54 protein-coding genes and 1 tRNA gene (1 of these 55 only partly in view) are annotated in these 55962 nt (G+C 69.1%); 28 read left to right on the top strand and 27 right to left on the bottom strand.

Annotation, left to right across the window (positions count from 1 at the left end; translation table 11 throughout):
* The first annotated feature begins 15 nt into the window (after positions 1-15).
* The 5 genes from SOM18_RS14645 to SOM18_RS14665 all read left to right on the top strand — a co-directional run bounded on the left by SOM18_RS14645 (position 16) and on the right by SOM18_RS14665 (position 5209).
* Positions 16-855, top strand: coding sequence for a DUF2163 domain-containing protein (locus SOM18_RS14645; protein ID WP_414712127.1), 840 nt, complete (start codon positions 16-18; stop codon positions 853-855).
* Complete coding sequence (locus SOM18_RS14650; protein ID WP_320481878.1) at positions 852-1277, top strand: peptidoglycan endopeptidase; 426 nt, start codon at positions 852-854, stop codon at positions 1275-1277. The genes SOM18_RS14645 and SOM18_RS14650 overlap by 4 nt, the downstream gene beginning before the upstream one ends.
* The gene (locus SOM18_RS14655; RefSeq protein WP_320481879.1) at positions 1265-3445 is read left to right on the top strand and encodes a phage tail protein; all 2181 of its coding nucleotides are present in this window, start codon (positions 1265-1267) and stop codon (positions 3443-3445) included. The genes SOM18_RS14650 and SOM18_RS14655 overlap by 13 nt, the downstream gene beginning before the upstream one ends.
* Positions 3446-3462: 17 nt before the next feature.
* On the top strand, positions 3463-3966 hold the full coding sequence (locus SOM18_RS14660) for a DUF2793 domain-containing protein (protein ID WP_320481880.1): 504 nt from the start codon (positions 3463-3465) through the stop codon (positions 3964-3966).
* Positions 3967-4084: 118 nt separating this feature from the next.
* A complete protein-coding gene (locus tag SOM18_RS14665) occupies positions 4085-5209 on the top strand; it encodes an OmpA family protein (protein WP_031396246.1) in 1125 nt (374 codons plus the stop codon).
* 418 nt (positions 5210-5627) lie between these two features.
* On the opposite strand, the gene SOM18_RS14670 is transcribed toward SOM18_RS14665, so the two are convergent.
* The gene (locus tag SOM18_RS14670) at positions 5628-6383 is read right to left on the bottom strand and encodes a folate-binding protein (protein ID WP_320481881.1); all 756 of its coding nucleotides are present in this window, start codon (positions 6381-6383) and stop codon (positions 5628-5630) included.
* Positions 6384-6465: 82 nt separating this feature from the next.
* Here SOM18_RS14670 and pyrC point away from each other — a divergent pair, with 82 nt between their 5' ends.
* The gene (gene pyrC / locus SOM18_RS14675; RefSeq protein ID WP_320481882.1) at positions 6466-7500 is read left to right on the top strand and encodes a dihydroorotase; all 1035 of its coding nucleotides are present in this window, start codon (positions 6466-6468) and stop codon (positions 7498-7500) included.
* Between the two features lie 115 nt (positions 7501-7615).
* Here pyrC and SOM18_RS14680 read toward each other — a convergent pair whose 3' ends face one another.
* Positions 7616-7966, bottom strand: a complete 351-nt coding sequence (locus tag SOM18_RS14680; RefSeq protein WP_320481883.1) for a hypothetical protein — start codon at positions 7964-7966, stop codon at positions 7616-7618.
* 163 nt (positions 7967-8129) lie between these two features.
* Complete coding sequence (locus SOM18_RS14685; protein ID WP_056407073.1) at positions 8130-8879, bottom strand: DUF1134 domain-containing protein; 750 nt, start codon at positions 8877-8879, stop codon at positions 8130-8132.
* Positions 8880-9041: 162 nt separating this feature from the next.
* Here SOM18_RS14685 and SOM18_RS14690 point away from each other — a divergent pair.
* Positions 9042-9134 (top strand) — tRNA-Ser (locus tag SOM18_RS14690).
* 205 nt (positions 9135-9339) lie between these two features.
* A complete protein-coding gene (locus SOM18_RS14695) occupies positions 9340-9609 on the top strand; it encodes a hypothetical protein (RefSeq protein WP_031393429.1) in 270 nt (89 codons plus the stop codon).
* 147 nt (positions 9610-9756) lie between these two features.
* Here SOM18_RS14695 and SOM18_RS14700 read toward each other — a convergent pair whose 3' ends face one another.
* From SOM18_RS14700 to SOM18_RS14710, 3 genes are read right to left on the bottom strand one after another with little or no spacing between them, the layout of a single operon-like run.
* Positions 9757-10512: a sterol desaturase family protein gene (locus SOM18_RS14700; protein WP_031439740.1), complete on the bottom strand. Its 756-nt coding sequence runs from the start codon at positions 10510-10512 to the stop codon at positions 9757-9759.
* The gene (locus SOM18_RS14705) at positions 10509-11294 is read right to left on the bottom strand and encodes a fatty acid desaturase (protein ID WP_235188297.1); all 786 of its coding nucleotides are present in this window, start codon (positions 11292-11294) and stop codon (positions 10509-10511) included. The genes SOM18_RS14700 and SOM18_RS14705 overlap by 4 nt, the downstream gene beginning before the upstream one ends.
* Entirely contained in the window at positions 11291-11782 is a 492-nt protein-coding gene (locus SOM18_RS14710) for a sterol desaturase family protein (protein ID WP_042466627.1), read from the bottom strand. Before SOM18_RS14710 ends, SOM18_RS14705 begins: the two co-directional genes overlap by 4 nt.
* A gap of 202 nt (positions 11783-11984) precedes the next feature.
* On the opposite strand from SOM18_RS14710, the gene SOM18_RS14715 reads away from it, so the two are divergent.
* Entirely contained in the window at positions 11985-12959 is a 975-nt protein-coding gene (locus SOM18_RS14715; protein WP_031439742.1) for a phosphatase PAP2 family protein, read from the top strand.
* Here the strand turns inward: SOM18_RS14715 and SOM18_RS14720 are convergent.
* Complete coding sequence (locus SOM18_RS14720) at positions 12907-14214, bottom strand: glycosyltransferase (protein WP_320481884.1); 1308 nt, start codon at positions 14212-14214, stop codon at positions 12907-12909. The two genes, SOM18_RS14715 and SOM18_RS14720, sit on opposite strands and share 53 nt — an antisense overlap.
* A 269-nt stretch (positions 14215-14483) precedes the next feature.
* Here SOM18_RS14720 and SOM18_RS14725 point away from each other — a divergent pair, with 269 nt between their 5' ends.
* The 5 genes from SOM18_RS14725 (at position 14484) to SOM18_RS14745 (ending at position 20445) form a co-directional block, all read left to right on the top strand.
* Entirely contained in the window at positions 14484-14999 is a 516-nt protein-coding gene (locus SOM18_RS14725) for an RNA polymerase sigma factor (RefSeq protein ID WP_052380853.1), read from the top strand.
* Between the two features lie 59 nt (positions 15000-15058).
* Positions 15059-15898: a FecR family protein gene (locus SOM18_RS14730; protein WP_320481885.1), complete on the top strand. Its 840-nt coding sequence runs from the start codon at positions 15059-15061 to the stop codon at positions 15896-15898.
* Positions 15899-15978: 80 nt separating this feature from the next.
* Positions 15979-19002: a TonB-dependent receptor gene (locus SOM18_RS14735; RefSeq protein WP_320481886.1), complete on the top strand. Its 3024-nt coding sequence runs from the start codon at positions 15979-15981 to the stop codon at positions 19000-19002.
* 76 nt (positions 19003-19078) lie between these two features.
* A complete protein-coding gene (locus SOM18_RS14740; protein WP_192140445.1) occupies positions 19079-19915 on the top strand; it encodes an NPP1 family protein in 837 nt (278 codons plus the stop codon).
* 53 nt (positions 19916-19968) lie between these two features.
* Entirely contained in the window at positions 19969-20445 is a 477-nt protein-coding gene (locus tag SOM18_RS14745) for a hypothetical protein (protein WP_320481887.1), read from the top strand.
* 15 nt (positions 20446-20460) lie between these two features.
* On the opposite strand, the gene SOM18_RS14750 is transcribed toward SOM18_RS14745, so the two are convergent.
* The 3 genes from SOM18_RS14750 to SOM18_RS14760 are packed head-to-tail and all read right to left on the bottom strand — an operon-like array spanning position 20461 to position 22107.
* A complete protein-coding gene (locus tag SOM18_RS14750; protein WP_320481888.1) occupies positions 20461-20871 on the bottom strand; it encodes a barstar family protein in 411 nt (136 codons plus the stop codon).
* 13 nt (positions 20872-20884) lie between these two features.
* On the bottom strand, positions 20885-21025 hold the full coding sequence (locus SOM18_RS14755; RefSeq protein ID WP_320481889.1) for a hypothetical protein: 141 nt from the start codon (positions 21023-21025) through the stop codon (positions 20885-20887).
* On the bottom strand, positions 21022-22107 hold the full coding sequence (locus tag SOM18_RS14760; RefSeq protein WP_320481890.1) for a Ca2+-dependent phosphoinositide-specific phospholipase C: 1086 nt from the start codon (positions 22105-22107) through the stop codon (positions 21022-21024). The genes SOM18_RS14755 and SOM18_RS14760 overlap by 4 nt, the downstream gene beginning before the upstream one ends.
* A 243-nt stretch (positions 22108-22350) precedes the next feature.
* Between SOM18_RS14760 and SOM18_RS14765 the strand changes: the two genes are divergently transcribed.
* From SOM18_RS14765 to SOM18_RS14775, 3 genes are read left to right on the top strand one after another with little or no spacing between them, the layout of a single operon-like run.
* Entirely contained in the window at positions 22351-22839 is a 489-nt protein-coding gene (locus SOM18_RS14765; RefSeq protein ID WP_320481891.1) for a YfiR/HmsC family protein, read from the top strand.
* A 2-nt stretch (positions 22840-22841) separates the two neighbouring features.
* Positions 22842-24881 (top strand): TonB-dependent receptor plug domain-containing protein, encoded by a 2040-nt coding sequence (locus SOM18_RS14770; protein ID WP_320481892.1) that lies wholly within the window; start codon positions 22842-22844, stop codon positions 24879-24881.
* Complete coding sequence (locus SOM18_RS14775) at positions 24871-26691, top strand: methyl-accepting chemotaxis protein (protein WP_320481893.1); 1821 nt, start codon at positions 24871-24873, stop codon at positions 26689-26691. Before SOM18_RS14770 ends, SOM18_RS14775 begins: the two co-directional genes overlap by 11 nt.
* Before the next feature lie 38 nt (positions 26692-26729).
* Here the strand turns inward: SOM18_RS14775 and SOM18_RS14780 are convergent, their stop codons facing one another.
* On the bottom strand, positions 26730-27413 hold the full coding sequence (locus tag SOM18_RS14780) for an HPP family protein (protein ID WP_031439494.1): 684 nt from the start codon (positions 27411-27413) through the stop codon (positions 26730-26732).
* Positions 27414-27526: 113 nt separating this feature from the next.
* On the opposite strand from SOM18_RS14780, the gene SOM18_RS14785 reads away from it, so the two are divergent.
* The gene (locus SOM18_RS14785) at positions 27527-28198 is read left to right on the top strand and encodes a DUF6445 family protein (RefSeq protein WP_042466538.1); all 672 of its coding nucleotides are present in this window, start codon (positions 27527-27529) and stop codon (positions 28196-28198) included.
* 2 nt (positions 28199-28200) lie between these two features.
* Here the strand turns inward: SOM18_RS14785 and SOM18_RS14790 are convergent, their stop codons facing one another.
* Complete coding sequence (locus tag SOM18_RS14790) at positions 28201-28995, bottom strand: ThuA domain-containing protein (RefSeq protein ID WP_031439496.1); 795 nt, start codon at positions 28993-28995, stop codon at positions 28201-28203.
* 105 nt (positions 28996-29100) lie between these two features.
* Between SOM18_RS14790 and SOM18_RS14795 the strand changes: the two genes are divergently transcribed.
* Positions 29101-30042, top strand: a complete 942-nt coding sequence (locus SOM18_RS14795; protein WP_052380836.1) for a 3-keto-disaccharide hydrolase — start codon at positions 29101-29103, stop codon at positions 30040-30042.
* On the opposite strand, the gene SOM18_RS14800 is transcribed toward SOM18_RS14795, so the two are convergent.
* A complete protein-coding gene (locus SOM18_RS14800) occupies positions 30008-31027 on the bottom strand; it encodes an alpha/beta hydrolase (protein WP_052380837.1) in 1020 nt (339 codons plus the stop codon). The genes SOM18_RS14795 and SOM18_RS14800 overlap by 35 nt on opposite strands.
* Before the next feature lie 211 nt (positions 31028-31238).
* Here SOM18_RS14800 and SOM18_RS14805 point away from each other — a divergent pair, with 211 nt between their 5' ends.
* The 3 genes from SOM18_RS14805 to SOM18_RS14815 are packed head-to-tail and all read left to right on the top strand — an operon-like array spanning position 31239 to position 35235.
* Complete coding sequence (locus SOM18_RS14805; RefSeq protein WP_320481894.1) at positions 31239-32528, top strand: cytochrome c; 1290 nt, start codon at positions 31239-31241, stop codon at positions 32526-32528.
* Positions 32525-33016, top strand: coding sequence for a (2Fe-2S)-binding protein (locus SOM18_RS14810; protein ID WP_056407115.1), 492 nt, complete (start codon positions 32525-32527; stop codon positions 33014-33016). Before SOM18_RS14805 ends, SOM18_RS14810 begins: the two co-directional genes overlap by 4 nt.
* Positions 33013-35235: a molybdopterin cofactor-binding domain-containing protein gene (locus tag SOM18_RS14815; protein ID WP_320481895.1), complete on the top strand. Its 2223-nt coding sequence runs from the start codon at positions 33013-33015 to the stop codon at positions 35233-35235. Before SOM18_RS14810 ends, SOM18_RS14815 begins: the two co-directional genes overlap by 4 nt.
* A gap of 38 nt (positions 35236-35273) precedes the next feature.
* Here SOM18_RS14815 and SOM18_RS14820 read toward each other — a convergent pair whose 3' ends face one another.
* The 8 genes from SOM18_RS14820 to SOM18_RS14855 all read right to left on the bottom strand — a co-directional run bounded on the left by SOM18_RS14820 (position 35274) and on the right by SOM18_RS14855 (position 43875).
* Positions 35274-35639, bottom strand: coding sequence for a DUF4440 domain-containing protein (locus SOM18_RS14820; RefSeq protein WP_031395307.1), 366 nt, complete (start codon positions 35637-35639; stop codon positions 35274-35276).
* 150 nt (positions 35640-35789) lie between these two features.
* Entirely contained in the window at positions 35790-38660 is a 2871-nt protein-coding gene (locus tag SOM18_RS14825; RefSeq protein WP_320481896.1) for a TonB-dependent receptor domain-containing protein, read from the bottom strand.
* A gap of 151 nt (positions 38661-38811) precedes the next feature.
* Entirely contained in the window at positions 38812-39132 is a 321-nt protein-coding gene (locus SOM18_RS14830) for an HNH endonuclease (protein WP_031439755.1), read from the bottom strand.
* Between the two features lie 32 nt (positions 39133-39164).
* Positions 39165-39662, bottom strand: a complete 498-nt coding sequence (locus tag SOM18_RS14835; RefSeq protein WP_031439756.1) for a metallophosphoesterase family protein — start codon at positions 39660-39662, stop codon at positions 39165-39167.
* A complete protein-coding gene (locus tag SOM18_RS14840; protein WP_031439757.1) occupies positions 39659-40171 on the bottom strand; it encodes a peptide-methionine (S)-S-oxide reductase in 513 nt (170 codons plus the stop codon). The genes SOM18_RS14835 and SOM18_RS14840 overlap by 4 nt, the downstream gene beginning before the upstream one ends.
* Positions 40168-40971 (bottom strand): SDR family NAD(P)-dependent oxidoreductase, encoded by an 804-nt coding sequence (locus tag SOM18_RS14845; protein WP_031439758.1) that lies wholly within the window; start codon positions 40969-40971, stop codon positions 40168-40170. The genes SOM18_RS14840 and SOM18_RS14845 overlap by 4 nt, the downstream gene beginning before the upstream one ends.
* A 10-nt stretch (positions 40972-40981) precedes the next feature.
* Positions 40982-42520 (bottom strand): GMC family oxidoreductase, encoded by a 1539-nt coding sequence (locus tag SOM18_RS14850; RefSeq protein WP_320481897.1) that lies wholly within the window; start codon positions 42518-42520, stop codon positions 40982-40984.
* Positions 42517-43875 carry an alpha/beta hydrolase gene (locus SOM18_RS14855; RefSeq protein WP_031440842.1) on the bottom strand — a complete coding sequence of 453 codons (1359 nt, stop codon included), beginning with the start codon at positions 43873-43875 and terminating at the stop codon, positions 42517-42519. Before SOM18_RS14855 ends, SOM18_RS14850 begins: the two co-directional genes overlap by 4 nt.
* Before the next feature lie 202 nt (positions 43876-44077).
* Here SOM18_RS14855 and SOM18_RS14860 point away from each other — a divergent pair, with 202 nt between their 5' ends.
* A complete protein-coding gene (locus SOM18_RS14860) occupies positions 44078-44812 on the top strand; it encodes a hypothetical protein (RefSeq protein ID WP_320481898.1) in 735 nt (244 codons plus the stop codon).
* Positions 44813-44849: 37 nt separating this feature from the next.
* A complete protein-coding gene (locus SOM18_RS14865) occupies positions 44850-45860 on the top strand; it encodes an alpha/beta fold hydrolase (protein WP_031441018.1) in 1011 nt (336 codons plus the stop codon).
* Positions 45861-45872: 12 nt separating this feature from the next.
* On the opposite strand, the gene SOM18_RS14870 is transcribed toward SOM18_RS14865, so the two are convergent.
* The gene (locus tag SOM18_RS14870; protein WP_031441019.1) at positions 45873-46829 is read right to left on the bottom strand and encodes an alpha/beta hydrolase; all 957 of its coding nucleotides are present in this window, start codon (positions 46827-46829) and stop codon (positions 45873-45875) included.
* An 841-nt stretch (positions 46830-47670) separates the two neighbouring features.
* Between SOM18_RS14870 and SOM18_RS14875 the strand changes: the two genes are divergently transcribed.
* Positions 47671-47838: a hypothetical protein gene (locus SOM18_RS14875; protein ID WP_156360373.1), complete on the top strand. Its 168-nt coding sequence runs from the start codon at positions 47671-47673 to the stop codon at positions 47836-47838.
* A gap of 17 nt (positions 47839-47855) precedes the next feature.
* Here SOM18_RS14875 and SOM18_RS14880 read toward each other — a convergent pair whose 3' ends face one another.
* From SOM18_RS14880 to SOM18_RS14900, 5 genes are all read right to left on the bottom strand, one after another.
* Positions 47856-49025 carry an AMP-binding enzyme gene (locus SOM18_RS14880; RefSeq protein WP_052380938.1) on the bottom strand — a complete coding sequence of 390 codons (1170 nt, stop codon included), beginning with the start codon at positions 49023-49025 and terminating at the stop codon, positions 47856-47858.
* Complete coding sequence (locus SOM18_RS14885; RefSeq protein ID WP_320481899.1) at positions 49022-50311, bottom strand: sensor domain-containing diguanylate cyclase; 1290 nt, start codon at positions 50309-50311, stop codon at positions 49022-49024. Before SOM18_RS14885 ends, SOM18_RS14880 begins: the two co-directional genes overlap by 4 nt.
* A 9-nt stretch (positions 50312-50320) precedes the next feature.
* Positions 50321-50689, bottom strand: a complete 369-nt coding sequence (locus SOM18_RS14890) for a phosphonate transporter (protein ID WP_031441021.1) — start codon at positions 50687-50689, stop codon at positions 50321-50323.
* 68 nt (positions 50690-50757) lie between these two features.
* Positions 50758-51360, bottom strand: coding sequence for a response regulator transcription factor (locus SOM18_RS14895; RefSeq protein WP_031441022.1), 603 nt, complete (start codon positions 51358-51360; stop codon positions 50758-50760).
* Positions 51350-52804 (bottom strand): sensor histidine kinase, encoded by a 1455-nt coding sequence (locus SOM18_RS14900; RefSeq protein ID WP_320481900.1) that lies wholly within the window; start codon positions 52802-52804, stop codon positions 51350-51352. Before SOM18_RS14900 ends, SOM18_RS14895 begins: the two co-directional genes overlap by 11 nt.
* 281 nt (positions 52805-53085) lie before the next feature.
* On the opposite strand from SOM18_RS14900, the gene SOM18_RS14905 reads away from it, so the two are divergent.
* The 3 genes from SOM18_RS14905 to SOM18_RS14915 form a co-directional block, all read left to right on the top strand.
* Positions 53086-53742: a LuxR C-terminal-related transcriptional regulator gene (locus tag SOM18_RS14905; protein ID WP_056407141.1), complete on the top strand. Its 657-nt coding sequence runs from the start codon at positions 53086-53088 to the stop codon at positions 53740-53742.
* A gap of 157 nt (positions 53743-53899) precedes the next feature.
* Positions 53900-55096 (top strand): hypothetical protein, encoded by a 1197-nt coding sequence (locus tag SOM18_RS14910; RefSeq protein ID WP_320481902.1) that lies wholly within the window; start codon positions 53900-53902, stop codon positions 55094-55096.
* A gap of 26 nt (positions 55097-55122) precedes the next feature.
* Positions 55123-55962, top strand: the 5' portion of a protein-coding gene (locus SOM18_RS14915; protein WP_320481903.1) for a multicopper oxidase domain-containing protein. It continues 222 nt past the right edge of the window; 840 of the gene's 1062 nt are visible here — the first part of the coding sequence; its start codon is at positions 55123-55125; the stop codon falls past the right edge of the window.

Raw genomic sequence — 55962 nt, forward strand, 5'->3', positions numbered from 1 at the left:
GAGGGGTTTTGGAGAATTTCGATGGCGGATGTTGGGGTGACGACGGTGGCGTTGTGCTGGCGGGTGGAGCGGCGGGATGGGGTGGCGGTGGGGTTGACGGGGCATGACCGGGATCTGCTGGTCGACGGGCTGGTCCACCGCGCGGCGCCGGGGATGACGCCGTCGGGAATCGCGCGGTCGGGGGTGCTCGAGCCGGGGGCGGAGGCGGATACGATGGATGTGGCGGGGGCGCTGAGTTCGGCGGCGATCGGCGAGCGCGACCTGCTGAGCGGGCGGTGGGACGGCGCGCGGGTGCGCGTGTTCGCGGTCGACTGGAGCGATCCGCGCGATCCGCTGACGCTGGGCGAGGGGGTGATCGGCGCGGTCGAGCTGGGCGAGGACGGGTTCACCGCCGAGCTGCGCGGCGCGAGCGCGGCGTTCGACCGGCCGGTGGTCGAGGAGACGTCGCCCGAATGTCGCGCGACGCTGGGCGACCGGCGGTGCCGCGTGGCGATGGCGGCGCGGCGGCGGTTCGCGCGGGTGACCGCGTGCGAGGGGGCGGTCGTGACGCTCGACCTGGCGGCGGCTGGGGACGGCGATACTTATGCGGGCGGGCTGCTGCGCTGGTTCGGAGGGGCGAACAGCGGGCTGGAGAGCGCGGTCGCGGCGTCGGACGCGGGGGCGGCGGGGAGGACCCGCGTGACGCTGGCGCGGGCGCCGATGCTGGCGGTGGTGCCGGGCGTGCTCGTCGAGCTGAGCGAGGGGTGCGACAGGAGTCTGGCGACCTGCGCGGGGCGGTTCGGCAATGCGGTGAATTTTCGCGGCGAGCCCTATCTGCCGGGGATCGACCTGCTGACGCGGTATCCGGGGGCATGAGCGGCGGGCAAGTCGAGACGGCTGCGCTGGCGGCGGTGGGGAGCCGGTTCCGGGTGCATGGCCGGGTGGCGGCGACGGGGCTCGACTGTGTCGGGCTGGTCGCGCTGGCGCTGAAGGCGGGCGGGTGCGGGGTCGCGGTGCCGACCGGCTATGCGCTGCGGGGCGGCGATCCGGTGCGGGTGGCGGCGTGGCTCGATCGCGTGCTGGTGAGGGTGGACGAGGCGGAAGCGGGCGACGTGCTGATGCTGCGGACGGGGCCGGGGCAGCTGCATTTCGCGGTCAGGACGACGCGGGGACTTGTCCATGCCGATGCCGCGCTGCGCCGCGTGGTCGAGCGGCCGGGGCCGGTCGAGGCGCCGGTGCTGGGATGCTGGCGGATCGGCGACGGGAACAGCGGGGAGGTGGGGCCGTGGCGACATTGATCTTGAATGCGGTCGGGCGGGTGATCGGCCGGCCGCTGGGTGGGAGCACGCTGGGCGGGACGATCGGCGCGCTGGTCGGGCGGACGATCGACGGTACGCTGTTGCGCCCGGCGCGGCGCGAGGGGCCGCGGCTGACCGAGCTGGCGGTGCAGACCTCGAGCTATGGCAGTCAGGTGCCCAAGCTGTTCGGGACGATGCGCGTCGCGGGGACGGTGATCTGGGCGACCGACCTGATCGAGAGCCGGGCGACGAGCGGCGGCGGCAAGGGGCAGCCGAGCGTGTCGACCTATAGCTACGCCGCGTCGTTCGCGGTGCTGCTGTCGGCGCGGCCGGTGCTGGGGATCGGGCGGATCTGGGCGGAGGGGAAGCTGCTGCGCGGCGCGGGCGGCGACTTCAAGACCGCGACCGGGTTCCGGCTGCACACCGGCGGCGAGGACCAGGCGGTCGATCCGCTGATCGCGGCGGCGGAGGGCGGCGGGATGACGCCCGCGCATCGCGGCTGCGCCTATGTCGTGTTCGAGGGGATGGCGCTGGCTGATTACGGCAACCGGATCCCGTCGCTGACCTTCGAGGTGATCGCCGATCCGGGGCCGGTGCCGGTGGCCGCGATCGCGCAAGACGTGTCGGACGGGGGCGTGTCGGGGGCGGTGGCGCTGGCGCTCGACGGGTTCGCGGCGGCGGGGGGAAGCGTCGGCGCGGTGCTGGCGGCGCTGGCCGAGGCGAGCGGCGCGTGGTTCGTGTCCGCGGGGGACGGCGATGCGCTGGTGATGCGCGATGCAGCGGGGCCGGTTGCGAGCGTTGCCGATGCGGGAGTCGTCGAGGGCCAGGGGGAAGCGGGCTCGCGGCGGACGCGGACGGTGGCGGCGATCGAGACGGTGCCGCGGACGATGACGCTCGGCTATTATGATGCCGCGCGCGATTACCAGGCGGGGCTGCAGCGGGTGGCGCGGCCGGGCGCGGGGGTGCGCGACGCGCGGATCGACGTGGCGGCGGTGATCGATGCCGGGACCGCCAAGACGATCGCGACCGGACTGCTCGCGCGCGCCGAGACCGCGCGGGTGCGGCGGACGGTGCGGCTGGGGCTGTCGGGGCTGGCGCTGGTCCCCGGCGGCTGTGTCGAGATCGCGGGAGAACCGGGCGTGTGGCGGATCGTCGAGACGCGGGTCGAGGCGATGGTGACGAGCCTGGTGCTGACCCCGCTCACGCCCGCGCCGCTGCCGGTGCGTGGCAGCAGCGGGCGGATCGTCGGTGCGGCGGATGCGCTGATCGGCACGACGCGGATCGCGGCGTTCGAGACGCCGGGGCTCGAGGATGCGCCGCTCGCCGCGCCGCGGCTGTCGGTGGCGGCGACGGGCACGGGGGCGGGGTGGCGGCATGCGGCCTTGCTCTATTCGCTCGACGACGGGGCGAGCTGGATCGCGGCGGGGGCGAGTGCGGCGCCGGCGACGATCGGGACGATCGCGGTCGTCGCTGGGCCGGCGCCGGCGACGCTGACCGACTGGGCGGGCGCGTTCGAGGTGGTGCTGGTGCGCGGCGACATGAGCCTGGCGGACGCGGATGCGGCGGCGCTCGATGCGGGGGCCAATCTGGCGATGGCGGGGGGCGAGCTGATCCAGTTCGGCCGTGCGGCGCCGCTCGGCGGCGGGCGGTGGCGGCTGACGCAGTTGCTGCGCGGGCGGCGCGGGACCGAGGCGGCGATCGGCACGCAGGCGCCGGGCGACGGCTTCGTGCTGATCAGCGCGGATTCGGTGCGGACGATCGACCTGCCGGTCGCGGCGATCGGCGGGACGGTGCGGGTGATGGCGTCGGGGGTGGGCGATGCGGTGCCGGTCGAGACCCGGATCGTGCTGGCGGGCGCGTCGGTGCTGCCGCCGTCGCCGGTCGGCTTGCGCGCGACGATCACGGCGGATGGCGGCGCGACGCTCGGCTGGACGCGGCGGAGCCGGGCGGGGTGGCGCTGGATCGATGGCGGCGACGTGCCGCTGGGCGAGGGCGGCGAAGCCTATGCGGTGAGGATCGTGACGGGCGCGGGGGTGACGCGCCTCGTCGAGACGACCGCGCCGGTGGCGACGCTGTCCGCGGCGGAGCGCGTAGCGGGCGCGGTGCGCGTCGAGGTGCGCCAGCGCGGCGACTTCGGCGTGTCGCTGCCCGCGGTGCTGATGGTGTGACGAGGGGGAGAGTGGCGATGACGGACGAGACGAGCGCGCGGACGGGGTTGCCGCTGCTGCAGCCGGGGCAGGCGCAGAAGGAGATGGTGCATAACGAGGCGCTCGCGCTGATCGACCTGCTGCTCCAGCCGAGCGTGGTCACGGTCGGGCTGAACGTGCCGCCGGCCGCGCCCGCGCCCGGCGCGTGCTGGATCGTCGGGACCGCGCCGACCGGCGACTGGGCGAGCCATGCGCAGGCGCTGGCGGGCTGGACGGCGGGGGGCTGGCGGTTCGCCGCGCCGCGGGCCGGCATGACGGTGTGGCGCGAGGATCTGGCAACGCTGATCCGGCATGACGGCACCAGCTGGACAGCCGCCGATATCACCGGCGGGCGAGTCGTGATCGGTGGTAACCAGGTGGTCGGCGCGCAAGGCGCGGCAATTGCCGATCCGGTCGGCGGAACCGTGGTCGATACGTCCGCCCGGGCTACACTTTCCGCCGTTCTGGTGCTATTGAGGAGCCACGGATTGATCGCCGCCTAAACACTCTAAAAACTGTGGCGTTCCAGCAACACCTCGAACTTTTGTGCGCTTGCGTGGAAACAAGCCGAAGGATAGGGAGTTTGCGATGTCCGTGTGACACTCATGAAAGGGGATTTATATGCGGAAGCTTGCCGTCGTTCTGGCACTCGCCTCCACCGCACTCGCCACTCCTGCCCTCGCCCGCGACAAGTCGTGGTACGTTGGCATCGAAGGCGGTGCGATGATCGTTGAAGACATCGATTACGACATCGGTGCTCTGAACAATGCCGGTTCGGTCGACCATGACTATGGTTATGACGTCGACGCAGTCATGGGCTACGATTTCGGTGGCTTCCGCCTCGAAACCGAAGTCGGTTACCGCAAGGCTACTGTGGACGGCTATTCGTCGACCACGACCACGCCAGCTTTCACGGGTGCAGGCGCACTCGTCAACGCACCGGCCAACAACTATGACTATGCTGGCGGTTCTTCGTCGGCACTCAGCTTCATGCTGAACGGCCTGCTGGACTTCGGTCCGGATGACGGCATCCAGGGCTTTGTCGGCGGTGGTGTCGGTGTTGCTCGCGTCAAGGCGAACTACGCCCTCAACAACAACGGTTCGTTCCTGAACGATTCGGACACCGTGTTCGCCTATCAGGGCCTCGCCGGTATCCGTGCACCGCTGACCGACCACATCGACGCGACGCTGAAGTATCGTTTCTTCAACGCCGAGAACGTCAAGCTGGTCGACAACACCAACCGCCTGTTCGACGGTCGTTACCGTTCGCACAGCATCCTTGGTGGTGTGACGTACAACTTCGGCGCACCTGCCGAGCCGATGGCACCTCCTCCCCCGCCGCCGGCACCCGAGCCGATGGCTCCCCCGCCGCCGCCGGCGCCGGTCGAGGTCGTTTGCTCGCCTGGTCCGTTCATCGTGTTCTTCGAGTGGGACAAGTCGGACATCACGCCTGAGGCTGCGTCGATCCTCGACAACGCCGTCACGCAGTACCAGTCGTGCGGCAACGCACAGGTCATGCTGGCAGGCCACGCCGATAAGTCGGGTTCGGCGTCGTACAACGTCGGTCTCTCGCAGCGTCGTGCAGACGGCGTCCGCGCCTATCTGTCGTCGCATGCGATCCCGGATGGCGTGATCTCGACCGAAGCGTTCGGTGAGAGCCGTCCGCGCGTCGACACCGCCGATGGCGTGCGCGAAGTGCAGAACCGTCGCGTGGAAGTCACCTACGGTCCGGGTTCGGGCCAGTAAGACTTCCGCCCTCCGGTCCTTGCGGATCGGATGCGGGAAAAGATCGGGGAGGTCGGCGCGAGCCGGCCTCCTTTTTCTTTTGTCTGCTGTTCTTTGGGGCGGGAAGAAGTTTGGTTCGCGCGGAGGCGCGGAGGCGCGGAGCCTTTTGGGGTGGGCCGCGGGGGTGCATCACGGAGGTCTGGGCAGGATTTGGCGTGCCGCACGGGATGCTTCGGCGCGGTCGCGCATGGGCGTGCGTTGGAAGTGTTCACGCGAAGGCGCAAAGGCGCGAAGATCTTGGGGCTGCCTTCTTGTGTGCCGCCGGGCGGCGGGGCGCGGCTTCGCTGATCGTGGTCGGGGCGGTCAGCCGGCTGACGTGCAATCTTTGCGCCTTCGCGCCTTCGCGTGAGATGCTAATCACTGCGCCTGGCGGCGGCGTTTACGACGTGGGGGGATCGTCGGCCTCGAGGGCGGGGGCGAGCCAGGTGGGGATGAGGGCGTCGCCGAGGGCGTCGGTGCGGCGGTGGTCGATCATCAGGGCGAGGTCGGGATAGGTGACGCGGGTGCGGCTGCTGGGTTCGGTGAAGGGCGCGACGACGAGGCGGCGGTTGACCTTCGAACGGTGGTGCATCCGCGCGGTGTTCTCCTGGCCGACATAGCAGCCCTTGGTGAAGCTGACGCCGTTCAGCTCGCGCGCATTGCATTCGAGCCAGAGCGTCTCGCCATTGCCCAGCTCGGCGACGCCTTCGGTCACGCCGAGCGACAGGCGGTGTGCGTGCCAGGCGGGTGCGGCATCGCCTGCCGCTGCGTCCGCGGGGGCGAGCCAGCGGTGGCCGAGCGCGGGAAGCCGCGGGTCGGGGCTGCCCTCAGTCCCCGTCGGCGACCAGTGGACGCGGAGCGGATCGGGGGCGATCGTGATCGCGCGGCGCAGACGGTAGAGCGTCAGCCGCTTCGCCAGCGCCTCGGCCTGCGTGGCTTCGACATCGACCAGCACGTCGGCGCCGTCCGCCCAGAGGATGAAGTCGAACAGCACCTTGCCCTGCGGCGACAGCAAAGCGGCCCAGGCGGGCGCGCCGGGCGCGAGCAACGCGGTGTCGGCGGTCACCAGCCCCTGCAGGAAGCCGCGGACGTCCTCGCCCGCGATGCGCAGCACCGCGCGGTCGGCGAGAAGGGTTGCGCTGTCGGTCTGGGTCATCTCCTTCACCTAGTGCGCGCCAGGCGATTTCCAAGGCGCGCAACCGTCTGGCGTCGCCTGCCGCGCGTCGGTAGGAGGGCGCATGACCGACAGCATCACGATCCGCCGCCCCGACGACTGGCATCTCCACCTGCGCGACGGCGCGATGCTGGGCGCGGTCGCGCCGCACAGCGCGCGGCAGTTCGCGCGCGCGATCATCATGCCCAACCTCACCCCGCCGGTGACGACGATCGCCGCCGCGCGCGCCTATCGCGAGCGGATCCTCGCCGCGGTCGGCGGTGCCGATTTCACGCCGCTGATGACCTGCTACCTGACCGACGGCACCGATCCCGCCGAGATCGCGCGCGGCCATGCCGAGGGCGTGTTCACCGCGTGCAAGCTCTACCCCGCGCATGCGACGACCAATTCGGCGCACGGCGTCACCGATATCCGCGCGCTGACCGGCGTGCTCGAGACGCTGCAGCGGATCGGCATGCCGCTGCTGATCCACGGCGAGGTGACCGACAAGGCGATCGACATCTTCGACCGCGAGGCGGTGTTCGTCGAGCGAACCCTCGCGCCGCTGACGCGCGACTATCCGGGGCTGAAGATCGTGCTCGAGCACATCACCACCGCCGAGGCCGCGGCGTTCGTGACCGAGGCGGACCATCCGATCGCCGCGACGATCACCCCGCAACATCTGCTGATCAACCGCAACGCGCTGTTCGACGGCGGGCTCCGGCCGCATGCCTATTGCCTGCCCGTGCTCAAGCGCGAGACCCACCGGCTTGCGGTGCGGAAGGCCGCGGTGTCGGGTAGCCCGCGCTTCTTCCTCGGCACCGACAGCGCGCCGCATGTCGTGGGCGCGAAGGAATCGGGCTGCGGCTGTGCGGGGATCTTCAACGCGCCGTTCGCGCTCGAGGCGTATCTCGGCGTGTTCGACGCGGAGGGCGCGATCGACCGGTTCGAGGGATTCGCGTCGGAACATGGCGCGCGCTTCTATGGGCTGCCGCTGAACGAGGGCACGGTGACGCTGGTGCGCGAGAGCGTGATCGTGCCCGAGCGGGTCGGGGAGGGGGATACCGCGGTCGTGCCGTTCCTGGCGGGGACCGATGCGGGGTGGCGGTTCGCGGGGTAAGGCGCGCACGCTTCTGCCTTTTCCGTCATCCTGACGAACGTCAGGACCCAGAACCAAGCAGCGACAGCGTTCGTGACCCTGGGTCCTGACGTTCGTCAGGATGACGGTTGGGGGGTCAGTTCGCCGGATCCTCCTGTGCGAGTCGGTCGAGCCAGAGCCGCGCCTCTTTCTGCTCACCGGGTGCGCTCGCGCTGACCGGCCCGCGTGCGGCGAAGAAGTCGCGGTGGAGCGCGAACGGATCGAGCATCAGCCGGTCGCGCATCGCGTCGATCTCGGTGCCCATTTCACGTAGCGTGGCGATCGTCGGGGCGATCGCGGTGCGGACGCGGCGGTCGCTGCTGCGGTCGAACAGCCCGAGCGAACCGTTCGCGGTCTTCTCCAGCGCGGCGATCAGCGTTGCGCGATACTCGGTTTCGAGGTCCTCGCGCTGGGCGTCGAGACGGGCGAGGCGGTCGGGTTTGGCCATTCGCGTGGCGTTAGGCGATTGTGGGGGTGGGCGCTACCGGGGGCTGTTGTCCCGCGGTGTTGGCGCCGCGCCGCGGGCAAAGCCCGCGTCGTCGGACGGCGCTACGCGCCGCCGGCCGGGCTTGGTGGAGTCAGCCGGGCGTGGCCGGCTGCCCACCTTCGCCTTAAAAAGGCAACCACCTGCTTTTGTGGGTGATGTTCATGTACCCGACGTTCACGCCCGCACGCCAGCCGACGCCGAGCCGGATCGGGATCAGCACGACGTTGCCGCGCCGCAGATAGGTCGCGGCGAATCCGCCGACGAGATAGAGCCGGCCCTCGACTGCGGGGAAGCGCTTGTAGAGCTCCTCGGTGTCGTAGAGGTTGTAGACCAGCACGAAGACCTTGTTCGCGTCGCCGCCGACGTCGAAGCCGACCGACGGCCCGGTCCAGTAGACCGGCTTCTCGCCCTCGACCTTGTGGTTCATCAGCCCCGAGCCGTAGCGCACGCCGAGAATGAACGCGCCCGACGCCTCGCGCCCGGCGATATAGGCGTTGGGCTGGCCCTGGTCCTTCAGGATGTTCTCGAGGATGCCGCCGAGCCCGGCCGCGCCCTTGCCGAACACGCCTTCGCCCGCGGCGAGCAGATCGTCGCGCTCATAGGTGTCGGCGGCGCTCATCGTCGCCTCCGCGCGCGTCGTCGCACCGGGGCCAGGCGCGGGCGGGGGCGGCGCGGCGGGCTGGACCGGCTCGACCGGCGCGGGCTCCGGATAGCGCTGGTCGGGGACCTGCTGCCCCCGCGATGGGGTGGTGCTGGTCTGGGGCGCGAGATCCCCGTCGATCGCCTGGTTGGGATCGATCGTGCGGACCTGTGCGGGCGCGCTGCTCGCGATCGACGCTGCGAAGGCGCCGAGGCCAAGCCAGAAACTGCGCATGATGCTATCTTCCCCAATGCCGAGTGCGCGTGAGTTAACAAACCCCCGCCTGACCCCGCAATGAATGAAACGGCGGGAAGAGTCGAATTCGCGTCCGGTACCCGCGTAACGACGGTTGCCCCCGCCGCAGACCCTCGCTATAGCCCCGCATCTGCTGCAGCCGGAGACGTGGGTGAGTGGCTGAAACCAGCGGTTTGCTAAACCGCCGTACCGGGTTTACTGGTACCGAGGGTTCGAATCCCTCCGTCTCCGCCATTTTCGTCACCACAGCGTATCGGTGATGTGCCCCCCATTGTAGCGTGCCGACGCTGGGTAACGGGCCGCTTGCGCGCTAGGCCAGGCGCGACTTTCACGTCGGGCGTCTTCGATCACCGCGGCGCTTCGATATCCCACCTAACGGATCGGCGTTGAATCTCGGCTGGTGTCGTGTATGCGTGTGGCACCACTAAGAGGGTTGATCATGAAGAAGATTTTCGCTGTCGCCGTCGCTGCCGGCCTGTTCTCGCTCGCAGCTTGCAACACCAGCCCGCGCGAGCAGGCAGCCGACAACATCGAGTCGAACACCGAGGCGGTCGCTGACAACCTCGAGGACGCTGCCGACCTCACGGGCAACGAAGCAGCAGAAGAAAGCCTAGAGAACAAGGCTGACGCGGTGCGTGCGACCGGCCAGAACCAGGCTGAAGACATGCGCACCAACGACGCGGATACCAATCTGTCGAACGGTATCTGAGCCACAGCGCTCAGGGTCGCGGGCCAAGCTGCCTGCGACCCCGAGCGACGTGCAGAGAAGGGCATCCGGGGCGACCCGGATGCCCTTTTTGCGTTCGGGGACTTTGAGCCGGGCACCGCCAGCGACGCCTATCGCGCAGTCGGCCGGTCAGGCCGCATCGGCCCGCCGGGCGGCGCGGGCGTGTTCACGCGTGAAATCGCCGACGCCGCGATCGGTGTGGCACAGCCGGTCCCAGTGGCGGAAATACAGGCCGTAATTGCAGCCATAGAGTTCGTGATGGCGCTGATGATGGCTGGCGGTGATCAGCCATCCACCCAAGGGGCCGCTCCACATGAAGCGCGGGAAGATCTCCCACCCCATGTGGTTGGTCACGCCCATCACCGTCATGATCGTCAGCACGACCCCCAGCCCGTAGATGTGGATCGGTACGAAGAAGACAAGCAGCGGAATGACGATCGCGCCGCTCAGCGCCTCGATCGGGTGGAACGCCATCGCCGCCCATGCCGTCGGCGGACGGCTGGCGTGATGGAGCGCGTGCGCGAGCTTGAACGGGGCGGGGCGATGCATCCAGCGATGCGTCCAGTAGAACCAGGCATCGTGGAGGAGCAGATAGGCGAACACCGAGACCGGGAGGTACCAGAGCGGATAGGCGTGGACATCGGCATAGACCTCAGTCCAGCCGCGATGCTGCCAGCCCCAGGCGACGACGCCGGCGGGGATGCCGTAGAGCGCGGCGGAGGCGAGGCTCCAGACGATCTCGCGCCGGACCTGCGGATCGAGCCCGAGATAGAGCCCCGGATGCTTGCGCGTCGTGATCCACGCGAACGCGCCCGACACGAGCAGATAGCGGACCCCGACGATGACGGTCATCGCAATGGCGGAGAGGATGATGGCGAGCGTCATGCGGGGTCCTCTACACCGCGGCGGTTGGCGGCGCGAACCGCAAGCGCACGCCGCCGCGCGGGCAGCCCCCACCACGGCGTGCCCGGCGACAGATGATGTTCGTGATGATAGCCACCGAAGTGGAAGCAGGTCATCAGCGACAGCGCGGGTCCGATGTCGAGGCTGTGCGCGCGGTGGGTATCCGCGAAGGGCAGGTCGCGCTCGCGGTGCGGCAGCCAGGTGCCGAATACGAACAGCTGCGCGACGGCGCCGAGCGCGGGCAGCGCCCAGAAGATCACGATGTTGCCGAGCGGCGCGCCGAGCAGCAACGTATAGACCAGCGCCACCAGCGTGATGCGGATGATCTGGCCGTGCGAATAATAGGTCTTGAAGAACTGCAGGAACCAGCGGGTCAGCCGCGGATCGCCGCCATGGAAATCGGGATCCCCGGCGCGTCCGGTCTGCTTGTGGTGGAGATGATGCTGCGGGAGCAGGGACGCATAGGACAGGCAGGCATAGAGCGAGAGACAGGTCGCACCGATCGCCCGGTTCAGCCTCGGATGCTCGGGCGCGAGCGCCCCATGCATCGAATCATGCGCGACGATGAACAGCCCGGTGGAGAGCCAGGTCTGGACGAGGACCATCAGGACCGCGATCGGCAGCGTCGCGAGGCTCCACTGCCAGAAGAAGATGCCGGTGATGTGGATGGCGAGCCACGCGACCATGATCGCGGCGGACAGCGACACGCCGATCCGCATCTGGCGCTTCATCGCGTCCGACGGGTGGGCGGCGGTGATGCTCACCCGCGCTGGTCTGCCGGACTGGTGTTCGGGGTCCGCGCGGGACGGGCGGCACGACGCTGCGCATCGGCATTGGCACGCAACTGCGCCTTCAGCACCGCGGGCTTGCGTGCGAACAGGAAGCCGTGGCTGACGGTACCGTCCTTGCCCTCGACCGCGTGGTGCAGGCGATGCGCCTGGAGCAGCCGCTTGAAATAGCCCTGTTTGGGGACCCAGCGGAAGCCGCCGCGCTGATGCACGAGCATGTCATGGACGAAGGCGTAGATGCCGCCATAGACGGTGATGCCGAGCGCCGCCCACCAGAGCGGCGGGTACCAGAGCCCGACCACGAACAGCACGATCGGGACGATCGCGAAGACGATCGCATAAAGGTCGTTCTTCTCGAACCAGCCCTCATGCTCCTCGTGATGCGACTTGTGCCAGCCCCAGCCCCAGCCGTGCATCACATAGCGGTGCGTCGCCCAGGCGAAGCACTCCATGAACAGGACCATGCCGACGACGATCGCCAGTTTCTCGACCCAGGTCACGACGCGCGATCGGGCAAATCGGCGCTGACCAGAAGCAGTGCATTCAACATGGCGTATATATAACCGTTCGGGGCGGACGATGCGAGGGCGCGCCGCCATAAAAGCACGCGCGGCGTCGCCGCGGCAGTCGGTGGCTCGCGGTAGCATACACAGGTAAATCATACGGATGCGATCGATCGCGGCACCGCAGGGCGGGACGCTGCGTTCGACCCCGATGCCCGCTTCGAATTTCCGTGCCGACCACCGCGACACCCCGTCCTGGTTGCTGGTCGCAGCCATGATCCTCAGTTTCCTCGTCGCGCAGCAGGATGACCACTTCACGGTCGATCCGCTGCGGGCGGTGCCGGCGGTCGTGTCGCTGCTCGCGCTGGGCGGCGCGCTGGCGATCGGCCGGTACAGCGCGCGACCGCGTCTTGCCGCGGGGGCTAGGGCGTTTCTGCAGATGACGCTGTTCACACTGTTCGGCGTGGTCCTCGCCTATGCGCTGGCTGCGAAGTCCGGCACCTTGTGGGATGCCCGGCTGGCGGCGGCGGATCGTGCGGTCGGCTTCGACTGGCCGGTCGTGCTCGCGTTGCTCGACCAGTGTCCGCCGCTGATCTGGCTGCTGGGCCTCGCCTATCACAGCCTGACGGTGCAGATGATCGTGGTCATCGTCGCGCTGAGCGGGATGGGGAAGTTCGACACGCTGCGGACGATGGTGTGCGCCGCGATCCTGTCCGGGTTCGTCACGATCCTCATCTCGGGTCTGACGCCCGCGATGGGAAACCTGTTCGACCCGGCGCGCTACGTGCATCTCTGGCCGTCGATCGCGTGGATGGAACAGGGGCTGATCTCGGGGCTTCGCGACGGATCGCTGCGCGTGCTCGATCTCACCATGCTGATGGGGATCGTCAGCTTTCCCAGTTTCCATGCGACGCTCGCCGCGATCTTTATCTGGGCGTTCGGTGCGATGCCGCGCCTTGCCGGACCGGGCCGTGGCTGGGCGATCATGACGATCGTCGCGACGCCGGTGTTCGGCGGTCACTACGGGGTCGACGTGCTGATGGGGCTGCTGCTTGCGCCGCCCGCGATCGTCGCGGCGCAGCGCCTCACGCAGCGCGGGCAGCCCTGTCCTCAGCCGGGTCCAGGCCTGCCGGCATAAGGATCGCGTTGTCGCGCAGCGCCGCCTCGACGCACGCGGCCGCGTCGGCGGCGCCCCCCGCCATGGCCATCTCCGCCGCGAGCAGGCCGGCCGCGCGGCGATAGCCCGGATCAGTAAGAACATGGCGGAGCGACGGTTCGAGCCCGCCTTTGGCGGCGTCGGCGGCGGATACGATGCGCGCCGCGCCGATCCGCTTCAGCCGCGCCGCGGTCGCCGGCTGTTCGAACGCCAAGGGGACGGTGACGATCGGCACGCCCGCCGCGAGCGCGTCGAGCACGGTGTTGAAGCCGCCGTGGAGGATGGCTGCCGAACAGTGCGGCAGGATGCGCGTCTGCGACCAGAAGGCGCGGACCAGCGGGTCGCCGGGCAGCGAGGCCGCGTCGCCGTCGCTCAGGCCGCCGCCATGCGCGACCACCGCGCGCGCACCGACCGCGGCACAGGCGGCGGTCATCGCCGCGAACAGCGACCGGCGCGCGCCCTGCAGCGACCCGAGCGAGCAATATATCAGCGGTCGGCCGTCGCTTTCGGGGATGTCGTCCACGGGTTCGTCGAGGCGCCACGGCGCGCCGTACCGGAAGCTCGGTGGCAGGGCGGTGCGCGGAAAGTCGAGTCCTGCCGGGCATTGCGCGATCTGCAGGCGGTCGGACCATTGCTGCTGCGGGTCGGGATCGAGCCCCCAAAGCTGTGCATAGGTCGTCACGATGCGGGTCACCGGGCGCATCAGCAGGTCGCTGACCGCATAGCCGCCATTGTTGCGATTCCGCCCGAGCGCGTCGGCCCGGTATGCCCAGCCGAGAAAGGGCGGGGGGATCATCGGTTCGCGGAGCAGCGGCAGTCCGGTGATCGCGGTCACGAACGGCAGGCCGAGATGGCGTGCCACCAGCGCCCCCGCCGGCTCGACCGAATCCGCCACGACCGCATCGACGCCCAGCCGCGTGAGGGTGGCCGGCAGCGCCGCGAGCAGGAGCTCGGTCATCGCCGCGGTGCTGCGGATCATGCGCGGCAGCCCGACCGGCCCCGATGGCTGGGCGAGCTTGCGATAATGTTCGGCCAGCAGGCCCTGGCGATCGGCGGGATGGTCGAGCGGCGCGAACGCGACATCGCCGCGAGGCAGCATCGCCGCGACGTCGGCCATATGCACCAGCGTGACCCGGTGCCCCGCGGCGACGAGCGATGTGCCCAGCGCGACCAGAGGATTGATGTGCCCGACGGTCGGCGGCGCGATGATGGCGATATGCCGCCCTGCAACAGTCAATTCAGGAGCTTTCCGACGCCGTCTGGTAGGGCCGCCACTATCAGCATGGATGCGACGCGCGATAGTCGCAATACGGTGATCGAGTATAACTTGGTAACGATCTACCCCTGGGATCGATCACGCCGCATGGCCGCGCCTGCCAAGACCCGCGCGGCTGCGCGGTGTCATCCCGGCTTCACGATGGACGCATAAGACGCCCCGAATCGCAAGCGGGGGGCGTGGTGAACAGGGACGCGGGGGTTTTCAGGGGCGTCGGGGAGCACCGGCCGGTGACGCCGGCGCTGGCGATGCAATGCCCGGACGCGGCGCTGTCACGCGCGCTGCGTGCGTTCGTGCACGGGCGGCTGGGGCATCACGCCGACGGCGACGACGTCGTGCAGGAAACCTATCTGCGGCTGTTCACCTATCAGGCGAGCGCGCGGGTCGAGGATATGAAGGCGCTCTGCTTCGCGATCGCGCGCAATCTGCTGCGCGATCATCACCGCGTCGCCCGGCGCGGCGCGCATGTCGAGCTGGACGAGGCGATGGTCTGTCCGCTGCCGGCGGCGGATCGGGTGGTGGCGTTCCGCCGCGCGGTCGCGCTGATGGCGGGCGCGCTCGAACGCATGCCGCCGCTGCGCCGCGAGATATTCCTGCGCCGACGGCTGGACGGCCTCACCACCGCGGCGATCGCCGACCGGCTCGACATGAGCACCGCCGCGGTCGAGAAGCATGTCGTCCGGGCCTTTGCCGACCTTCGCACCGCGCTGGCGCGGCGGGGTTTCACGATGGAGGCGGGGGCGTGACCGCGGGCAGCAGCAGGGGTGGGGGCAGCAGGGGCGGGGGCGGGGGCGGGGGCGCGGCCTTGACCGATGCCGCGCTGACGGATGCGTTGCGGACCGCCGCTTTGCAGTGCGGCCGGCTGTCGGACGAGCAGGTCCGCGCGCTCCGGCGGCGGCGGCGGTCCGTCGTCGTCGCGGCGACGACCGCGCCGGTCGTCGCCGTATTGCTCGTCCTCGGCCTCCGCATGGCCCCGCCGCCCGCCGCGGTCGCACCATCGCCGCAGCTGTTCGCGACGCAGGCCGGCGAGCGCGCGACCGCGACGCTGGCGGACGGCACCACCGTCCGGCTGAACGGCGCGACGCGACTGCAGGTCGTCTACACGACCGCCGGGCGCAGCGCCCGGCTGCTGGCGGGCCAGGCGTTCTTCGACGTGCGCCACGATGCCGCGCGCCCGTTCGTCGTGCGTGCGGGGGCCAGCCGGACGCGCGTGCTCGGCACCGCGTTCGACCTGGATCTGACGCGGCGGCAGGTCGCGCTGGCGGTCTATCGCGGCGCGGTCGGGTTCGACCCGCTTGACCCGGCGTCAGCGGGCGCGGGGCGCGGCGTCGTGGTCCGGGCGGGCTATCGCAGCAGCATCCGCGGCGGCGTGACGGCGGTACCCGAGCGCTTCGATCCGGCGCTGCCCGACTGGCGTCAGGGCTGGATCGACACCGCGGGCATGCGGCTCGACGATCTGGTCGAGATCCTTGACCGGCAGGGCGGCGTCCGGATCGCGCGCCCTGCCGAGCCGCTCGCCTCGACGACGGTGTTCGGCCGTTTCCGGACCGATCATCCGCGCCAGCTCCTGGCGGCGATCGGCGGAGGGTTCGGGTTCGCGGTGGTCGAGCGGGACGGGGGGCTCGCGCTCGAACCCGCACGCTGAAAAAAACACTGTCCGGATCCGTCGGGCTGCGCCGTCTTCCTCCCGAATGGCGCGTGGGGGCGCCATGACGGGGGATTATCATGACGCGGTTTTACGGAACGTCGGCACTCGCTCTGGCGGTATGCGCGCTTATGGCGCCAGCGGCGGCACACGCCCGGCCGGCGGGCACGCAGTCGGCGGGGGCACGCGCGTTCGCCATTCCCGCAGGCGACCTCGCGGCGGCGCTGTCGGCCTATTCGAGCGCGACGGGGATGCAGGTGATCGCGGCGCCCGCGCTGATCCAGGGACAGCGGACCGGCGGGGTGAGCGGGCGGCTGACCGCGCCGGCGGCCCTCGCCGTGCTGCTGCGCGGCACGGGCCTGCACCCGGTCGAGAGCAACGGCGTGCTGGTGCTGCGACGCGCGCCACCGCGCCCGGGCCTGCGCACCGTCAGCGCACCCGCACCGGTAGCCACGCCGGCAGTCGCGGGGGGCGTCGCGGGGGGCGTGTCGACGCTGGCGGCTGAGCCGGTCGCGGTAGCCGACGACATCGTGGTCAATGGCTATCGCCGCAGCCTGCTCGCCGCGCAGGAGCTCAAACGCCGCGCGGTCGGGACCGAGGACAATATCGTCGCGTCCGACATCGCCGCCTTTCCCGACCTCAATCTCGCCGAAGCGCTGCAACGCGTCCCCGGCGTCGCGATCACCCGCGACACCGGCGAAGGCCGCCAGATCGCGCTGCGCGGGCTCGGCCCCGATTTCACGCGCACCCAGCTGAACGGCATGGAGGTGCTCGGCAATACCGCGTCGGGGATGGACAATCGCGGCAACGTCAGCCGCAGCCGCGGCTTCGACTTCAGCCTGTTCGCGTCCGAGCTGTTCAACCGCGTCAGCGTGCAGAAGAGCTATGCCGCCAATCAGGACGAAGGCGGCATCGCCGGGACGGTCCAGCTCTTCACCGCCAAGCCGTTCGACTATGACGGCCAGAAGATCGTGCTGTCGGCCAAGGGCCAGACCAACGACCAGACCAGCGGCATCACCCCGCGGCTCGTCGGGCTGTTCTCGCAGCGCCAGGGCGATTTCGGTGCGCTCGTTTCGGTCGCCTATTCGAAGATCCGCAACAACGAATATGGCTATCGCAACTGGAATTGGGGCAAGGTCACCTACGGCGCGAACAATATCGGGCCCGAGATCGATGCGGCGACACGCGCGCTGCTGCGCGGCGGCACGATCTTCGCACCGCAGGCGCAGTCGCCCTCGACCTGGTACACCGACCGCGAGCGGATCGGCGTCACCAGCGCGCTGCAATATCATCCGGGCGATCGGTTCAAGCTCGATGTCGACCTGCTCTACGGACACCTTGCCGACAAGCGTGACGACTGGGCGATCGCGGCGGGCGGCTATAACGCGCTGACCGGCAATGTCAGCGGCACGCAGGTCATCCGCTCCGCGACGATCCAGGGCAATTCGCTCGTCGCCGCCAGCTATACCGGGATCGACCAGCGGACCGAGCATCACCGGGTCGAGAACCAGACCGATTTCTATCAGGCGGTGGCCAATGCCGAATGGAAGGTCGGCGATCGCCTGACGCTGACCGCGCTCGCCGGCTATCAGAAGTCGGCGTTCGCGCAGCCGACGTTCGACAAGATCTTCCTGCAGGCGCGCAACACCGCGTTCAGTTTCGACATGCAGCCGACGATCCCGGTCAACACCTATGGCTTCGACCTGACCAAGCCGGCGAACTGGAACGTCCAGCGGCTGGTGACGCAGGAAAACACGATCGACAATGCGTACCGCAACGGCCAGCTCCAGGCGGTCTATACGGTGTCGCCGATCCTGAAGCTCGAGCTCGGCGGCGAGTATAAGCGCTTCACCAACAGCGGGTACCAGTATCTCACCAACATCTTCTACGGGACGCAGGCGACCAGCGACCGCGCGGTACCCGACGCGTTGAAATACGTGATCAACCGCGACAGCCTGATCCCCTATATCGGCGGCGACGTCGCGGGCATCTACGCGCTGCTCGGCAACAACCGGAACCTGACCGCGGCGAACCTGACCGCGGGCAGCGACTTCCGCATCCGCGAGACGAGCTGGGCGGGCTTCACGCAGCTCGATCTGGATACCGAACTCGGTTCGATGCGGCTGCGCGGCAATGCAGGCGTGCGCTATTATCATACCGCGCTGGTCTCCAGCGGGTCGCTCGCGACCGCGACCAACGGCGTCACGGTGCTCCAGCCCGTGACGGTCAAGACCAGCAACGACGACTGGCTGCCCGCGCTCAACATCGCGCTCGACCTCACGCCCAAGCTGATCGCGCGCGCGTCGGCGAGCCGCAACGTCAACCGTCCCGGCCTGCCGCAGCTTGCCGCTGCGGGCACGCTGACGGTCGCGCCGTTCGGCGGCACGGTGTCGGTCGGCAACCCCAACCTCCAGCCGTTCCGCTCGACCTCGGTGGAAGGCGGGCTGGAATATTATATGGATCGCAACGGCTTCGCGTCGGTCGGCGTGTTCTGGAAGGATCTGGCGAGCTTCATCACCTCGGAGACGTCGCAGGTGCCCTACAGCGCCACCGGCTTTCCGGTCTCGCTGCTGCTGCCGGGGCAGGACGGCACCACGCCGTACAACTATACGCGGCCCGTCAATGGCGACGGCGCCAGCATCCGCGGGGTCGAGGCCGCGGTCCAGCACGACTTCACCTTCCTGCCCGCGCCGTTCGACCATTTCGGCGTAGTCGCCAACGGCACCTGGATCGATGGCGACCAGAAGGCGATCTACAACGGCGTCGCCCAGACCATCCCGCTGTTCAACCTGTCGAAATGGGCCGCCAACGCGACGCTGTATTTCGAGACCGAGCGGTTCGGCGCGCGCGTCTCGACCGCCTATCGCAGCCGCTACATCACCGGCGCGGGCAGCAACGCCAATGTCGGCGACGGCATCCGGCCGACCAACAACGTCGATTTCCAGATCCGCTACAGCCCGGTCGAGAATCTGCGCTTCGTGATCGAGGGCATCAACGTCACCAACCGGCCGATCGAGCAGTTCGCCGATCTCAGCGCCGACCGGACGCTCGTCTACACGCGCAGCGGCCGCATCTTCACCTTCGGCGTGACCACCAGCTTCTGACCTTCGCGTCCGCGGCGCTCCCCGCCGCGGACGCGGGCGTACGGCGTATCTCCACACACCTGCCACGGGAGTTTGCATGAAAAGCCAAGCTACATTGTTGTCCGCCGTCGGCCTGGCCGCGGCGCTGCTGGCATCGCCCGCGCTTGGACAGGGCTGGCCGTCGCCGGTTGCGCCGCTGCCCGAACGTGCCACCGCGCTCGACAAGCGCTTCCAGCCGGCGGTCGACTTCGACACCGACGTCTGCTTCAACGTCCCCGCGGTCGACGCGTCGGGCGCGATCAGCCCGGCCGCCTCGACCTATGCGACGCGCCCGCCGGCATCGTGCCGCGCCGCGAACTACCGCACGCAAAGCAACGTCTATGCGCGCAGCCGCTGCAACAACGGCTATTGCGGGCGGGTCTACAGCTATTTCTGGCAGTCGGACTTCTCGCATGCGTTCGACTGGGAATCGATCATCGTCTGGACCACCGACCAGGGCACGAGCAGCCGGGTCGTCGGTGTCACCCGCGGCGATCACGGCGACTGGGATACGCGTCCGACCAGCGGCGGCCAGCTCCGCTTCGTCAGCGATGCGAGTGGCGAACACGTCAAGCTCGTCTTCCATTACGAGACCTGGGGCTTTTCGCACCTGTGGCGCTTTTCCAAGACCGATGGCGGCGACGAGCCGGCCGAGAACGGTACCGGCCAGTGGCTCATCCAGCCGCTGGTGAGCTGGAACGGCTATCCGTCGGTCGCCGTCCGCAACGCGGTGTCGAACTACGACTTCAAGGGCGCGAACTTCGACAACAAGGAAGCGCGCTTCGCCAGCACGCTGGCCGCCGCCAATGCCGGCGGCATCGCGCCGGGGTTCAATGCGAATGTCGATGCCGGCGCCGATTCGCCGGGCTGCCCGTCGGGCTCGACGCTCTGTTGATCCAGCCCCGCCCCGCGCCGCCAATGGCGACGCGGGGCGGTACCGGAGGCCGCATGCCGCTGCGCCCCGTCCGTCCTTCACCGTCGTTCGGCTGGATCGCGGCGGCGATCATGGTCGTGCTGTTCGGCGCGATCGTCGTCGGCTGGCGCCAGCGGCAGCGCGACGTCGCAGCGACCGCGATCGCCGTCGTGCGGGCCCCGACCATCCCCGTCGCCAGAATCCGGCCATTACGACCGGCGAGGCCGGCCGCGGTCGCACCGGTTGCCGCGAACGTCGCGGCCGCGCATCTTCGCACCGTCTACCCGCTGCTGTCCGACGTCACGATCACCTGCCGCGACGATCGCTGCACGCTGACCGCGACGATCCCTCCGGTGACCGGGCAGGCGGATCTCGACCGGCGGCAGGAGATGCTGCTGGGGGGGCTCGCCGCGGCGCTCGCTGCCGACGGATACCGGTTGGCGGTGCCGTTCCCGATGGACGAGGTCGCCGACAACCTGTTCCACATCCGTGCATCGGTGACGCCGCGATAACCCGACTGCGGCGGGTCAGGCGCGGACGAGGTGGATGTTGGGGTGGTCGGCGATGATGGTCAGGATGGTGTCGAAATAGGTCTCGCCGCGGCCCTGTTCGAGCGCGTCGAGCTGGGCGGTGATGCGTGCGGCGTCGAAGGCCGTGTTCTGGAGCTTGGCGCGGAGATGGGCTCTGGTGGCGTCGATGCCGAGCGCGGCGCGGCTCGTCTCGATATCCTGCCAGACGAGGATGACCGGCGCCTTGCCCGCAAGCGCGCCGTAGCTGCCGTAGAACAGGTCATCGAGCGCATCGAGGCTGGGGCCGAGCGACCAGTCCTCGCCCGCCATGAAGACGCGGTTGATCTCGTCGTAGAAGCTCGCAATGTCGCGGATCGCGCGGCCGGCGATGGTGAGGGTCGTGGCCCTGGGGTCGTCGATCATCCGCATGCTGGTCCGTCTGCTAGCTGGCGCCGGCCTCGATCCGGCACTGCGACATATCGGGGACAGCGCCCGCGGCGTGCGCGAGTTCCGTGCGCGCGGCGTCCATGTCGCGGCGGAAGTCGGGGGCGGTGCGCAGCGTGGCGACGACGACCGGTTTCACTTTGCGGATCCTTCGAGGTCGCCGCATTGCTTCGCGATGCGGACCGGGTTGCAGCGCGCGACATGGCCGTCGGGGAGCGCGACGCGGTAGCCGCCGGCGAAGCGCGGATCGGGCCAGAGATAGTCGGTCGAGACATAGTGCGCGCCGCCCGCGAGCGCGGTGTCGCGCGGCACGCCGTCATTGGCGCGCGCCTCGCGCGTGTTGGCGTCGGCGCGGGTGCGGACGAGGAAGCCTGCGCGTACGTCGCGGCGGATGCGTTCGGCGTCGCGGACCGGGTCGTTGAGCGTCAGATAGGCGGCGGCGGGCGACGCCTCGTCGGTGTTGATGAAGAACACCCGGCCTTCGAGCGAGCGCCGCGCGCCGCGATAGACCGCGACCTTGGCGGGGGGCTCGTCGAGCGCGAATAGGAATTTGCCGCGCGACGCCTCGAGCAGCGGCCAGTTGTCGGCGAGGACGGCGTCGCGGAGCGTCGGATAGCGGCCCTGCACGTCGTCGGGCACGATCAGCCTGGCCGGCGCGAGCACCGAGCGGATCTCCGCATCGAGCGCGTCATAGGCGGCCGCGTCGAACGGCAGCGCGTCGATGCCGCCGCGCGCGGCGTTCTGCTCGTCCTTGGCGTTGAACATCAGCAGGATCGGGACGTGACGCGGATGGCGGGCCGACCAGTCGCGGACGATTCCCAGGCATTCGGTGAGCAGGACGCAGCTCGACGCATTGTCGATGCCGGGGATGTGCAGCACCTTGAAGCCCGGCCGCTGCAGCTTCGGGTCCGACGATCCGCGCGCATAATGCCCGCCCTGCGGATCATAGTTCACGTCGATCTCGAGCTGGCGCGCGCCCGCGTCGAGCTGGTCGACGAGGCTGCGATGCGCATAGTCGAGCGCGTCGGCCATCGCGGGTTCGGCCGCGCGCACCTTCGCCATCGTCGCGGCGGGCATCGGCTGCTTGTAGCTGTTGTGCGTGCCGATGACGGCGATGTCGTTGATCCGCAGCGGTTCGGCCTTTTTGGCGGTGGCCGTAGCTGCGAGCATGGCGAGGGGGAGAACCGCCGCGGTCGCCCGCAGCATCGTCGAGATACGCATGATTGTTCTGCCCTGTTGGCGCCCGGCCGGCGTCGTCCGCGGGCTATGGCCGCGCCAGATGACGCGCAGAGGACCGTTCTGTTACGCGACCGTCTTAATTGGGCGCGCGGCGGCTTGCGGGATAGGGCCGCAGATTGTGTATCGCGGTCTCTAAGCCATTAACTAATTGGACAATATCGGGTGATACTCGCTGTCCCCTCAGTGGGGGACAGCGTGTTTAGACCTTGGATATGGATGTGCGGCGTGGCCGCGCTGGGCAGCGCGACGCCGTTGTCCGCGGAACTGAACGTGCCGATCGCGGCGCGGGTCGTGTCGTTCCTTCAGCCCGGTCCGGCGGGGACGGTCGCCGCGGCGATCGTGTTCGAGCCGGGCAATGCGGCATCGGAGGCCGAGGCGGCGGCGATCGAGCGGGCGAGCGGATCGGGGCTGGCCGCCGGACGCAGTGCGATCCGCGCCCGCCGCGTGCCGGTCGGCGCGATCGGGTCGCTGGCCGGATTCCGGCTCGCCTTTGTCACGACGGGGTTGCGCCCGGAGCATGCCGGCATCGCCGCCGCGGCCGCCAGATCGTCCGTCCTGACGATCTCGTCGGATCCCGCCTGCGTGCAGACCGCGCGGTGCGTGGTCGGCATCACCTCGGGCCCCAAGACCCAGATCACCGTCAATCGCGCCGCGGCACGTGCTGCCAATATCAGATTCGGGTCGGCATTCCTGATGCTGATCAAGGAAATTTAACGATGACCGTTTCGACTTTCGCCACCGGATTGCGCGCCATGCTGACGGCCGGTGCAGTGCTGTGCCCGGCCGTCGCAGGTGCGCAGGCCGTCGATTACCAGGCGTTGCAGGAGACGATCGGCGAGCCGGTGACGACCAGCGTCACGGGCAAGCCACAGCGCGCGTCCGAACTGCCCGCGTCGGCGATCATCATCACGCGCGAGGATATCGCCCGGTCGCCCGCCCGCGACGTACCCGGGCTGCTGAAGACGCATGCCGGCATCGACGTGAACAGCTGGACCGCGGGGCAGAGCGACGTGTCGGTGCGCGGCGGCGTGCAGACCTATAATGCGCGGCTGCTCGTGCTGGTCGACGGACGCCAGGTCTATCTCGATCATTATGGCATGACCGACTGGAATCTCCTGGGCGTCCAGCTTGAGGAGATCCAGCAGATCGAGCTGGTGCGCGGGCCGGCAAACGCGCTGTTCGGGTTCAACGCCGCCAGCGGTGTCGTCAACATCATCACCCGGCGCGTCGGCCAGACGCCGACCGTCACCGCGACCGCCGAGCTCGGCAATCACGACATCAGCCGGCTTGCCGGGTCGGTGACGCTGCCCGTCACCCCGGCGATCGGGATCCGGCTGGCCGGGGTCCGCGCGCGCGAGGACGAGCGTCGCATCCCGACGTCGCTGCTGCGCCCGGCGATGGTCAGCGACGTCGCGAGCGACCAGGTGTCGGGCGACATCACCGGTTCGTTCGACGGACTGGAGACGGTGCTGGGCGGCGGCCATTCGACCAATCGGCAGGCCGAGTATCTGCCGAGCCAGCTGCTGTCGAACCAGCGCTATCGCAGCGACAACGTCCATGCCTCGGCCACGCGCGACACGGGCTGGGGCGGCGTGACGCTGGGCGGCTATGTCAACTGGCTCGATGTGCAATATGGCGTCGGCGCGACGGCGGATGCGACCGAGCCGCTCGGGTTCAAGAACCGGATCATCGTCACCCAGGCGTCGACGCTGGTCCGGCTGGGCAAGAGCGATACGCTGCGGCTCGGCGGCGAATATCGCAACAACCGGCTGCGCTCGGCCTATCAGTTCGCCGAGCGGATTTCCTATGACGTCGGATCGGCCAATGCGATGCTCGACCTGCATCCGGACGAGGCGATTTCGATCACCGCGGCGGCGCGGATCGACCGGCTCTGGCTGCACCAGGCGGGCGCGATCGCGCAGCCGAGCTATGACGTGGCGAGCGACTTCGACCGGGCCTTCACGCGGTTCAGCTTCAACGTCGCGCTGCTCGTCCAGACCGATGCGCGCGGCCAGCTGCGGATCAATGGCGGTCGCGGCTACCAGCTGCCGTCGCTGGTGAATTACGGGATCCGCCTGCCGATCATCACCCCGGCGCCGGTGCCGATCTTCGTGGCAGGGTCGCCGCGGATCGATCCGGTCGGCGTGTGGAGCGGCGAGGTCGGCTATGCGCGGACGATCGGCGGGACGCAGATCGAGGCGAACGCGTTCGTGACGAAGACGGACAATGCGATCGCGTCGCCGGGCGACGGCCTGCAGACCGAGCTGTTCCTGACCCCGCTGCCCTCGCTCGTCGCGCGGTTCACGGCGATCGGCGACTATACCACCTATGGCACCGAGGTGTCGGCGTCGGGCGCGGTCGGTGCGCTCACATGGCGCGCCAATTATACCTGGACGCACACCGACGAGCAGCTGGCGTCGCTGACGCTGCCGATCCCCTATGCGCTGTCGCCCCAGTCGACGACGCCGGTCCACAAGGCCAATTTGGCGCTCGGCTATGACATCGGGCGACTGTCGCTGTCGGGGGTCGCGCGCTACACCTCGTCGACGCGGCAATTCGCCTTCTCGTCGACGCCGCAGCTGCTGCTCTACCGGGTCGACGACGCGGTGGCGCTCGATGCACGGGCGGGGCTGCGGCTGACCTCCGCGCTCGAAGTCTATGTCGCGGGCGAAAATCTGGCGCTGGCCGACGGCGCCGCGGTATCGCCGATCCCGGCGGATCGTCGCGTGCGTGCAGGGGTGCGACTTGCGCTTTAACGCGTTCTTCCGGCTGTCGGACCGGCTCGACCGCAGGCTGGCGCTCGCCGACCGGCCGATCGCGGTCAAGGTCGCGGCGACGCCGGTCATCATGCTGGTGCTGTTCGTGGTGATGGCGCTGGCCAGCACCGCGGCGCTGCTGATCACCGGGCGCAGCGTCGACGACATCGTCAATCGCGACATGCGCGATATCAAGCAGCTCAACGCGATTACGCAGCGGTTCGATATCGCCAACGCGAACGTCTATCACCTGCTGGTCACGAAGGCGGCGACGCCGACGATCGCGGTCGACGGGCAGGTGGCGGCGATCCACCGCGATCTGGCCCGGGTCCGTACGGCGCTGGTCGGCTACGGGCGCAGCCACGCCGGGCAGCGCGCACAGCTGGGCCCGGTGCTCGCCGATCTGGACCGATATACCGCGACCGTCGACGTGCTGACGTCGATGCTCGAGGTCGACTTTGCCAGCACCGCGGCGATGGTCGACCCGTTTCGCGCCAATGCGCAGCAGATCGATGCGCGGATCCGGCGCGTGACCGCCGCGGGGATAGGCCGCGCCGGGCAGGCGGCATCGGGGGCGCTGCTGGTCACGCATGTCACGATCGCGATCCTGCTGCTCGTCCTGCTCGTCGGCACGGGCGGCAGCCTGGTGATGGCCTATGTGATCGGGCGATCGATCATCGGTTCGATCACCGATATTGCGGCGGCGACGGACGCGGTGATGCATGAGGCCGCGATCGATCTGTCGACGCTCAAGCGGCATGACGAGCTGGGGCTGGTCGTCACCGCGCTGACGACGTTCCAGACGCAGCGCGAGGATGCGAAACGCCTCGCGGATCAGGCCGAGCTGCTGCGCCTCCATGCCGAGGAGGAAAAGGCGCGCCAGGCCAGCGCGATCGCCGAGGTCGAGGCGCAGGCGCGGCGCGAGCGCGAGGCCACGCTGGCCGCGCTGGCCGAGGCGTTCGAACGCCAGGTCGGCGGCATCATCCGCGAGGCGCAGGAGGCGATGGCGCTGCTCGAGGCGAATGCGATCAGCCTGCACGAGACGATCGAGGGCAATCGCCGGCTGGCACAGGAGCTCGACGCGATCGCGCAGCTGTTCGCGACCGAGATGCTCGAGGCGGGCAAGGAGACGCATCTGCTGGCGCACACCTTCGAGGAGATCGACCGGGAGGTGGCGGGAACCAGCCTGGCCGCAAGGTCGATCAGCGACCATGCGCGCAGTGCCAACGACACCGTCGCGCTGTCGCAGGAACAGGCCAGCAGCATCGAGCAGATCGTCGACGTGATCAGTGCGATCACCAAGCAGACCAACCTGCTCGCGCTCAATGCGACGATCGAGGCGGCGCGCGCGGGACCTGCGGGCGCGGGCTTTTCGGTGGTGGCGGCCGAGATCAAGTCGCTGGCGACGCGGACGGGCGCGAGCGCGGGCGACGTGCGCTCGAAGATCGAGGCGGTCCAGGACCAGATCCGGTCGGTCGTGGCGAGCACGGGCAGTCTGGGGGCGCTGATCAACGGCATGGACGACGGTGCGGGCCGGGTGGCGGCGATGTCGCGTGCGCAGGCGCAGGCGATCGAACAGCTCAACGGGCGGATCGAGGCGGTCGAGGACCGCAGCCAGATGCTCACCGAGGCGAGCCAGCAGATCGCATCGTCGGTCGATCGCAACCTCGCTTCGGTCGACGAGGTCCAGCGGACCGGCGCGATGCTCAAGCGGACGCTGCAGTCACTGGCCGACGACGCGCATGCCTTTACCAGCCATTTCCTTGGCGATGACGCAGGTCCTGATCGGAAGCAACGGCAAGTCGCGTGATCTTGCCGGACTGAGGCGCCGCGAGACCCGGTCCGCGCTCAGCTGCGCTGGCGGCGTTGCGCGTGAAGTTCGGCCTTGGCGAGCAGCGCGTGGAGATCGTCGCGGGCGATGTCGAAGCTTTCGTGCATATCCTCGAGCGCGGCGTCGATGTCGTCGGGGTGAAATCCCGCGGCGCGGCGGTCGGCCGCGATCGCGGCGGGGGGCAGCGCGCTGTGATGCGGATAGGGGTGCCGCGTCACGCGGTAGAAGAGGACGGCGACCAGCACGAGCACGACCGAATTGAGCGCGACGGGGACGAGCGCGAAGGCGTAGCCCGCCGCATGGATGCCGGGTCCGCCGATCACCGCGGTCAGCGCCGCGGCGCCACCGGGCGGGTGCAGGCAGCGGAGCAGCGACATCGCCAGGATCGCAGCCCCGACCGCCACACCCGCGGCCAGCCTGGCGTCGGGGATGAGCTGAAACGCGGCGACGCCGATCGCGGCGGACAGCGTGTTGCCGCCGATCACCGGCCAAGGCTGCGCCAGCGGGCTCGACCGGACCGCAAAGACGAGCACCGCCGACGCCCCCAGCGGCGCGACGATCTGGGGAACGTCGCCGACGGGGAGCAGCGCAACGCAGACGAGCATCGTCAGCGCGATGCCGATACAGGCGCCGACGCCCCCGAGCAGACGGTCAGCAGGAAAGGCCTTCGCCCAGAAGGCTTTGGCGCGGGGCAGGGGCATGAGCGATCGTCCGTGTGGCTGAGCGTGCCGCCCCTACGCTGCGCCCGTGCATTTCGCTATGTCGCGCGTCACCGGGATCGCTAGAGGACGGTAAAGATGGATGATGGGCAGGCATGATGCTGGGGGATGTGACCAGGCGGCGTATCGGCCGGGAGGCGGAGCCGCTGGTGATCATCGACGGCTTTGCCGAGGATCCGGACGGATTGCGCAAGGCCGCGGCGGACGCGGCGTTCGGATCCGCGGGCGAGCATTATCCCGGTCTGCGCGCGGCGCTGCCCGAGCGCTATCTGGCCGACCAGCTTCCGCGGATCGCCCGCGCGCTGGGCCGCGATTTCGGGCCGTGCCGCCGCATCCATGTCGTCGATGCGCAATTCTCGATCGTCACGGTGACGCCCGACGCGCTCGAGATCCGGCAACGACTGCCGCATGTCGATGCCTATGCGCGCGACCGGGTCGCGCTGATCCATTATCTGTCGCCGACGAACCGCGACGGGACCGCCTTCTTCCGTCATCGCGCCACCGGGTTCGAGACGGTCGACGAGACGCGCGCGCCCGACTTCTTCGAACGGCTAGGCCGCGAGGTCGCGGCGATGCCGCCGCACGGCTATATCGCCGACGATACCGCGTGGTTCGAGCGGACCGCGCTGGTCGATGCCGCCTATAACCGGGCGCTGCTGTACCGCAGCTATGTGCTGCACAGCGGCGCGATCGCGCGCGACGCGGTGTTGTCGGCGGATCCGGCGGCGGGGCGGCTGACGATCACCGCGTTCCTCGCGATCGAATGAGGCTATGGCCGGCCCGCCCAGCGGATCGCGTTGACGAGCACGCGCCGATAGGTCGGATCGTCATAGGCCTCTGGCAAATGGCCGAGCGCCGAATAGACCACCCGGCCCTTGGTGCGCGGGTTGGTCCAGATGACGGGGTGCGTGCCCATCGCGAGCTTCGCGCCCGGACGGTAGCTCGCCTCGTCGAGCGTCGCGAGCACGGTCATGCCGCGGGCGGCCGGATTGGCGTTGAAGGAATACCATTCGTCGACCGCGGTCCAGGGCAGGCGCACCCCCGCCATGACCGGATGGTCGGGGCGATCGACGACGAGCCGCGCGCGCTGGAACTGATCCTCGCCGCCCGGATGGCCGATGAACTTCGTGCCGATCACCGTGTCGCTATACCAGGCGTCGGTGTGGCTGTCGTCGCCCGCGGCATGCAGCGCGACGACGCCGCCGCCACGCGCGACGAAGCGGGCGAAGGCCGCGCGCTGGTCTGGCGTCAGGAAGGCGCCGCTGGCGCTGTTGAGCACGACGACGGAGAAGTGGCGCAATTGTTCGTCGTTGAAGACCGCCGCATTCTCGGTGGCGTAGCTTGTCCGACCCAGGCCCTGCACGATGTCGGCGAGTACGCGGTTCGAGTGCGGGATATGCTCGATATGCCGCCAGCCATTGGTCTTCGACACGATCAGCACCGCGCGTTGCAGGCCCTTGGGCAGCACGGGGGCGACGGTGTCGGTCGTGGCCTTCGGCAAATGCGGATCGGGCGCGGCCTGCGCCGTGGTGAGCAGGGCGGCCAGCGCCAACATCTTGAGCATCGTGCAATCTCCCGCCCGGTCCTAGCGCGTGGGACCATCGGAGTTCAACTGGTAGCGATAACGCGCTATGCTGGGTCATAAATATGATGGGGGAGTTGAGGGCGAATGTCTGGAAGATCCAAGCGCGCGCTGGTCGCGCTGATGCTGGTGTCCGCGCCTGCGACCGCGCAGACGTCACAGGACCGGGCGCGGGCGATTGCGGGCGAGCCCGCCGCGGGGCCGCAGCGGCTCACGCTGACCGACGTTCCCGTGGCGACGGGCAAGCCGACCGCGCTGTTCGACGGACGCAGTCTCACGGGCTGGACCGCGTGGCTCGGCTATCCCGACCCGTCGATCACCTATCAGGCAAAGCCGGGCACGCCGCCGATCGGCACGAGCCGGGATACCAAGGGCGATTTCGCGGTGCGCAGCGTCGACGGGGCGCCGGCGATCTGGGTGAAGGGCGAGACCTGGGGCAGCCTGGTCCACGAGGCAGACCTTCGCGACTATCACCTGCGGCTGCAGTTCAAATGGGGCGCCAAAACCTGGGCGCCGCGCGCGACGCAGCCGCGCAACAACGGCCTGCTCTATCATACCCATGGCGCGCCGGGCGAGGTCTTCGGCACGTGGCGGCCGTCGGTCGAGTTCGAGATCATGACCGGATCGACCGGGATGATCGTCGCGGTGGGGAGCAAGCTGCGCGGTCGTACCGGGGTGACGTTCGATCCGTCGCTGGTCGAACCGCATCTCCGCTTCCGTGCCGGGGGGCGCGAGATCGACATCGTCAACGGCACGCCGACCTGGAACGTCGAGGCAGCGACCGACGCCGAACGGCCGGTCGGCGCGTGGAACACGCTCGACCTCTATGTCGTCGGCGACCGCGCGGTGCATGTCGTCAACGGCGTACCGGTCGGCGAAGTGCATGATCTGGCGACGATCGGCCCCGACGGCCGGCGGCCGCTGACGCATGGCCAGATCCAGCTGCAATCCGAAGGCGCCGAGACCTGGTTCCGCGCGATCACGGTCGAGCCGATCACGACCCTGCCGAAGATCGTCGTGGGGCAGTAGGGGGCGGGACAGTAGGGAGCGGGGCGTCCGCGGCTGCGGGCTGGTCGCGCCAGATCCAGCGCAGCATGTCGGGCAGGATCGCGCCGCCGTCCGCGTCCGAATGGCCACCGCGCGTCCAGGCTGTTCGGACGTCGTAGCGCGGGCCCGGGCGGTGCTCCGCATCGGCCTGCGCATTGGCCCATGCGAGGCTCTTTGCCATCTGCTGGTTGGCGAGAAACCAGTTGCCATGTTCGTTGTCGAGATCGGCGGCCCCGTCCTGCAGGACGATGCGCAAGGGGCGGATCGGGCTCTTGCGGATGAGCCCGGGATAGAGGTCGCCGCCGAGCGTGCGCGGTGCGCCGTCCGGGCCGAGCGTGAGGCCGATCGACGTATAGCTGCCGATGAAGCTGATCACATTGCCGAACGCTTCCGGATGCCGCCAGGCGATCGTCCAAGAGGCGATCGCGCCGCTCGACGTGCCGCCGATCGCGCGGCGCCTCGGATCGTCGGCGAACCGCCAGCGTGCCGCGACCGCGGGCAGCAGTTCGTTGAGCGTCATCCAGCCATAATCGTCGGACAGCGCGTCATATTCCTCCACCCGGTGATCCGGGTTGGCCATGCCGAGCGTGTCGGGATAGTGCGTCGCGCGGTGACCGGGGGTCACGAAGATGCCGAGCGTCGGCGGAATCGCGTGCTGCAGGATCAGCGTGTCGAGGACCGCGGGGACCCTGAGCGACCCTGCCGGATTCGTCGCGCGCTGCCCGTCCTGGAACAGCAGCAGATTGGGCGGGCGGCGTGGATCATAGCCTGACGGGACATAGACCCAGTAGCGCCGGACCGTACCGGGAAAGCGCTGCGACCGGAGTTCGAACGGGCCGGCCAGCGTACCCCGGAGTGCCGGCGCGGGGGCCGGTGGGGGTGTGGTCCGCGCTGGGGTCTGCGCAGCTGTTGCCGACACGGTCAACGCGGCGCCCAGCAGGGCCGCCGCCGTCAGGATCTCGCGCATCTCCGCCCCCCGCATAGTGTCGGGTCAGCCTAGCACAGCGCGGGCACGGTGCGAATCGATGCGGCGGGTCGGGATTATCTCCCGGCGCGGGGAGATTGTCGGCATCCGGATCGTTCAATCCCCGTCCGATCGGCCCCTGCGTCCGATGTCACACGGGGGAGACGAGACGATGCGTATGACGGCGTTCGGCGACGCAAGGGTCTAGGCGAGGATGAGCCGGCCCGGGATCAGGCGCATCGTCGTCATCGCCGCGGTTCTGCTGGGCCTGTGCGGGATCGCGTTCGCAGCAATCGCGTACCGGCCCGCGATCGCCCGCGTGACGCGCCCCGATCCCCGGCAGTTCGATCCCGCGCTGGTCGCGCGCGGTGCAAATCTGGCACGACTGGGCAATTGCGTCAGCTGCCATCAGGCGGCGGGCGGGCGTCCCTATGCGGGCGGCTATCCGATCAAGACGCCGTTCGGGACGATCTACGGCAGCAACATCACGCCCGACTCCGCGACCGGGATCGGATCATGGTCGCCAGCCGCGTTTCGCCGGGCGATGCGCGAGGGCGTCGGGCGCGACGGCAGCCATCTCTATCCGGCCTTTCCCTATACGCATTATGCGGGCGTGGCGGACGGCGATGTGGACGCGCTCTACGCGTTCCTGATGACCCGGCCGGCGGTGCGCGCAGTGCCGCCCGCGAACCGGATGATCCCGCCGCTCGGCTTCCGGCCGCTGCTGGCGGGCTGGAAGCTGCTGTTTTTCGATCCGCAGCCGGTGGTCGCCGATCCGCGCCAGTCGGCCGTGTGGAACCGGGGGCGCTATATCGGCGAGACGCTGGCGCATTGCACCGCCTGTCACAGTCCGCGCGGGCTGTTGCAGCAGGAGAAGCGCGGCGACCGGGCCTATGACGGCGGCTGGTCGGGCGGCTGGTATGCGCCGCCGATCAACGCGCGCTCGCCCGCGGTCCGCGCCTGGACCGTCGAGCGGCTCGACGCCTATTTCCGGACAGGGCTCAGCACCGCGCATGCCGCGGCGGCGGGGCCAATGGGGCCGGTCACCTATAATCTCGCGCGTGCGGCGCCGGCCGATGTCCGCGCGCTCGCGACCTATTATGCGTGGCAGATGCGCGCTGCGCCTGCCGCGCGGGCCGAGCCGCGGCTGCCCGATCGTCGCGCGCTCGCGAGCCAGCGGCATCCCGAGGGCGCGCGGCTGTATGCGGGGGCGTGCGCGGTCTGCCACGAGCCGGGGGCGGCGATGATGGTCGCCGGGCGTCCCGCGCTGCCGCTCGGCACGCCGCTGCACGAGGCGAACCCGCGCGACACGATCCAGGTCATCCTCAAGGGGCTGAAACCGCCGGTCGCGCCGCGTGGGCCCTATATGCCCGCCTTTGCCGATGCGCTGGACGACCGGCAGGTGGCGGAGGTCGTCGCCTATCTCCAGGCCCGGCACGGGACGGGGCCGGCTTGGCCAGACCTCGAGAAAGACGTCGCTGCGGCGCGCAAGGAGGGTGAATGATCGACCTGACCGTCAACGGGGCGACCGCGCGCGTCGATGTCGATCCCGCCACCCCGCTGCTCTATGTGCTGCGCGACGACCTGAGGCTGCATGCGGCCAAGTTCGGGTGCGGGCTGGGGCAATGCGGGGCGTGCACCGTGCTGGTCGACGACCGGCCGGTCTTTGCCTGCCTGCTGCCCGTCGGTGCGGTCGGTACCCGCACGGTCACGACGGTCGAGGGGCTGGGCAGCGCGGCGGCGCCGGGCGACGTCCAGCGCGCGTTCCTGCACGAGCAGGCGGCGCAATGCGGCTATTGCATCCCCGGGATGATCGCGCGCGCCGAGGGGCTGTTGCGCAAGACCGTCACGCCGACCGAAACCGAGCTGCGCAGCGCGATGGCGCCGTCGCTCTGCCGGTGCGGGACGCATATGCGGATCCTGCGCGCGGTACGGCGCGCGGCGGTGATGCGCGGCGGCGGGGTGGTCGAGCCTGCGGAGCCGGTGACGTGAGCGGACAGGCGTCGCGGCGCGACGTGCTCGGCGGGCTTCTGGTCGCCTTCGCGCTCGCGCCGACGGCCGGGCTGGCACAGACCGGCGGCGGCGAGGGCAGCGGCGGACCGCCGACCGTCGCGCCCGATTTGCCGGGGACGCTCGCCAAATTCCCCGATCTCGACGCGTGGATCCGCATCGGTGCCGATGGCCGGGTCACGGTGTTCACGGGCAAGGTCGAACTGGGGACCGGCGTGAAGACCGCGATGGCGCAGCTGGCCGCCGACGAGCTCGACGTCGCGATCGGGCGGGTCGACCTGATCACCGCGGATACTGCGCTGACCCCGAACGAGGGGGTGACCGCGGGCAGCCAGACGCTCGAGCAGAGCGGTACCGCGATCGCCAATGCCGCCGCCTGTGTCCGGCTGCTGCTTGCCGAGACCGCGGCGGCGCGCTGGGGGGTGGCGGCGACGACGCTGTTCACGCGCGACGGCGTCGTGCTGGACGGGCAGGGACGGCGTGCGAGTTATGCCGAGCTCGCCGCGTCGACGTCGCTGGCGGTGCGTGCACGCGCCGATGTGCCGCGCAAGCCCGTGGCGGCGCGGCGGCTGATCGGGCGGCCGGTGCCGCGCGTCGACCTGCCCGCCAAGCTGACCGGGCTGCCGAGCTATGTGCAGGACATGCGGCTGCCGGACATGGTGCATGCGCGCGTCCTGCGCGGGCCGTCGTCGGGGACGCGGCTGACGCCCGATCTTGCCGCGCTGCGACGGCAGCCGGGCGTCGCGCGGGTCGTGCAGGTCGGGCGGTTCGCGGCGATCGTCGGTCCGCGCGAATGGCCGCTCGAACAGGCGCTGCGCGTCGCCAACCAGGGCAAATGGGCACGCGATGACGCCGTGCCCGCGCTGCCGCCGATGCCCGCGGGACTGCTGGAGATGCGGCGCGAGAGCAAGGTGATCGACACGCGGCGCGACGCGGCCGCTGCGCCGGGCGTGCGGCGGCTGTCCGCGCGGTACGACCGGCCGTATTTGATGCACGGTGCGATCGGACCGTCCTGCGCGGTGGCGCTGATGGCCGAGGGACAGCTGACGGTCTGGACGCACAGCCAGGGCGTCGAGCCGCTGCGCACCGCGATCGCCGAGCTGGTCGCGATGCCCGCCGACCGCGTCCGCTGCGTCCACCGCGAGGGGGCGGGCTGTTACGGGCATAATGGGGCGGACGACGTCGCGGGCGATGCCGCGCTGGTCGCATGTGCGATGCCCGGCGTTCCGGTCCGGCTGCAATGGAGCCGCGAGCAGGAGCATGGCTGGGAACCGCTCGGCCCGGCGATGCTCGCGCAGATCGACGCGACGCTCGATGCGTCGGGACGGATCGTCGACTGGCGGCATCAGGTGTGGAGCAACACGCACAGCACGCGGCCGGTAGCGGCGGGCGACCTGCTCGCGGGCGTGGAGGTGGTGCCGCCGTTCGTGCCGACGCCGCCCAAGCCGATCCCGCAGCCCAATGGCGGCGGCGATCGCAACGCCATCCCGCTCTATCGCTTCGCCAACCAGAGCATCGTCAGCCAGTTCCTGCCCGACATGCCGGTGCGGGTGTCGGCGCTGCGCGGGTTGGGCGCGCATCTGAACATCTTCGCGCTCGAAAGTGCGATGGACGAGCTGGCGGCGGCGGCGGGGCGCGATCCGGTCGCGTTCCGGCTGGCGCATCTCGACGATCCGCGCGCTGCAGAGGTGATTCGGCGCGCGGCGGCGCGGTTCGGGTGGAGCCGCTATCGGCCCCGGCCCAATCGCGGGCGGGGCTTCGCCTTTGCGCGCTACAAGAATCACGGCGCCTATTGCGCGGTCGCGCTCGATGTCGAGCGGATCCCCGACGAAGGGCGGCTGGTCGTCCACCGCGCGGTCGTCGCGGTCGACAGCGGCGAGGCGGTCAATCCCGACGGCATCCGCAACCAGGTCGAGGGCGGGTTGCTCCAGTCGCTGAGCTGGACCGCCTACGAGGCCGCGGGGCACGACGGCACGCGCCGGACCGATTATGACTGGAGCGGCTATCCGATCCTGCGGTTCGCGGACGTGCCGCACAGCGTCGTCGTCGAGGTCATCGACCGGCCGGGTACGCCGTTTCTCGGCACGGGCGAGTGCGCGCAGGGGCCCACCGCCGCCGCGCTCGCCAATGCGCTGGCGGCGGCAACGGGGGTCAGGACCAGGAGCATGCCGCTGGCGGGGGGGCTGGCGACGCGCTCCTGATCATCGGCGGTCACGGGGTGACCGCCATATTGGTCGGCTCAGGCGCCGCCGGCGACCGGGGCGAGCGTCTGCTGGTGCTGGACCACGCGCCATTCCTCATGCTCGAGCCGGCGCATCGTGGTGGTGCAATAGGCAGTATAGCCGGTTGCGCCTTCGCGGCTCGCCTCGGCCTTGTAGGCGATCGCGATCAGACCTTCCTGCGGGCGCATGATCTGCTGTTCGCTGAACCGGACCTCCGACCAGCGCGGCGTATCGGCGACCGCCTCGATCGCCTGCGCGCCGGTCATCACGAAGGGCTGCTCGGGGAGCACCATCACGCATTCGTCGTCGATCAGCGTGTGATACTGGTCCGCGTCGCCCGTCCACAGGCTTTCTTCAAATGCCCAGACCCTGGTGTCGTCCATTGCTCGTCTCCTTCTGTCGGGGTCGAGCGCGGGGACGGCCTACTTCGTTCCTCACAATCGGTGAGACGAGGGTCTTTTGGCGATCGGAGCATCCTATGTTTCCGACGCCTGTGTGGCTGCCGACCGACGCGCCGGTCGGCAGCCCTCGTCCTACAGCCCGTAGGAGAGCCGCAGGTAGCCGAACCGGCCCGGGATGTCATAGGTCGTCGGGTCGAAGTTGTTCAGGCTGCAGCTGAAGCAGGCGGGGGGATCCTTGTCGAAGACGTTGTTCACGCCGAAGGTCAGCGCGAGCTTCGAATCGAGCCAGGCCGGCCGGAACTGGAGCTGGACGTCGCCGTAGAGGCGGCTCTTCAGGGCGTTCTCCGCAGCGATTTCGTCGACATTGTCGATATAGCGTCCGGTGACGCTCGCGGTGACCGGCCCCACCGACCAGTCGATCGTCCCCAGTCCCTTGAAGTGCGGATAGGTCTGATCGGGCGAGCCGCGTTCGGTGCCGACATAGTCGGTCGTGACGAAGCCGTCAGTCGCGGGCGTCCGCTCGCTGTACTTGAGCAGATAGTTGCCCGAGACGTAGAGGCCGAAGCGCCCGGCGCCGGTTTCGCCCGAGCGGACCGTCAGCGTCGCGTCGATGCCCTTGGTGCGGATGCCGCCGGTGTTGAGCAGCAGGCCGTTGATCGCGGTCACGATGCCGCTGGGGGCACGCCGCACCGCCGCGCAGCTGAGCGCGTCGCCGGTCTGGGCGCAGCGGCTGAGCAGCACCTGGGCCGGGATCGACGCGATCGAGTCGTCGACCTTGATGTCGTAATAATTGACCTCGAGGCTGAGCGCCGAGAGCGTGCCGCCGCGGGCCCAGCTTGGGCTGTACACGCCGCCGAACAGCAGCGTCCGGGCGGTTTCAGGGCGCAGCTCGCTATTGCCGCCGGTGAGCACCGGCAACTGGCCCGAGGGTTCGGCATAGCTGCCATTGCCGGGCACGCCGTTGGCGACGCAGTTCGCGCGAACCGTCGGGTTGGACTGGAACAGCCCGCCCGCGGCGCTGGTGCAGGGATCGTCGATCGAGGCGTCGAACCGCGACTGCGCGCCGAACAGCTCGCCGATCGACGGTGCGCGCAGCGATTCGGCATATTGGCCGCGCAGCAGCAGGTCGCTGACGGGCTTCCACAACGCGCCGCCGCTGAGCGTCGTATTGCCCCCGAAGGTCGAATAGTTCGAATGGCGGACCGCGCCGTTCAGCTCGAGCGAGGCGATGCCGGGAATGTCGCGCAGCAGCGGCAGGCGGATTTCGCCATAGACCTCGTCGACGTTGAACTTGCCGCTCGCCGCCTGTGCCGGGATGTCCGCGCCGAGACCCGCCTGGATGATCGGGTCGGGCGTGAAGCTGCCGAACTGATAGCGATGCTCATAGCCGACCGCGATGCCGACCGGCCCGCCGGGCAGGTCGAACAGCTCGCCGGAGATATTGGCGGTATAGTCGTTCAGCTTCTGGCGGCTGCGGTCGCGTTCGTCGAAGCCGATATAGCCGAGCATCGCCGGGGTGATCGAGCCGACCCCGCCGAAGAAGTTGAACGGCACGCATTCGCCGGTGCACTGGCTGATCGGGCCGATCGCGCGGGCGAGGCGCGCGGCGTTGATGTTGCCGGTGAACAGCTGCTTGGCATCGTTATAGCCGATGACCGCGCTCGCATCCCAATACCAGTTGTGCCCGAACATCTGGAACTTGCCGTCCAGGGTGCCGGTCAGCGACATGGTGTCGACCTGCTGGCTGTAGGTGCGCTGCCCCGCCTCAACGAGGCGGCGGAAGATCGCGGTGTAGTTCTGCCCGGGGACGAGCGTCACGCCGAACGGGTTGAACGGGTTGGTGGCATCGACCGAGAGCGTGTCGAGCATGTTGCCGTTGCCGACGTCGGGACCGATGCCGAGTGGGAGGAACGCCGCTTGGTTCTGCGAATTGCGGCGGTTATAGACCGCCTTCACGCGCAGATTGAGCGCCTCCGAAAACTCGGCGCGCGTGTTGACGAAGCCGCCGAACCGCTCGACCGGCGTCAGGAAATAGTTGAGCGGGGCGAAGTTGAACCGATCGGCGGCGGTGAACGCCTTGAAGTCGCCGGTCGCGAGCGTCGGGTCATAGACCGGGCGGCCGCTGGCGACGGGGCCACGCAGCGTGATGTTCTGGCCGTTCACCAGGAACCGGCCGAAGGGCGTGAAGCTGGAGCAGCCGCCGATGGGTTCGGCGCAGCTGGTCTGGCCCGGATTGGGGAATTGCGAGATGTCGCGATCGGCGGCGCTGACAGATTCCTGCTTGGTGTAATAGCCGCCCGCGACGACGTGCACGCCCTGGCTGCCAAAGCCGTAGCTCAGCTGGTAATCCTGCGTCTTGCCGTCATTGTCGCCGAGATACTGGCCATATTGCGCCGATCCCTTGAACCCCTTCTGGTTCTGCTTGGTGATGATGTTGACGACGCCCGCGATCGCGTCGGACCCGTATTGCGTCGAGGCGCCCGATTGCAGCACCTCGATCCGTTCGATCATCGAGGACGGGATCGAGTTGAGATCGACCGTCGCCGGGATGCCGCTGGCCGACGCGCCGTTGACGAAGCGCAGGCCGTCGACGAGCACGAGCGTCCGCTTGGGGCCGAGATAGCGCAGGTCGAGCACCGCGGAGCCCGCGCCGACGCCGCCGCCATCGGGCGGGTTGCCGAAATTGCCCGAGCTGTTGAACTTCGAATTGAGGCCGCCCGACGAGGCGGGCAGGCGTTGCAGGATGTCCGCGACGGACGACAGGCCGGTGCGCGCGATCGCGTTCTCATCGACGGTGATGACGGGCGATGGCTGATCGAGCGGGTCGCGACGGATGCGCGATCCGGTGACGATGATGTCTTCGGTGGGGGCCTCGGTCGCCGCGGGGGCGGTGGGCGTCTGGGGGTCGGTCGCCAGTTGCGCCGCGGCGCCATTGGCCGCGATCAGCAGGCCCGCGCCCATCGCCATCCGCGACGAGCGCATCATCCATTTCGTCCAACGCATTTCTGTCCCCCTTGTGACACCCCGTTTTACGGCGGTGCACCATGGTTACGACGAAAATGGTTTTTATGACCATATGTTGCTGCTCCGTTACGATCAGCAATGGTAAATTGCGAAACGGGTGTTGCTTGCGGGTTACACCACCAAGGTCCGTTCAGGGGGCGCTGCGCTTGCGCGTGGGGGCGCGGAAGTCGGGGGGCTTGTCGACGATCCAGCGCAGGTAGCGGGCGATATCCTCGCGCGCACGGAGCTGGTCCATCGTCGCATAGCTGGTGGCGAGGTCGCGGTTGGCGACGAAGGCGTGGATGGTGCGGTGGCAGATCGGATGGACCGGCACGGTCTGTGTACCGCCCTCGCTCTTGGGGACGACGTGGTGGCGCTCGACGCGGTGGCCGAGCGGGCGGCCGCATAGGGCGCAGGGCGCGTCGTCCGCAGCCTGCGCGGTCCGTGCCGCCGCCTCGGCCAGTCCGGCCATCCGTTTCACGCGTCCGCCCATTCTCCTCGCACCTATCGCCGGGGCGCGAGCAGGCGGTCGAGCCGGACCGGCGCATAGTCGTGACCATCGACATCGACGCCGACGTCGAACTGGCGGAGCATCGGCTTCAGCCGGCCATGGCTGTGCCCGTGCAGGTTGAGCGCGCCGCGGTGCTGGCCGTTCCAGCTGCGGAAGGGGTAATGGCACAGGACGAGCCGCCGGTCGTCGAGCGTGATCTCCGCATAGTCGGCGACGCTGGCCCAGCCCGGTGCCGCCAGCGTCGCATCGGGATCATTGTTGCCGCGCAGCAGGTGCTTGGTCCCGTTCAGCCGCGCGAGCAGCCCGGCCACGTCCTCGGAGCGACGCGCGACGTCGCCAAGGTGCCACACCACGTCCTGCGGCCCGACGACGGCGTTCCACCGGTCGATCAGCGCTGTGTCCATCGCGGCGGTGTCGGCGAACGGCCGGCGCGCGATGTTGATCGTGCGGTGGTCGCCGAAATGCGTGTCGGCGGTGAAGAAGACGCTCACGCGCGCGGCTCCGCGGGCAGGGCGACGGCGGCGAAATGGGTGCGGATATAGTCGAGCTTGGGATCGATGTAGCGGCGGCAGAAGGGCCGGTCTGGATCGGTCCGGTAGTAATTCTGGAAGCGCTCGTCCGAGGGCCGGAAGCCGGTGCACGGCAGGACCAGCGTGCGGGCCGGCTCAGCGCTCTCGGCTGCGAACCGGGCGATCGCCGCTTCGGCGTCGGGGCGCTGGCCGTCCTCGAACACATAGATGGCGCTGCGATAGCGTCCGGCGGGGGAATAGCCGGATTTCGCCGAATGCGTGCGCAGATGGACCTCGGCCAGTGTCGCCAGGCTGATGGCGGCGGGATCGAACGTCACGATCACGCCCTCCGCCCAGGCGTCCGACGGGGCCTCGGACTGGAGGAAGCCCTGCTCGACCGTCTGCACGCCGCGGAGCGCCTGAAAGACGCCCTCGGTGCACCAGTGGCACCCGCCGCCGAACCCGATCCGGTGCACGCGCTGTTCCGTCATCCGGCGATCGTGAACACCGAGCCGGAATCGACGCGTATCCCTGCACCGTTGATGAAGCTCGCCCGCTCCGAGCAAAGGAAGGCGACGGCGGCGGCGACTTCCTCGGCCTTGCCGCGGCGCTTGAGCACCATACCCGGGCGTTCCTCCTCGAGGAAGCTGTCGATCGCCGCGTCGAAGCTCTCGCCGCGTTCCTCGGCGCGCTTGCGCATCATCTTGTCGGTCATCGGCGTCGCGATGAACGCGGGCGAGACGGTGTTCACGAGGACATTGTCGCCGCCATAGGCCTTGGACAGCCCTTTCGCGAGCGCGAGGATGCCCGCCTTCGACGCGCAATAGGCGAGTTCGTCGACATAGGGCTGGACCGCGTCTTCGGAGGCGAACAGCACGATCCGGCCCCAGCCGCCCTTGCGCATCGCCGGGATCGCCTCGCGACACATGCGCACCGCGCCCATGAGGTTGATGTCGAGCGTCTGCTCCCAGCCGGCATCGTCGACGTCGAGAAAGTCGCCGGTCGCGCCCGTCACGCCCGCGGCGTTGACATAGATGTCGGGATCACCGAGCCGCTCGCGCACCTCGGCCCAGATCGCGCGGACATCATCGAGGCTGGTGACGTCGCCGGTCACCGCGACCACCTCGCCGAGCGGCGACAGTTCGGCGAGCGCCGTGTCGAGCGTGCCGCCCGGCTGATCGGTGATCGCGACGCGCACGCCGGCCTCGAGCAGCAGCCGTGCGGTTTCCTTGCCCATGCCGGAATCCGCGCCGCTGATCAGCGCGATGCGCCCCTTGATACCCAGATCCATGTGAAACTCCTCAATCGTCGGATGCGAGAAAACGGTCGGCGGTGCGCAGCGACAGCGCCATGATCGTCAGCGCGGGATTGGCCGCCAGTGCGCTGGGAAAGATGGAATTGTCGCAGATCCGCAGGTTTGCGATGTCGAAACTGCGACCGTCGGAATCAACCACCGCGGTGTCGCCGTCATGCCCCATGCGGCAGGTGCCGATCGTATGCGCCGAGCGATCGACCGCAAAGATGTCCTGCGCGCCTGCCGCCGCCCAGATGTCGGTGAGCGTGCGCCGGGCGTGGCGATCGATCGCCTGTTCGTTGGCGTGATAGCTGAAGTCGATCCGCGCCTTGCGGTGGCCGAAGGCGTCGACCTCGTCGGCGAGTGTCAGCCGGTTGTCGGCATGCGGCAGGCACTCGCCGTTGATCCCGATCCCCGCCATCCGGTTATAGCCGCGCAGGAGCGTCTGCAGCCGTTCGCCCCACAGGCCCGCGCCGCGGGCGAGCCCGGTGGCGAGGTTGACGGGGAGCACGCCGAGGCTCTGAATCAGATAACCGCCCGCGCAGCCGGCATCGCCGGGTCGCATCATGTCCTCGCTGATCAGCGACGAGGGATAGCCGCGGTTCATCCGCATCTCCGCGTCGAACCGGCCCCAGAGCTGCGTCGCGACATGCGCCATGAAGTTGCGCCCGACCTGACCGCTCGAATTGGCGATGCCGAGGTTGAGCAGCAGCCGCGGCGTCTCAACTCCGCCGGCGCACAGGAAGACCGCGGCGCAAAGCTGGCGATGCTCCTGCCCGTTCTGGCTGTACACGACCGCGCTGATCCGGCCGCGGCCGTCATAGTCGAACGCGATCACGCGGGCGCCGGCGCGGATCTCGGCCCCATGCGCCACTGCGAGGGGCAGATAGGTCGTGTCCATGCTCGTCTTGGCGGCGTTGCGGCAGCCCTGGTGACAGGCGCCGCAATTGACGCAGGCCTGGCGCTGTCCCCAGTGCGGCTGGTCGCGATCGCGCGAGACCAGGGCGGCGGGGGCGTCGGTCGCGGTGATGCCGAGCGCCGCGCAGCCCCGCGCCATCGCGTCGGCGGCGGCGTTGCGCGCGACCGGGGGATAGGCGTAGCGGCGGGTGGCGTCCCACGGATAGTCGGCCGGCCCCGAGACGCCGGTGAACGCCTCGACCTCCGCGATGTACCGGGTCAGCTCGTCAGGATCGATCGGCCAGTCGGCGCCTTCGCCGGTCAGCGTCTTGAGCCGCAGGTCGCGGGGATCGGGACGCGGGCAGAAGGCGCCCCAGTGCAGCGTCGAGCCGCCGACCCCCATCCCCGAATTGTTCGATCCGAACGCGGTCGGCGTCGATCCGCCGCTCAGCCGTTCCTCCATCCAGTAGATGTCGGCCGCGACCTCGTCGGCGACATGCTCGTCGGGGCGGAAGGCGCGGCCCGCCTCGAGCGCGACGACCGACAGGCCCGCCTGTGCGAGCCGGGCGGTGAGCGGCGCACCGCCCGCGCCGGTGCCGATCACGACCGCATCGACGACGTCGTTCGCACCATGCTGCCTCGTCGTCACGCCCCGCGCTCCTGCGACGGGCGCTGCCACGCTTCGGGATCGTCGGCGCCGGTGCGGGTATAGCCCTGCTTGCGGGGGCCATCGCCGCCGACTGCAAAGCCGTCATAGCCGATCGCGGCCATCGTCGCGGGCTGCGCCATCCAGATGCGGACCGTCTCGGCGCGGACATCCTCGAACCAGAGCCGCATCTGCACGGGCGACAGGCGGGTCGCGTCCTCTTCGATGCCGACCGTGCCGCCGGCGATGCGATCGAGCCAGCCGTCCTGGTCGGGATCGGCCAGCGCGACGAAACCGCCGGTCGCCGTATCGAGCGTCGCGAGCCCGCGCGACCACGCGGCGCGGTCGTCCGGCAGTTCGGCGAAGCGCCAGCCGTCGCCGACACCCTGCGCGACCGAGTCGAGGATGCGACCTGCCAGCGCACGGTCGGCGCCGCAATCGGGGAGGATCCGGGCCACCAGCGCCGCGACGGTCGCATGGTCGGCGTCGTCCCATAACGCGGTACCGACGGGCATCGGGTAGATCCGGTCGAGCATCGCGGCGCGCGTTCCGCTGCTGACGCGATCGGAGTCGAGCAGCCGGGCGAAATCTTCGGGCAGCGCGGCCGTCGTCGCCAGTGCCGCATGCTCGCGGATCAGCGCGGCGAGCGCGCGGGGCTGTTCATAGGGGATGAGGTGCGCGGCACCCTGGACGACGCGCACCCGGGCATTGGCATAATGCGGCAGGTTGAGCCGGCGTTGCGCATCCTCGCCGAGATCGCCGTCTTCGGTCCCGGCAATGATCAGCGCGGGGAGCGCGAGCTGCCCGACCGCGGCGGCCCAGTCCTCGCGGCTGCCGCGTTCGAGCCAGCCGAGCCAGGCCTCGCGGTTCGATCGCCGCACGTCGTCGATTGCCTGGTCGCGAAGCGCCTCCGGGAGCGTCTCGGCGGTGTTGGCATCGACGAAGGTTTCCGCATTTTCGCGCGAGGCCTGGCCATCGGCGAACCACCCGATCATCTCCGCCCGGCGTTTTTCGTCCATCGGTTCGGGCGAGGGGGGCGAGGCGGCGACGAGGACGACGCCGAGAATGTTCGCGAGACCCGGCTCGCCCGCGGCAGCGCGCGCGGCGACGAGCGTGGCGATCTTGCCGCCCATGCTGTGCCCGACGAGCACGCAGGCGGTAAGGTCGCGGGCGCGGATTTCCTGCGCCAGCCAGTCGGTCATCGTCCCGACATCGGCATGCCCCGTATCGGCCGCGTCGCCGAACCCCGGCAGGTCGAGCGCGATGCAATTATGATCGGACAAGTGATCGGCGACCTGCTGCCATTCGCGCGCGCTGGCGCCAAGGGCGTGTAAAAACAACAAGGTGGGTGGGGTCATGGGGCCTCGCGAAACTGACCCCTACCGGACGATGCAGGCGCGGAACCGTTCCATCGCATCGGCCGTCGGAATTGACATGGATCAATTTGGTACCGATCTGTGACCATTCTGGGTATGCCTGTCGCGCCGCGCGGGTCTGGACCGGGCGGGCAAAGACCGGCATCCTCGCGCGATGGACGACAATAGCGGTCAGCGCGCCCCGATGATCGACCGTGCCCGCAGCGTCGCGGCAGGGTTTGCCGATGTCGGGCTCACCCAGGCCGAAGAGCTGCTTCGGCGGCTGTCGCCCGAAGGTCGCGAGCAGGCGCGGCGCGAGCGCGAGGCGAGGGCGCGTCGGCAGAAGCGGCTGATGGTCCGGCTGGTCCTCGCGGCGATCGTGTCGCTGCTCGGCGGCGCGGCGCTCGCCGCGGTCCTGCCGGCGATGCTGGCGCTTGCCGTCGCCGCGGCGCTGATGCTGCTGCTGGTGATCGTGATCGTCGCGCAGGCCGATCCGCGCGCGCCGGGACGCGAGGCGCTGGTGGAGGCCGGGCTGGCCGGGCTCGCCGAGCAGGCGGGGATCTGGCTCGCCGCGCAACGCCGCGGGATGCCGCTGCCCGCGCTGCGGCTCGCCGATGCCCTGGGCAGCCGGTTCGAGGCGCTGGCGCCGCGCCTCGCCCAGCTCGATCCGCGCAGCCCGGCCGCGGCGTCGATCCGCAAGCTGGTCGCGGTCGAGCTGCCCGCGCTGGTCGACAGCTGGCGGATGGTCGGCATTTCGGCGCGGCGCGAAATGCAGGCGGATGGCCGGACGCCCGACGATCACCTGATCAACGGTCTGCGCCTGATCGATGCCGAGCTCGCGCGGGCCGGCGAATGCCTCGGGCGGAGCAGCCTCGACGAGATCGCGATCCAGGGGCGGTATCTCGAACTCAAATATGACGCGGACGGTCCGGGCTTGTAGGACGGGACATCTCGCCGCGGCCGGTCGTTAGAGGCGGATGATCCGCTTCAAAATCCCCGCCGCGATCGCCGTCGCTGCCTTCGCCGTCTCCGCCACGCCGGGCCTCGCCCAGACCGTGCCGCTTGGCGCCAATCTTGAGCGCTTTGCCTATCCCGCGTCGCTGCGCTGGTATGACGGATCGTCGCAGGGGCAGGCGGTACGGATGGCGTATCTCGACCTCGCACCGACCGCGCGCGCGAACGGCACGACGGTCGTGCTGCTGCACGGCAAGAATTTCTGTGCCGCGACCTGGGACGAGACCGCGCGCGGGCTGGCGGGTGCAGGCTACCGGGTGATCGCGCCCGATCAGGTCGGCTTCTGCAAATCGTCCAAGCCCAAGGGCTATCAATACAGCTTCAACGCGATGGCCGAACTGACCCGCGGGCTGCTCGACCGGGCCGGGGCGGGCAAGGTCATCCTGGTCGGCCATTCGACCGGCGGGATCCTCGCGACGCGGTTCGCGCTGCTCCACCCCGAGCGCGTGTCGCAGCTCGTGCTCGTCAATCCGCTCGGGCTGAACGACACGCTGGCGCAGGGCGTGCCCTATACCGATCTCGGCGCGCTGCGCACCGAGGAGGCGAAGACCGATGCCGCGTCGATCAAGGCGTATCAGCTGCGCAACTATTATCACGGGGAATGGCGCCCGGCCTATGATCGCTGGGTGGCGATGCTGGCGGGGCAATATGCCGGTCCCGACGGCGACGTCGTGCGCGATGCGCAGGCGCGGTTGTCCGACATGATCCAGACCCAGCCGGTCGCGGCCGAGCTGCCGCGGCTGGCGATGCCCGTGCGGCTGATCATCGGCGACCGTGATCTGACCGCGTTCCGCGCGGGCAGTGCGCCGCCCGCGCGTCGTGCACAGGTGCAGACCGTGCCGCAGGCGGCGGTGACCGCGGCACGACGCATCCCCGACGCGCGGCTGATCCGCCTCGAGGGGCTGGGTCATGCGCCGCAGGTCGAGGCGCCGGCGCGGTTCCTGCAGACGCTGGAGGCGGCGATCGCGTCGTGAGGCGCGCGGTTATTACGCCGGCTTGATCCAGCCGTGCATCGCCATCCAGCGCGCGAATTCGTCGAACCAGCCGGTGCTCGTGGTGGTCTTCGGATACATGCCGAAGCCGTGCCCGCCCTGTTCGTACAGGTGAAACTCGACCGGGCGTTTGGCGGTGCGCCAGCTGTCGATCAGCCCGTAGCCGGCATTGCCGAACAGCGGATCGTCCGCCGCCAGCGCGACGAACATCGGCGGCGCGTCGGCGGGCACCGTCATCGCGCCGAGCGGGCCGTAGATGTTGCCGATGAATGCGGGCTTCGCGTCCTGACCTGCCAGTGTCGTCGCCATCGTCAGCATCGCGCCCGCCGAAAAGCCGACCATGCCGATGCGGGCCGGATCGACATGCCATTCGCCCGCCCGCTTGCGGACGAGCGCGAACGCCGCGCGCGCATCGGCGATCTGCGGCGCGAGGCCCGCCATCATCGCCGCGGGATCCCGGCGTGGCGGCATTGCGCCCGGGGGGGCACCCGCGGGGGTGGGACGTGCGAAGGTTTCGAGATCCGCCGGCGTCTGGTTCAGCCGGTATTTGAGCACGAACGCGGCGACGCCCCGCGCGGCGAGCGCGCGCGCCACGTCCCAGCCCTCATTTTCCATCGACAGCGTGCGGAACCCGCCGCCCGGCGCGACGATCACCGCGGTGCCGTTGGCCTTGGCGGGATCGGGCAGGACGGGGGTCAGCGTCGCGACCGTGACGTTGCGCGCGAACACGCTGCCATATTGGCTGTGCCAGGCTTCGGGGGCGGTCGCCCCGGGGAGTTTCCCGGTGCCGAGGTCGATCGCGCCGGGCTGCGCGGGAATGGCGATCGACGCCATGGTGTCGGAGGACTGCGCCAGCGCGGGCGGGGCGACTGCGATCGTCAGGCCGACCAGCCACGCAAGACGACGTCTTGCCCCTCGAACGACTTCGTTGCCGCGACATCCGATGCGCATATCCGCTCTCCCCTTTTCGACTGTTTTCGGGATGATATCGATAGCGCTATCACTGCACAATGGTGGCCGGACGGTTTTTCCTTGCGATCGGCGGTTGTGGGGAAGGTGAAAGGCGGGTGCGATAAATCACCGCTGCAATGCGCACAGACTTTGCTGCGGTGCGGCAATGTCGAAGGACGTGAAGCTTCAGACCTTTGGCGAATATCCTGGCGAGTGATGGCGAGCGTTGCTGGTTCATCTGCCGCATCGGCCGTCGGGTGATTCTCGCTGGTCCAGCTGTACTTGCGTAGAGCGTCGGCCGCGATCGTCGCTTCTGTAGAGACAGTGCGGACCGTGCGGCTCGCGGCGTGGCGAACCGTGTCTCCGTGCGGCGTGGGGCGCTGTGTCGGTTTGGGACAAGCCATTGCCCCTTTTGTAAGAATCTGAGCATGGGTCGGACGACGCGACGACAGCAGTGGGGCCGCAGGATGCCGGATTTCGCAAGAGACTGTTTGAAAGCCAGAAATGACGGCCGTATCGCCGCGAGCGATCCGGTCGCCCATCTCGCGCTTTGCCCCTATGACGAGATTCGCGATCCAGTGCTGCGCGCGATGTGGCAGGATGGGTTTGTTGTCACGCGTCTATATGGGTCAGAATCTTAACTCAGATTACCCGGCCGTGACGGCGACCGTGACGGCGGGAATCCGCGATGGCGATGCCGGAATAGTATCCGCAGCCGTGCGACGGCGCCCGGAGGTGCGCAACCTCTCTGGCCGGTTAAGCAGCGTTTTAAGCAGGTTGCGGCCGGAGGCAGGCCATTTATCGTCACGGGACATCGTGAAGAGGAATGAACGGCAGGCCCATGCCAGACCAAGACCCGACCCCCGACTATGAGCGGCTGACGATCGACGCGCTGGCCGCGGCCGCGGCTGCGGAGACCGACGAACAGCGTCACCTGCTCCTCGATCAGGCCGCGATCTACGCCGCGCTCGGCGAGAAGACCCGCGGCTATGCGCTGACTGGGCGCTAGACGCCGGCGGGGCGGCATCAGCCCCAGTCTTCGAGCTTTCCCATGGCCGTGCGCGGCACCGCCGTGCCGAAGCGATAGGCCTTCGGACGCTCGGGATCGGTGAGCCGGTTCGCCGCCAACTGCTCGATCCGCGCGGACAGCCGGGCGGGGTCCTGACCGGGGTGCGGCACGACGAACGCCTTCAACCGGCCATTGCCGTGCAGCCGCACCGCGACGTCCGCGACACCCTCCACCGTCCGCAGCACGCCGGCGACGCGCCCTGGCCAGACATTGTGCCCGGCGACCTGGACCGCCCCGTCGCGCCGACCGATCGGTCGAATGACGCGCTCGCCGAGACGCGCGACATGGTCGGGCAGGTCGTGGTGCCGGCCGTCGCGCTCGACGAGCCGCCAGTCATCCGGGTCGGCGGCCGTGAGCTGCCAGCGGGGCAGCAGGACGTAGTCGAGCGCGGGCAGCGTGCGGATCGCGATACCGCCGGTTTCGGAGGCGCCGTAGATATCGACCAGCCCGGCAAGCCCCGCCGCGAGCAGCCCGGCGGCGACGGTGTCGTCGAGCGGCCCGGCCGAACTGATGCCGATGACATCCCCCGGCCAGTGGCGCATCATCCGCGACAGCGCGCGCCACTGGTCGGGCACCGCGACGACGAGATCGCCCGCCTCGAGCGACAGCGGTGCGCCGATCGTCCGCACGACGACGGGAACGCCCAGCGCGTCGGGCAGCAGCGCGGTCCAGACCAGCCCGTAGAGATGATCGGCGGGGACCAAGGCGACGACCCGGCGCCGATCGGCGAACCGTGTCGCGAAGACTGCCGCCTCGTCGAGCAGGTCGGGGACGGCGTGGATGCACAGGCGCGGGCTGCCGGTCGAACCGGACGTCCGCACCGCGATCCGGTCGGTGCCCGTAGCGTGCGCACGCAGGATCCAGTCGGTCCAGGCGCCGACCGTCTGCGGCGGACCCTCGCCAAGCGTATCGTCGTCGAGGTCGAACGTCTCGGCCAGCGCGCCCAGCGCGCCGAGCTGCTCCATCGAATCGAGCCCGAGGCCCTCGTCGCCGATCGGCATGGCTTCGGGCCAGTCGCCGCGTGTCGCGGCCGGCGGCGCCGGATCGCGCAGCCGCGCCATCTCGGTCGCGACGACCGCGCAGGCGATGCGGTGCACCGCGGCGCGCGACAGTCCGGCCCGGGTCACGCGGTCGCGGTCTCGCGCGAGCGGACCCGGTTCCGACCGGCATGCTTGGCGGCGTAGAGGCGATCATCCGCGAGCGCGAGCAGCGCATCGATCGAACCGTCGGTTTCGCCGAGCGTGGCGCAGCCCAGGCTGGCGGTCACGTGCAACCCACCGCGCGGCGTGTCGACCGCGATTCCGGCGATCGCCGCGCGCATCGCCTCGGCGAGCGCCGCCGCCTGATCCTCGTCATAGCGCGGCAGCAGGACGCCGAACTCCTCGCCCCCGAGCCGCGCGAATATTCCGCTGGGCGGGAGCAGCGCGGTACACACATCGGTAACGCGGCGGAGCAGCGTGTCGCCGACCGGGTGGCCATGCGTGTCGTTGACGGCCTTGAAATGATCGAGGTCGAGAACGATCAGCGACAGCGATTGCCGTAACTCGCGCCAGTGATGCTGTTCGCGTTTCAGCACCTCGCCGAAATGCCGTCGGTTGGCGGCGCCGGTCAGGTGATCATGGTTCAACAGACGGCGCATGTCTTCCGCCGCCTCGCCACGCCGCGGCACGTCGCGCAGGATGACGGAAAAGCCGGAGGCGCGCGGCTCGCCCCGCTCGGACCGCGCGACGACGAGCCGCTGGCACCAGTAGCGCTCGCCATCCGCGCGCTGCTGCCATCCTTCCTGAAGATGCCAGCCTTCGCGCGCGGCGATCAGCAGTTGCTCGTCCAGGCGAAGATCGCCGCCGCTCGCCTCGCTCCCGCCAATCTCGGCGAGGTGGCGTCCGATGACGTCGGCGGCGTCGTGTCCGGTCTGGCGGGCGAAGCAGGCGTCGGCGGACTGGATCTCGCCGCTGGGCGTGATCGTCAGCGCGGCATAATGGCTGACGCTGTCGAGCAGGGTGGCAAACCAGGTATCCGCCTGACGCAGCCGCGCCTCCTGGGCGACCTGTTCGCTGATATCGGACAGCGTCGCCATCAGCCGATCGGGGCCGAGCTTGACCAGGGTGCACGCCAGCACCTTGGGCGCGGTACCGCGGCGACGCGTGGCGAGATCGACGAAGATCCGGTGGCCGTCGCAGATCCGGCCCGTCGCCGGCGCATAGGCCGCGACGATGCTGCGCAATTCGGGCGCATGATGTTCGAGCGCGGCGAACAGGTTACCGGGATCGCGGGCCCCGGCGAGCGGCAGGAGATGCTGCATCGCGTGCGGGTTCATCATCGCGATCGCGCCGCTGCTGTCGCACTCGATCAGGCCGACGGGGCAGGCGTACAGAAACTCGAGAAGCTCTTCCTCGCTCGACCTATCGCTCATCGAAGCGGCTTAGCGTTCGATGAGGATATAGCGGCGCGCAATGCCGGGTGTCGCGAGCAGACGCAGCCGGACCCTGGTCGGGCGCATCCGCAGCGTCAGGACATAGGGGACGATGTCGTCGATCTCGGGCTCGTCCTCGAACCGCTGCGCGACCATGAAATTGTTCATGCACTGCGCCACCGCATCGAAGAACGGCACGCCCATCACGGTCGCGGGATCCAGGCCCGACATCCGCGCCTCGGTCGCGTTATAGACCTGGACGAGCGTGTCGGCATTAAACCCGACCACCCCGAACGGCAGGGTGTCGCGGTCCTCGACGCGCATCGTGTCGAGCTCGGGCAGCGCGACATTATCAAAACTGTATTGTTCCAGTACCATAGCCACGGTCTCCCTGCGACTGCGCTATGGGGCGGCGGGGTTAAGCATAGCCTAAGATCACCTGTTTCTTACAACGGCACGCACGTGACGCGCGCCTCGACCGCGAACCGGACGAGCTGCGCCAGGCTGGTCGCGCCCGTCTTGCGCATGAGATGCTCGCGGTAGGTTTCCACCGTACGCGGGCTGATATCCAGCCGCGTCGCGATCTGTTTCGCGGTCAGCCCCTCGACGATCTGGCGCAGGACCTGGCGTTCGCGGTGCGAGAGCGAGGCGAGGCGCTGCTCGCGCAGGGTCGACTGCAGGATCCGGTCGCGGACCGCCGCCACCGCGCCGAGCAGCCGCTGTGCCTCGAACGGCTTTTCGAGCAGGTCGGCGGCGCCCGATTTCATCGCCGCTACCGCCATCGGGATATCCGCGTGACCGGTGACGAGGATCACCGGGTCCGACCGGTCGAGCGATGGGAGGGTCTGCAACAGCTCGAGACCGCTGAGGCCGCCCAGCGCGACGTCGCTGAGGATGATCCCGGGCGGAAGCCGCGGGAGGTCGTGGAAGAACGCCTCGACGCTGGGGAAGGATCGGGTCTCGAAATCCTCCAGCGCGAGGAGCATTTCGAGCGAGCGGCACATCTGGGGCTCGTCATCGATGATGTAGATCGGCCGGTCACGCGGCATGGGCGACCATTTCTCCACTGGACCCGATACCAGGACGTTGCGGCAACGAGACGCGGAAGGTCGCGCCGCCGCCGCTGTTCGTCGCGGCAGTGATCGTCCCCTCATGCGCGTCGACGATCGCGCGGCAGATGGCGAGCCCGACACCGAGACCATGGGGCTTGCTTGTGCGGAACGGGGCGAAGATCGCCTGTTCCTGGCCGGGTGCGATGCCGGGGCCGGTGTCCGAGACGGTGATCGTGCACTGCCCGTCCGGCCCCGAGACGGCGCGCAGATCGATCACGCGGACCGCCGTGTCGGACACCGCATCGGCCGCATTGGCGATCAGGTTGAGCAGGACCTGCTGGATCTGGATCGCATCGATCCACAATTCGCCGAGATCGGGCGCGATACTGACCTTCAGCTCCGCTCCGGCCTGACGGACCGCGAGCAGGCCGAGCGTCGCGCCCTCCGCGATGATGTCGCGCGCATCGACCCATTGCGCCTGCAGCGGGCCGCGCTCGACGAACCGGCGCAGCCTTTTGAGCACGGCGGCCGCACGGAAGATCTCCTGGACCGCGCCGTCGAGCGCCGCGCCGACCTCGCCTACGTCGCGGCCGCGCGCCAGCGCCGCCTGCGCGACGGTGGCGAAATTCGCGGCGGTCGCCAGTGGCTGGTTCAGTTCATGCGCGATCGCCGAGCCGAGCTGGCCGAGCGCCGTGGCGCGTGCGAGCTGGTGGAGCTCCGCCTGCAACAGCGCGAGCCGTTCGGCGGCGGCGACCTGTTCGGTCTCGTCACGGAGATGGAGCGTGCGCAGCCCGGTCGCGGCGAACGGCAGCGGCCCGCTCGACAGCGACAGCGCGAGACGCGTGCCATCGGCGCGGCACAGTTCGTGCGCGGTCGCGGTCTCGCCGGACAGGTCGGGCAGGCCGGGAAGCAGGTCCGCGAGCCGCAGGCGTCCGGTATCGGGGTCGGTGATCCCCAGGATGCCGCGCGCGCTCCGGTTGATCGCGAGCACGTCGCCCGCCGCGTCGACGATGAGCATCGCCGCGGGGGTGGTGTTGAAGATCGAGTGGAGACAGAGTTCGCGCTGGTGCGACCGGCCCTGCGCGAGGCCAGCGCGCTGGCGCAGCAGCGTCATGCGACCGCCGAACAGCGCAAGGACGATCGCAAAACCGGTCACGACCAGCGTGTTCAGCGGCGTCACGAGCGGATGGTGCGCGCTGAACACCAGTGCGGTGGGAATCGTCGTCGCGGCGCCCACGCATGCGGTCAGCGCACCCCCCAGGACGGCGCCGATCGCGATCGCCGCCAGCGCGAAGGTGAAGGGCAGGTCGATCCCGAACAGGTGCCGACCGACCGCCGTGGCGACCAGCGCGGCGCTGCCGAAACCCACGCCCTGCAGCAGGTTCCAGCGCCAGTCGGACGCGGTCTCCTGCTGGTCGACGATGGCCCATAGCCGCTGCACGATCGCTCCAAATTCGAATCCGCCGGAAAGAACCAAAATGCTACGCTTTCCGCATAGGGGTTTCCAGATACCGGCCGGGGTCTTCGTGCAGTGCAACCGTCTCAAATTGAAGCAAAGCCGGTGTGGTGGGCATGGTGTGCCAAGCCTGAACAGACTGTCTGGGGTCCGTATCCGTACGGACTTGCCTAAGACCCGGCGTGGTCGCAGCCTCGGCCAATGGTCTAGGCAGCTTTGGTAAGATTATCGCGTAATATTACAAAAACATCCAATGGAGGGGCGTCATGAATGAGCAGTTCATTCGCAATGATGAATTGGATAGATCCAATGCTATTGTCGCAAGCAATGCCGAAATATTCCGCTACGCCATATCGAGCATTCTAAGCCAGCAGCATCTAGCCGATACGGTTCTGACGACATCGAACTGGAGCAGCGTCCAGGCGCATCTCCTGAGGGCGCACTGCACCAAGCTCGCCGTCATCAATACCGATGTTCTGAACGGCCAGGGTCACGGGATGATGCGCCGGCTGCGCCTGTCCTACCCGCACCTTCGGATCATCGTCGTCGGGCAGACGCGCGAGCGGATGAAGATCCTGTCGCTGATCAGCGCGGGCGCGCACGCCTATATCCTCGAATCCATGCCGATGGACGAGATTGCCAAGGCGGTGCGGATGGTCGCCGCGGGCCATATCTACCTGCCCGACATGGTCGGCGACCTGTCGGCGCCCGAACCGGACTCGGTGCGGGCCGAGGGCGCGCTCACCCGGCGGCAGCAACAGGTGCTGCAACTGCTCGTCGGGGGCGCGTCGAATAAGGAGATCGCGCATGCGCTCAACCTCGCCGAGGGGACGATCAAGGTGCATCTGTCGGGGCTATTCAAGGCGCTCGGGGTGCACAACCGAACCGGTGCGGTGGCGTCGGTGCATGCGCAGGCCTATTGACCCGGTCTGCAGCCATGCCGCGCGGCGACCCGCCCGGGCCCTGCATCGTCCATGGTCTTAGACCGAGCGGCCTACTTGATCCTGCAGCAGCGTCTGGCACCTAAATACCGGGAAATCGGGCAGATATTGCACTGCGCGAACGTCATGGGGATAGTCGATGGAGCGCCGGGACTTTCTGAAGATTGGGGCCGGCGCGACGACCGTGGCGCTCGCCGCGACGGCGCAGCAGATGATCACGCCGACCGACACGCCGCTCAGCAGCCCGGCGCCGACGCCGATGTCGCTATCGGGCTCGTCCGATCTTGCGCAGTCGCTCCGGCTGGTCATCGAACCGGTCGAGAAGGAGATGATCGACGGCAAGATCGTCTACATGGTGTTTTATTTCCACGAGAGCGGCCAGCCGCAGCCGGTGCTGCGGTACCGCGAGGGCGAGCCCGTCTCGATGAGCATCACGAACAACGACCTCGTCCCGCACGGCTTCGCGATCACCGGCATCCCGCAGGCGACCGTGCCCGAAATCCCCCCCGGCCAGACGCGGCAGGTGCCGGATTTCGTCGCGCCGGTCGGCGGCTCCTATCTCTATCATGATCCGTATGAGCCGCCGCTCAACCGCATCCTGGGGCTGCACGGCGCCTTCATCGTCGACCCTGCGCTGGGCACGACGGTCGCGGGCTCGGCGACGCCGTTCAGCCGCGCGATGCACACGCCGCAGATCGCCGCGGTGTTCGATGCGTTCGGGCGGCATCCGCGCTTTCCCGGCGAGCGGTGGAAGGCGGGGGATCCGGCGCGCGACAAGCTGTGGCTGTTCTCGCAGACCGATTCGGCGATCAACGCGCGCGTGGCGTCGGGCTACCGGATATCGGGCCAGGCGCTGATCGATGCGTTCCTGCCCGATTATTTCCACATCAACGGCCTGAGCGGGTTCGATACCGCGGTCCACGACACCACAGCCAGCGTCGACAGGGCGGCCGCGCAGGCGATCGAGCCGGTCGGGAAACAGGGTCAGCCGACGCTGTTGCGGGTGATGAATGCAGGGCTGTGCACGCATTCGGCGCACATCCACGGCAATCACCTGTTCGAATGTACCGAGGCGGACGCGAGCGGCGTCCCCTATTGCGAGACCAACGTCTATGAACGCGACGTGTGGATCATGCGGCCGATGGACCGCAAGGACATGATCCTGCCGTTCGAGCGGCCGCCCGACGTACCGGTCTGGCCACCGAGGGAGGAGCCGTTCCCGCTGAAATACGTCATGCACTGCCACACCGAGATGTCGCAGACCGCGGGCGGGGGCAATTATCCGCAGGGACTGGTCACGCACTGGACGATGACCAGCCCGATCTACGCCTTCTGATCCGGTCGAGACGATGGGGAATGACCATGGGCGATGAGAGTATCAGTCCGTCGGGGATCGACTGGACCAAGACCGCGGCACAGGGCGTCACCAATTTCCAGACGTTCGGCTGCAACGTCTTCAAAGCGAGCCTGCCGACGCCCGACCGGCTGACGCCCGACATCAGCTTCGTCCGGCAGGTGACGACCAGCGGCAATCTGGTCGCGCCCGACGGGGTACGGCTGCGCTACTGGGCGTTCGAGGATCCGGCGAGCGGCGTCAAATCGCCCTATCCCTCGCCGCTGATGCGCGTGCGGGAGGGACAGATCGTGCATGTCACTTTGCTCACCGCCAAGCATGCGCACACGATCCACCATCACGGCATCGAGCCGACGACGATGCATGACGGCGTCGGGCATGTGTCGTTCGAGGTGGCGAACCAGTTCACCTATCAGTGGAAACCGTCCAACCCCGGCACCTTCTTCTATCACTGCCACCGCAACACCCCGCTGCATTTCGAGATGGGGATGTTCGGCGGGCTGATCGTCGATCCGCCGGAAGGGCCCGGCTATCTCTATTCGTCGCCGATGGCGAATGCGCCGTACCAGCGCTACCAGGTCGAGCGGCTCTGGGTGTGCGACGACATGGATGCGCGCTGGCACAATGTGCTGAGCAACAACCATGATGCGGGCATGTGCGGCGAGAATGTCGGGTTGAACCGGTTCGAGCCCAGATATTTCCTGATCAACGGCGTGTTCCCGACCAAGACGATGACCGATCAGAAGGTCGCGGCGAAGGCGCGGGTCGGCGACACGATCCTGATCCGGCTGCTCAGCGCGAGCTACTCGATCCTTCGGGTGACGTTCCAGGTGCCGGTGACCTGCGTG

Origin of the sequence: Sphingomonas sp. CFBP9019, from assembly GCF_034045155.1 — a bacterium.
GTDB classification, from domain to species: domain Bacteria; phylum Pseudomonadota; class Alphaproteobacteria; order Sphingomonadales; family Sphingomonadaceae; genus Sphingomonas; species Sphingomonas aerolata.

What these genes read in the sequence shown, in the direction of transcription:
- SOM18_RS14660 (WP_320481880.1), top strand. Translation starts at nt 3,463, where the DNA reads ATGACGGACGAGACGAGCGCGCGGACGGGGTTGCCGCTGCTGCAGCCG.
- SOM18_RS14885 (WP_320481899.1), bottom strand. Translation starts at nt 50,311, where the DNA reads ATGAGCGATAGGTCGAGCGAGGAAGAGCTTCTCGAGTTTCTGTACGCC.
- SOM18_RS14855 (WP_031440842.1), bottom strand. Translation starts at nt 43,875, where the DNA reads ATGACCCCACCCACCTTGTTGTTTTTACACGCCCTTGGCGCCAGCGCG.
- pyrC (WP_320481882.1), top strand. Translation starts at nt 6,466, where the DNA reads ATGACCGACAGCATCACGATCCGCCGCCCCGACGACTGGCATCTCCAC.
- SOM18_RS14845 (WP_031439758.1), bottom strand. Translation starts at nt 40,971, where the DNA reads ATGGATCTGGGTATCAAGGGGCGCATCGCGCTGATCAGCGGCGCGGAT.
- SOM18_RS14910 (WP_320481902.1), top strand. Translation starts at nt 53,900, where the DNA reads ATGGAGCGCCGGGACTTTCTGAAGATTGGGGCCGGCGCGACGACCGTG.
- SOM18_RS14700 (WP_031439740.1), bottom strand. Translation starts at nt 10,512, where the DNA reads ATGACGCTCGCCATCATCCTCTCCGCCATTGCGATGACCGTCATCGTC.
- SOM18_RS14895 (WP_031441022.1), bottom strand. Translation starts at nt 51,360, where the DNA reads ATGCCGCGTGACCGGCCGATCTACATCATCGATGACGAGCCCCAGATG.
- SOM18_RS14875 (WP_156360373.1), top strand. Translation starts at nt 47,671, where the DNA reads ATGCCAGACCAAGACCCGACCCCCGACTATGAGCGGCTGACGATCGAC.
- SOM18_RS14710 (WP_042466627.1), bottom strand. Translation starts at nt 11,782, where the DNA reads ATGGTCCTGTTCATGGAGTGCTTCGCCTGGGCGACGCACCGCTATGTG.
- SOM18_RS14905 (WP_056407141.1), top strand. Translation starts at nt 53,086, where the DNA reads ATGAATGAGCAGTTCATTCGCAATGATGAATTGGATAGATCCAATGCT.
- SOM18_RS14870 (WP_031441019.1), bottom strand. Translation starts at nt 46,829, where the DNA reads ATGCGCATCGGATGTCGCGGCAACGAAGTCGTTCGAGGGGCAAGACGT.
- SOM18_RS14840 (WP_031439757.1), bottom strand. Translation starts at nt 40,171, where the DNA reads ATGACGGAACAGCGCGTGCACCGGATCGGGTTCGGCGGCGGGTGCCAC.
- SOM18_RS14785 (WP_042466538.1), top strand. Translation starts at nt 27,527, where the DNA reads ATGATGCTGGGGGATGTGACCAGGCGGCGTATCGGCCGGGAGGCGGAG.
- SOM18_RS14740 (WP_192140445.1), top strand. Translation starts at nt 19,079, where the DNA reads ATGAAAAGCCAAGCTACATTGTTGTCCGCCGTCGGCCTGGCCGCGGCG.
- SOM18_RS14665 (WP_031396246.1), top strand. Translation starts at nt 4,085, where the DNA reads ATGCGGAAGCTTGCCGTCGTTCTGGCACTCGCCTCCACCGCACTCGCC.
- SOM18_RS14810 (WP_056407115.1), top strand. Translation starts at nt 32,525, where the DNA reads ATGATCGACCTGACCGTCAACGGGGCGACCGCGCGCGTCGATGTCGAT.
- SOM18_RS14830 (WP_031439755.1), bottom strand. Translation starts at nt 39,132, where the DNA reads ATGGCCGGACTGGCCGAGGCGGCGGCACGGACCGCGCAGGCTGCGGAC.
- SOM18_RS14820 (WP_031395307.1), bottom strand. Translation starts at nt 35,639, where the DNA reads ATGGACGACACCAGGGTCTGGGCATTTGAAGAAAGCCTGTGGACGGGC.
- SOM18_RS14715 (WP_031439742.1), top strand. Translation starts at nt 11,985, where the DNA reads ATGCGATCGATCGCGGCACCGCAGGGCGGGACGCTGCGTTCGACCCCG.
- SOM18_RS14865 (WP_031441018.1), top strand. Translation starts at nt 44,850, where the DNA reads ATGATCCGCTTCAAAATCCCCGCCGCGATCGCCGTCGCTGCCTTCGCC.
- SOM18_RS14745 (WP_320481887.1), top strand. Translation starts at nt 19,969, where the DNA reads ATGCCGCTGCGCCCCGTCCGTCCTTCACCGTCGTTCGGCTGGATCGCG.
- SOM18_RS14780 (WP_031439494.1), bottom strand. Translation starts at nt 27,413, where the DNA reads ATGCCCCTGCCCCGCGCCAAAGCCTTCTGGGCGAAGGCCTTTCCTGCT.
- SOM18_RS14790 (WP_031439496.1), bottom strand. Translation starts at nt 28,995, where the DNA reads ATGCTCAAGATGTTGGCGCTGGCCGCCCTGCTCACCACGGCGCAGGCC.
- SOM18_RS14680 (WP_320481883.1), bottom strand. Translation starts at nt 7,966, where the DNA reads ATGGCCAAACCCGACCGCCTCGCCCGTCTCGACGCCCAGCGCGAGGAC.
- SOM18_RS14805 (WP_320481894.1), top strand. Translation starts at nt 31,239, where the DNA reads ATGAGCCGGCCCGGGATCAGGCGCATCGTCGTCATCGCCGCGGTTCTG.
- SOM18_RS14735 (WP_320481886.1), top strand. Translation starts at nt 15,979, where the DNA reads ATGACGCGGTTTTACGGAACGTCGGCACTCGCTCTGGCGGTATGCGCG.
- SOM18_RS14760 (WP_320481890.1), bottom strand. Translation starts at nt 22,107, where the DNA reads ATGCGTATCTCGACGATGCTGCGGGCGACCGCGGCGGTTCTCCCCCTC.
- SOM18_RS14795 (WP_052380836.1), top strand. Translation starts at nt 29,101, where the DNA reads ATGTCTGGAAGATCCAAGCGCGCGCTGGTCGCGCTGATGCTGGTGTCC.
- SOM18_RS14800 (WP_052380837.1), bottom strand. Translation starts at nt 31,027, where the DNA reads ATGCGCGAGATCCTGACGGCGGCGGCCCTGCTGGGCGCCGCGTTGACC.
- SOM18_RS14825 (WP_320481896.1), bottom strand. Translation starts at nt 38,660, where the DNA reads ATGCGTTGGACGAAATGGATGATGCGCTCGTCGCGGATGGCGATGGGC.
- SOM18_RS14860 (WP_320481898.1), top strand. Translation starts at nt 44,078, where the DNA reads ATGATCGACCGTGCCCGCAGCGTCGCGGCAGGGTTTGCCGATGTCGGG.
- SOM18_RS14650 (WP_320481878.1), top strand. Translation starts at nt 852, where the DNA reads ATGAGCGGCGGGCAAGTCGAGACGGCTGCGCTGGCGGCGGTGGGGAGC.
- SOM18_RS14685 (WP_056407073.1), bottom strand. Translation starts at nt 8,879, where the DNA reads ATGCGCAGTTTCTGGCTTGGCCTCGGCGCCTTCGCAGCGTCGATCGCG.
- SOM18_RS14695 (WP_031393429.1), top strand. Translation starts at nt 9,340, where the DNA reads ATGAAGAAGATTTTCGCTGTCGCCGTCGCTGCCGGCCTGTTCTCGCTC.
- SOM18_RS14670 (WP_320481881.1), bottom strand. Translation starts at nt 6,383, where the DNA reads ATGACCCAGACCGACAGCGCAACCCTTCTCGCCGACCGCGCGGTGCTG.
- SOM18_RS14750 (WP_320481888.1), bottom strand. Translation starts at nt 20,871, where the DNA reads ATGCGGATGATCGACGACCCCAGGGCCACGACCCTCACCATCGCCGGC.
- SOM18_RS14770 (WP_320481892.1), top strand. Translation starts at nt 22,842, where the DNA reads ATGACCGTTTCGACTTTCGCCACCGGATTGCGCGCCATGCTGACGGCC.
- SOM18_RS14890 (WP_031441021.1), bottom strand. Translation starts at nt 50,689, where the DNA reads ATGGTACTGGAACAATACAGTTTTGATAATGTCGCGCTGCCCGAGCTC.